The 57,671-nt window shown below is 34.8% G+C and carries 59 protein-coding genes (2 of these 59 only partly in view); 58 read left to right on the top strand and 1 reads right to left on the bottom strand.

The annotated features are described in order from the left end of the window. The 44 genes from TTHT_RS06335 to TTHT_RS06120 all read left to right on the top strand — a co-directional run. A protein-coding gene (locus TTHT_RS06335) for a cytochrome c3 family protein (RefSeq protein ID WP_201327137.1) crosses the window boundary here: on the top strand, window positions 1–407 show its 3' portion. The gene continues 220 nt to the left of window position 1, outside the view; only the last 407 of its 627 coding nucleotides appear in the window; its start codon lies beyond the left edge, outside the window; its stop codon occupies window positions 405–407. A 106-nt stretch (window positions 408–513) separates the two neighbouring features. Continuing rightward, window positions 514–1,596 carry a 6-bladed beta-propeller gene (locus TTHT_RS06330; protein ID WP_201327136.1) on the top strand — a complete coding sequence of 361 codons (1,083 nt, stop codon included), beginning with the start codon at window positions 514–516 and terminating at the stop codon, window positions 1,594–1,596. Then, entirely contained in the window at window positions 1,565–2,188 is a 624-nt protein-coding gene (locus TTHT_RS06325) for a cytochrome c3 family protein (RefSeq protein ID WP_201327135.1), read from the top strand. Before TTHT_RS06330 ends, TTHT_RS06325 begins: the two co-directional genes overlap by 32 nt. 2 nt (window positions 2,189–2,190) lie before the next feature. Further along, on the top strand, window positions 2,191–4,116 hold the full coding sequence (locus TTHT_RS06320; protein WP_201327134.1) for a hypothetical protein: 1,926 nt from the start codon (window positions 2,191–2,193) through the stop codon (window positions 4,114–4,116). Continuing rightward, on the top strand, window positions 4,113–5,045 hold the full coding sequence (locus TTHT_RS06315) for an NHL repeat-containing protein (RefSeq protein WP_201327133.1): 933 nt from the start codon (window positions 4,113–4,115) through the stop codon (window positions 5,043–5,045). Before TTHT_RS06320 ends, TTHT_RS06315 begins: the two co-directional genes overlap by 4 nt. Continuing rightward, window positions 5,038–6,717, top strand: coding sequence for a cytochrome c3 family protein (locus tag TTHT_RS06310; protein WP_201327132.1), 1,680 nt, complete (start codon window positions 5,038–5,040; stop codon window positions 6,715–6,717). The genes TTHT_RS06315 and TTHT_RS06310 overlap by 8 nt, the downstream gene beginning before the upstream one ends. Before the next feature lies 1 nt (window position 6,718). After that, window positions 6,719–8,014: a cytochrome c3 family protein gene (locus tag TTHT_RS06305; RefSeq protein WP_201327131.1), complete on the top strand. Its 1,296-nt coding sequence runs from the start codon at window positions 6,719–6,721 to the stop codon at window positions 8,012–8,014. Continuing rightward, window positions 8,011–8,949 (top strand): hypothetical protein, encoded by a 939-nt coding sequence (locus TTHT_RS06300; protein WP_201327130.1) that lies wholly within the window; start codon window positions 8,011–8,013, stop codon window positions 8,947–8,949. Before TTHT_RS06305 ends, TTHT_RS06300 begins: the two co-directional genes overlap by 4 nt. Then, entirely contained in the window at window positions 8,946–9,488 is a 543-nt protein-coding gene (locus tag TTHT_RS06295) for a hypothetical protein (RefSeq protein ID WP_201327129.1), read from the top strand. The genes TTHT_RS06300 and TTHT_RS06295 overlap by 4 nt, the downstream gene beginning before the upstream one ends. After that, window positions 9,478–10,290 (top strand): cytochrome c3 family protein, encoded by an 813-nt coding sequence (locus TTHT_RS06290; RefSeq protein ID WP_201327128.1) that lies wholly within the window; start codon window positions 9,478–9,480, stop codon window positions 10,288–10,290. The genes TTHT_RS06295 and TTHT_RS06290 overlap by 11 nt, the downstream gene beginning before the upstream one ends. A 10-nt stretch (window positions 10,291–10,300) precedes the next feature. Beyond that, window positions 10,301–10,774, top strand: a complete 474-nt coding sequence (locus TTHT_RS06285) for a hypothetical protein (protein ID WP_201327127.1) — start codon at window positions 10,301–10,303, stop codon at window positions 10,772–10,774. A 98-nt stretch (window positions 10,775–10,872) separates the two neighbouring features. Beyond that, complete coding sequence (locus TTHT_RS06280; RefSeq protein ID WP_201327126.1) at window positions 10,873–11,208, top strand: hypothetical protein; 336 nt, start codon at window positions 10,873–10,875, stop codon at window positions 11,206–11,208. A 124-nt stretch (window positions 11,209–11,332) separates the two neighbouring features. Continuing rightward, on the top strand, window positions 11,333–11,965 hold the full coding sequence (locus TTHT_RS06275; RefSeq protein ID WP_201327125.1) for a lytic transglycosylase domain-containing protein: 633 nt from the start codon (window positions 11,333–11,335) through the stop codon (window positions 11,963–11,965). A 4-nt stretch (window positions 11,966–11,969) separates the two neighbouring features. Beyond that, complete coding sequence (locus TTHT_RS06270) at window positions 11,970–12,536, top strand: thiamine phosphate synthase (RefSeq protein ID WP_201327124.1); 567 nt, start codon at window positions 11,970–11,972, stop codon at window positions 12,534–12,536. A 2-nt stretch (window positions 12,537–12,538) separates the two neighbouring features. Continuing rightward, window positions 12,539–13,342, top strand: a complete 804-nt coding sequence (gene thiF, locus TTHT_RS06265; protein WP_201327123.1) for a sulfur carrier protein ThiS adenylyltransferase ThiF — start codon at window positions 12,539–12,541, stop codon at window positions 13,340–13,342. Next, window positions 13,339–13,542, top strand: a complete 204-nt coding sequence (gene thiS / locus TTHT_RS06260) for a sulfur carrier protein ThiS (protein ID WP_201327122.1) — start codon at window positions 13,339–13,341, stop codon at window positions 13,540–13,542. The genes thiF and thiS overlap by 4 nt, the downstream gene beginning before the upstream one ends. 1 nt (window position 13,543) lies before the next feature. Beyond that, on the top strand, window positions 13,544–14,308 hold the full coding sequence (locus tag TTHT_RS06255; protein ID WP_201327121.1) for a thiazole synthase: 765 nt from the start codon (window positions 13,544–13,546) through the stop codon (window positions 14,306–14,308). Between the two features lie 2 nt (window positions 14,309–14,310). Then, window positions 14,311–15,423 carry a 2-iminoacetate synthase ThiH gene (thiH, locus tag TTHT_RS06250; RefSeq protein ID WP_201327120.1) on the top strand — a complete coding sequence of 371 codons (1,113 nt, stop codon included), beginning with the start codon at window positions 14,311–14,313 and terminating at the stop codon, window positions 15,421–15,423. Between the two features lie 44 nt (window positions 15,424–15,467). Continuing rightward, the gene (locus tag TTHT_RS06245; protein WP_201327119.1) at window positions 15,468–15,866 is read left to right on the top strand and encodes a cobalamin B12-binding domain-containing protein; all 399 of its coding nucleotides are present in this window, start codon (window positions 15,468–15,470) and stop codon (window positions 15,864–15,866) included. Beyond that, entirely contained in the window at window positions 15,859–16,650 is a 792-nt protein-coding gene (locus TTHT_RS06240) for an MBL fold metallo-hydrolase (protein ID WP_201327118.1), read from the top strand. The genes TTHT_RS06245 and TTHT_RS06240 overlap by 8 nt, the downstream gene beginning before the upstream one ends. A gap of 8 nt (window positions 16,651–16,658) precedes the next feature. Next, window positions 16,659–18,578, top strand: coding sequence for a hypothetical protein (locus TTHT_RS06235; RefSeq protein WP_201327117.1), 1,920 nt, complete (start codon window positions 16,659–16,661; stop codon window positions 18,576–18,578). Continuing rightward, window positions 18,575–18,868: an MTH1187 family thiamine-binding protein gene (locus tag TTHT_RS06230; protein WP_201327116.1), complete on the top strand. Its 294-nt coding sequence runs from the start codon at window positions 18,575–18,577 to the stop codon at window positions 18,866–18,868. Before TTHT_RS06235 ends, TTHT_RS06230 begins: the two co-directional genes overlap by 4 nt. Continuing rightward, complete coding sequence (locus tag TTHT_RS06225; protein ID WP_201327115.1) at window positions 18,861–21,410, top strand: penicillin-binding protein 1A; 2,550 nt, start codon at window positions 18,861–18,863, stop codon at window positions 21,408–21,410. The genes TTHT_RS06230 and TTHT_RS06225 overlap by 8 nt, the downstream gene beginning before the upstream one ends. An 8-nt stretch (window positions 21,411–21,418) precedes the next feature. Further along, complete coding sequence (gene pepF, locus TTHT_RS06220) at window positions 21,419–23,275, top strand: oligoendopeptidase F (RefSeq protein WP_201327114.1); 1,857 nt, start codon at window positions 21,419–21,421, stop codon at window positions 23,273–23,275. A gap of 126 nt (window positions 23,276–23,401) precedes the next feature. Beyond that, window positions 23,402–24,709, top strand: a complete 1,308-nt coding sequence (locus TTHT_RS06215) for an adenylosuccinate synthase (RefSeq protein ID WP_201327113.1) — start codon at window positions 23,402–23,404, stop codon at window positions 24,707–24,709. A gap of 40 nt (window positions 24,710–24,749) precedes the next feature. Next, window positions 24,750–25,574 (top strand): YIP1 family protein, encoded by an 825-nt coding sequence (locus tag TTHT_RS06210; RefSeq protein WP_201329016.1) that lies wholly within the window; start codon window positions 24,750–24,752, stop codon window positions 25,572–25,574. A gap of 3 nt (window positions 25,575–25,577) precedes the next feature. Next, window positions 25,578–25,991: a DUF2752 domain-containing protein gene (locus TTHT_RS06205; RefSeq protein ID WP_201327112.1), complete on the top strand. Its 414-nt coding sequence runs from the start codon at window positions 25,578–25,580 to the stop codon at window positions 25,989–25,991. A 205-nt stretch (window positions 25,992–26,196) separates the two neighbouring features. Further along, window positions 26,197–26,658, top strand: coding sequence for a division/cell wall cluster transcriptional repressor MraZ (locus tag TTHT_RS06200; RefSeq protein WP_201327111.1), 462 nt, complete (start codon window positions 26,197–26,199; stop codon window positions 26,656–26,658). Window positions 26,659–26,669: 11 nt separating this feature from the next. Continuing rightward, entirely contained in the window at window positions 26,670–27,599 is a 930-nt protein-coding gene (gene rsmH / locus TTHT_RS06195) for a 16S rRNA (cytosine(1402)-N(4))-methyltransferase RsmH (protein WP_201327110.1), read from the top strand. After that, window positions 27,600–27,881, top strand: coding sequence for a hypothetical protein (locus TTHT_RS06190; protein WP_201327109.1), 282 nt, complete (start codon window positions 27,600–27,602; stop codon window positions 27,879–27,881). A gap of 1 nt (window position 27,882) precedes the next feature. After that, window positions 27,883–29,817: a penicillin-binding transpeptidase domain-containing protein gene (locus TTHT_RS06185; protein WP_201327108.1), complete on the top strand. Its 1,935-nt coding sequence runs from the start codon at window positions 27,883–27,885 to the stop codon at window positions 29,815–29,817. Beyond that, window positions 29,817–31,244 (top strand): UDP-N-acetylmuramoyl-L-alanyl-D-glutamate--2,6-diaminopimelate ligase, encoded by a 1,428-nt coding sequence (locus tag TTHT_RS06180; protein WP_201327107.1) that lies wholly within the window; start codon window positions 29,817–29,819, stop codon window positions 31,242–31,244. Before TTHT_RS06185 ends, TTHT_RS06180 begins: the two co-directional genes overlap by 1 nt. Further along, complete coding sequence (locus TTHT_RS06175) at window positions 31,231–32,601, top strand: UDP-N-acetylmuramoyl-tripeptide--D-alanyl-D-alanine ligase (protein ID WP_201327106.1); 1,371 nt, start codon at window positions 31,231–31,233, stop codon at window positions 32,599–32,601. Before TTHT_RS06180 ends, TTHT_RS06175 begins: the two co-directional genes overlap by 14 nt. Continuing rightward, entirely contained in the window at window positions 32,598–33,908 is a 1,311-nt protein-coding gene (gene murD / locus TTHT_RS06170; RefSeq protein WP_201327105.1) for a UDP-N-acetylmuramoyl-L-alanine--D-glutamate ligase, read from the top strand. The genes TTHT_RS06175 and murD overlap by 4 nt, the downstream gene beginning before the upstream one ends. After that, window positions 33,898–35,052 carry an FtsW/RodA/SpoVE family cell cycle protein gene (locus TTHT_RS06165; protein ID WP_201327104.1) on the top strand — a complete coding sequence of 385 codons (1,155 nt, stop codon included), beginning with the start codon at window positions 33,898–33,900 and terminating at the stop codon, window positions 35,050–35,052. The genes murD and TTHT_RS06165 overlap by 11 nt, the downstream gene beginning before the upstream one ends. Before the next feature lie 2 nt (window positions 35,053–35,054). Then, window positions 35,055–36,425 (top strand): UDP-N-acetylmuramate--L-alanine ligase, encoded by a 1,371-nt coding sequence (gene murC, locus TTHT_RS06160; RefSeq protein WP_201327103.1) that lies wholly within the window; start codon window positions 35,055–35,057, stop codon window positions 36,423–36,425. Further along, window positions 36,418–37,194: a cell division protein FtsQ/DivIB gene (locus TTHT_RS06155; protein WP_201327102.1), complete on the top strand. Its 777-nt coding sequence runs from the start codon at window positions 36,418–36,420 to the stop codon at window positions 37,192–37,194. Before murC ends, TTHT_RS06155 begins: the two co-directional genes overlap by 8 nt. An 8-nt stretch (window positions 37,195–37,202) precedes the next feature. Next, window positions 37,203–38,489 carry a cell division FtsA domain-containing protein gene (locus tag TTHT_RS06150; protein WP_201327101.1) on the top strand — a complete coding sequence of 429 codons (1,287 nt, stop codon included), beginning with the start codon at window positions 37,203–37,205 and terminating at the stop codon, window positions 38,487–38,489. A gap of 2 nt (window positions 38,490–38,491) precedes the next feature. Next, the gene (gene ftsZ / locus TTHT_RS06145; RefSeq protein ID WP_201327100.1) at window positions 38,492–39,895 is read left to right on the top strand and encodes a cell division protein FtsZ; all 1,404 of its coding nucleotides are present in this window, start codon (window positions 38,492–38,494) and stop codon (window positions 39,893–39,895) included. Further along, entirely contained in the window at window positions 39,888–41,069 is a 1,182-nt protein-coding gene (locus tag TTHT_RS06140) for a M24 family metallopeptidase (protein ID WP_201327099.1), read from the top strand. Before ftsZ ends, TTHT_RS06140 begins: the two co-directional genes overlap by 8 nt. Before the next feature lie 39 nt (window positions 41,070–41,108). Continuing rightward, window positions 41,109–41,759, top strand: coding sequence for a paraquat-inducible protein A (locus TTHT_RS06135; RefSeq protein WP_201327098.1), 651 nt, complete (start codon window positions 41,109–41,111; stop codon window positions 41,757–41,759). After that, window positions 41,749–42,252, top strand: coding sequence for a paraquat-inducible protein A (locus tag TTHT_RS06130; protein WP_201327097.1), 504 nt, complete (start codon window positions 41,749–41,751; stop codon window positions 42,250–42,252). The genes TTHT_RS06135 and TTHT_RS06130 overlap by 11 nt, the downstream gene beginning before the upstream one ends. Further along, window positions 42,252–44,858, top strand: a complete 2,607-nt coding sequence (locus tag TTHT_RS06125) for an MlaD family protein (protein ID WP_201327096.1) — start codon at window positions 42,252–42,254, stop codon at window positions 44,856–44,858. The genes TTHT_RS06130 and TTHT_RS06125 overlap by 1 nt, the downstream gene beginning before the upstream one ends. 118 nt (window positions 44,859–44,976) lie before the next feature. Then, window positions 44,977–45,636 (top strand): hypothetical protein, encoded by a 660-nt coding sequence (locus TTHT_RS06120; protein ID WP_201327095.1) that lies wholly within the window; start codon window positions 44,977–44,979, stop codon window positions 45,634–45,636. Window positions 45,637–45,703: 67 nt separating this feature from the next. Here the strand turns inward: TTHT_RS06120 and TTHT_RS06115 are convergent, their stop codons facing one another. After that, window positions 45,704–46,837 carry an IS256 family transposase gene (locus TTHT_RS06115; RefSeq protein WP_201327094.1) on the bottom strand — a complete coding sequence of 378 codons (1,134 nt, stop codon included), beginning with the start codon at window positions 46,835–46,837 and terminating at the stop codon, window positions 45,704–45,706. Between the two features lie 255 nt (window positions 46,838–47,092). Here TTHT_RS06115 and TTHT_RS06110 point away from each other — a divergent pair, with 255 nt between their 5' ends. The 14 genes in view from TTHT_RS06110 to nuoH are tightly spaced (at most 55 nt apart) and all read left to right on the top strand, a layout consistent with a single transcriptional unit that may run on beyond the window. Further along, on the top strand, window positions 47,093–47,722 hold the full coding sequence (locus TTHT_RS06110) for a MotA/TolQ/ExbB proton channel family protein (RefSeq protein WP_201327093.1): 630 nt from the start codon (window positions 47,093–47,095) through the stop codon (window positions 47,720–47,722). 15 nt (window positions 47,723–47,737) lie between these two features. Then, window positions 47,738–48,160 carry an ExbD/TolR family protein gene (locus TTHT_RS06105; protein WP_201327092.1) on the top strand — a complete coding sequence of 141 codons (423 nt, stop codon included), beginning with the start codon at window positions 47,738–47,740 and terminating at the stop codon, window positions 48,158–48,160. Window positions 48,161–48,171: 11 nt separating this feature from the next. Next, a complete protein-coding gene (locus TTHT_RS06100) occupies window positions 48,172–48,645 on the top strand; it encodes an ExbD/TolR family protein (RefSeq protein WP_201327091.1) in 474 nt (157 codons plus the stop codon). Window positions 48,646–48,662: 17 nt separating this feature from the next. Next, window positions 48,663–49,409 (top strand): energy transducer TonB, encoded by a 747-nt coding sequence (locus TTHT_RS06095; RefSeq protein WP_201327090.1) that lies wholly within the window; start codon window positions 48,663–48,665, stop codon window positions 49,407–49,409. Window positions 49,410–49,464: 55 nt separating this feature from the next. Further along, on the top strand, window positions 49,465–50,325 hold the full coding sequence (locus TTHT_RS06090; protein WP_201327089.1) for a DUF4388 domain-containing protein: 861 nt from the start codon (window positions 49,465–49,467) through the stop codon (window positions 50,323–50,325). Window positions 50,326–50,341: 16 nt separating this feature from the next. Continuing rightward, entirely contained in the window at window positions 50,342–51,658 is a 1,317-nt protein-coding gene (locus TTHT_RS06085; protein WP_201327088.1) for a tol-pal system YbgF family protein, read from the top strand. A 14-nt stretch (window positions 51,659–51,672) separates the two neighbouring features. After that, a complete protein-coding gene (locus tag TTHT_RS06080; RefSeq protein ID WP_201327087.1) occupies window positions 51,673–52,047 on the top strand; it encodes an NADH-quinone oxidoreductase subunit A in 375 nt (124 codons plus the stop codon). Then, window positions 52,038–52,595 carry an NADH-quinone oxidoreductase subunit B gene (locus TTHT_RS06075; protein ID WP_201327086.1) on the top strand — a complete coding sequence of 186 codons (558 nt, stop codon included), beginning with the start codon at window positions 52,038–52,040 and terminating at the stop codon, window positions 52,593–52,595. Before TTHT_RS06080 ends, TTHT_RS06075 begins: the two co-directional genes overlap by 10 nt. Continuing rightward, window positions 52,555–53,019 (top strand): NADH-quinone oxidoreductase subunit C, encoded by a 465-nt coding sequence (locus TTHT_RS06070; protein WP_201327085.1) that lies wholly within the window; start codon window positions 52,555–52,557, stop codon window positions 53,017–53,019. Before TTHT_RS06075 ends, TTHT_RS06070 begins: the two co-directional genes overlap by 41 nt. Further along, window positions 53,012–54,208: an NADH dehydrogenase (quinone) subunit D gene (locus TTHT_RS06065; protein WP_201327084.1), complete on the top strand. Its 1,197-nt coding sequence runs from the start codon at window positions 53,012–53,014 to the stop codon at window positions 54,206–54,208. Before TTHT_RS06070 ends, TTHT_RS06065 begins: the two co-directional genes overlap by 8 nt. A gap of 9 nt (window positions 54,209–54,217) precedes the next feature. Next, on the top strand, window positions 54,218–54,709 hold the full coding sequence (nuoE, locus tag TTHT_RS06060) for an NADH-quinone oxidoreductase subunit NuoE (RefSeq protein ID WP_201327083.1): 492 nt from the start codon (window positions 54,218–54,220) through the stop codon (window positions 54,707–54,709). After that, entirely contained in the window at window positions 54,702–55,979 is a 1,278-nt protein-coding gene (nuoF, locus tag TTHT_RS06055) for an NADH-quinone oxidoreductase subunit NuoF (protein WP_201327082.1), read from the top strand. Before nuoE ends, nuoF begins: the two co-directional genes overlap by 8 nt. A 9-nt stretch (window positions 55,980–55,988) precedes the next feature. Next, window positions 55,989–57,506: a 2Fe-2S iron-sulfur cluster-binding protein gene (locus TTHT_RS06050; protein ID WP_201327081.1), complete on the top strand. Its 1,518-nt coding sequence runs from the start codon at window positions 55,989–55,991 to the stop codon at window positions 57,504–57,506. Next, window positions 57,503–57,671, top strand: partial view of an NADH-quinone oxidoreductase subunit NuoH gene (gene nuoH / locus TTHT_RS06045; protein ID WP_236578187.1) — the beginning only. It continues 863 nt past the right edge of the window; 169 of the gene's 1,032 nt are visible here — the first part of the coding sequence; it begins with the start codon at window positions 57,503–57,505; its stop codon lies beyond the right edge, outside the window. The genes TTHT_RS06050 and nuoH overlap by 4 nt, the downstream gene beginning before the upstream one ends.

Raw genomic sequence — 57,671 nt, 5'->3', positions numbered from 1 at the left:
TTACACTTTATAGTTCAAGTACATTGAATGCTACTCCAGGACAGCCTGACGGAAGGTCTAAGTTGTGCTTGTCCTGCCATGATGGAACTGTAGCGCTTGACTCTTTTGGTGGTGTTACCACTGGAACAAATTATATTACTGGGAATGCTAACTTTGGAACAGATCTTAGCAATGATCACCCCATTTCAATTACCTATGATACTGCTTTGGCTACAACTGATGGCGGTTTGCATGACCCAGCTACCACAAATAGTGGATTGGGAAGCACAATTGCAAATGACATGCTTTTTAGCAACAAAGTTGAGTGCTCATCCTGTCATGAAGTTCATAATGCATACGGAATTAATAAGTTGTTGATCAAGAGCAATGCGGGTAGCCAGCTTTGTTTAACTTGTCATAACAAATAATTTTGTGTGTTTCAAGCCCCGGTTGCCCGGGGTTTTTTAAGTTTTTTGCGATTTTATTGCTATAATTCAATAAAGGCAGTTTTTTAATAAATTTAGGGGGTTTTAAGTGAAAATAAAGTTGTATCTAACTCTTTTGGTTGTGCTTTTTGGTTTTATCTCTTGTGTGCAGCATCCTGATGTGGCTAAAAAAGAGCAGATAAATAAGATTAAGCATGTTTTTTATCCCCCTTTCCCGGCAAGTCCTAAATATCAATTTTTATGTACGATTTCCAATACAAATGATATTAAAGTTAAAGAAAGCAAATTTGCTGAATTTGTGTTAGGTGAAGAAGCAAAAAAAGGTATTCCAATTATTAAACCTTATGGTGTTAAATTGTTTAAAAATAAATTGTTTATATGTGATATGAAGACAGGGCTTTTTGTATTAAATCTTGAAAACGGTACTTTTGAAATCTGGAGAGGTGAAGCTCCAGGTGTTCTTGGAAGGCCGGTTAATATTGATATTGATACAAACGGAGATGTTTATATTGCTGATATTATAAGGAGAGAAATAATTGTCTTAAATCAAAAAGGGGGATTTGTAAAAGCATATTTTGTTAAGACAAAATTTTCCCCCGTTGATGTGGCTGTTACCAAAGATAAGGTTTTTGCTTGTGATGTTAGGAATCATAAAATTGTCGTGTTTGATAAAACAAATGGCACAGTGTTGTATACTATTGGAAAACCTGGCAGCGGAAAAGGGGAACTTTTCCACCCGACTAATATTAAAGTAGTAAACAATAAACTTTATGTTAGCGAAACAAGTAATTTCCGTTTTCAAATTTTTGATTTGAAAGGGAAATTTATTGCTACTTACGGTAAAATAGGGACAATTCCAGGAACTTTTGCAAGGCCTAAAGGTATTGCAGTGGATAAAGATGGAAGAATATATGTGGTAGATGCAGCGTTTGAAAATGTTCAGGTTTTTGATAAGGACTTTAAGCTTTTGCTATTCTTTTTAAATTCCGGAAATTGCAAAGGCTGTATAAATTTGCCAGCTGACATAGAGATTTCTTATGAAATCCCTCAATATTTTAGGGCATATATTGATAAACAGTTTCAACCGAAGTATTTATTATTCATAACTTCTCAATTTGGCAATAATAAGGTAAATGTGTATGCTTTCGGTGAGTATAAAAATAAGAAATAAAATAACTCATTTTTTTATTCTGGTTTTTTTGTTGATTACAAGTGGCTGTGCGGCAAATAGGCAGCTGGCAGCAGTTTTCTTTGACGGTGTGCCCGAGTATCAAACAACATCGGAAAGTAACAAAGTGTCAGGAAGTAACAAAAATGAAAAGGGTTCTCCAGAAGAAAGGCGTAATGTTGCAGCTATAAACAGAAAAAAAAATGCTAATGCAACTGTCAGTATTCACAAGCCGTTTGGTGAGAGAAAGTGTGAGAAATGCCATGATAGGAACAAAAAAAGTTTTCTGGTAGTCCCAAAGAATGAACTTTGTTTCCAGTGCCACAAAAAAGAAAGGTTTTTTCAAAAATTTGTTCACGGCCCTGTGGCACCCGGTACCTGTTTAAGTTGCCATTATCCTCACAAATCTCCAAATCCCTACTTGTTGCGGTATACTGATGAAAAATTGTGTTTTCAGTGCCATGAGCCGGATGAAATAAGAAAAATTAAAGATCATAAAAATAGAGCGGGTTGTTTAAAATGCCATGACCCTCACACTCAAAATAACAAGTTTTTTCTTAAACCGGAAATAATGAAAAAGTTTAAGGCAATATAAATATGACGCAAAAAAAAATTTTAATGATAGGGTTTTTCTTGCTTTTTTTTACTGTTGTCTATTCTCAAGAGATTAGATGGTTGAAATTGTATGGGTTTCAAGGTGATTTAAGCGCTTCAGCTGAATCTCTTGACGAAACGATAGGTAAGGCAAGTGATTCTTTGTCGTATGATTATAGCGAGAATTTTTTAAAGTACTCTTTGGGATTAAATTTTAGAGGATATGTTTACCATCCCTATTTTTTAGAATTTTCAGTTGACTCTAATTTGATTTTAAACGATGCGAAAACAGAGATATTTTCCGATTCACAGGCGTATAAGGATTTTAATAACAGGTATAATATCAATTTTTTTGTTTTGAAAAAGAAGCCAGTTCATTTAATGCTTTATTTTAAAAATAATGAAAATACTTATCCCAGAGTTTATTACGGTAGATTTTTTAATTATGCTCAGACTAACGGATTTAAAATAATCTCTAATCTGAAAAAAATCCCTTTTGTTTTTGATTTTAATCATAATTCGGTGATTTCTCAATCGTTACTTTATTATGATAGGCGTGAATCTTCTAATAATTTTAAATTTGAATCTGATTTGATAGATAAAAAATTTTCTTCTTTATCTCTGTCAGCGACTTACAAAAATTATAATGAATCTGTATTTCTTACACACTATATATCAACTAATGCAATGGTAGTTTGGAATAAAGCATTTGAAAACAAGGAGTTTGGTTTGCTTAATGCACATTTGACTTTTCGAAAAATTGATGGCCAGAGTTTTTTAGAAACAAAATCTGGTAATTTAAATTATATAAAACCTATTGGAAAAAATTTGAGTTTTGTATCAACATTGTCTTTTCTAAATTCTAAAACACAATCTCTAAAAAGAAATTTTTCTGCGATTGATTTTAATTTTAAGCACAATTTATACTTAAGCCTTACATCGTCTGCAAAATTTTCATTTCAAAAAGAAGCATCGGATTCAAATACTATAAGCCGCTCCATTGCTTTTTTTTCGGTGAATTATAAAAAGAGGATTCCAACAGGCAGAATAAATTTAAAATTTATTCAATTGTATCAAAATGTTACCAATTCTTCGGAAGGTAAATTGGCTTTATCCCAGTTGTATGCTGTTTTTGATAGTGGTGATACAATCAGGATTAGTCAAAATGGTATAGTTCCATCCAGTATTAAAGTGTTGTCTAAAGACGGGACAAAAGTATATATTGAAGGTATTGATTATAATTTAATAGTTTCCGAGTCGGCAGTTGTCATAACAAGGTTATATGGAGGTGGGATTGATGAGGGTGAAACGGTTCTAATTGTTTTTGATTATAATCAATTCCCTGATTATAAAACTTTAATTCATAATTATGAGGATTCATTATCAATAGATATTTTTAAATATTTGACTGTAGGAGGCTCCATTAAAAAAAGTAATAATACTGTCATTTCTGATTTTATTATTACTCCGTTTGAAGAATTTACTTTGAGGGAAAGGTTTTGGGGGTTTAAAAGCAAAAAAATTTTTTATAGAAAAAGCAGGTCTAAATATTATGGTTCTTTTTCGGAATATAAATTTAAAACTGAAAACTTTAAAATAAGCTACAGATTTCAAAGAATAATAGTGGGATATTATTTTTTAAAGTATAATTTAAATTTTTTGTCAATTGATTACTTCTCAAATTTTAAAAACAATTCTGTTTTTTTATCCGGTACTTTTTTTCAGAGAATAAATTTTCAGTTTAATTATAGAAAGTTAGATTATAACCAGACCGGTTTTGTTAGAAAAAGAGAGAGTGTGGTTTGTAATTTAAGTGCAACCGTAAGGAAGTTAAGAGTTGAATTTTTTTACGAGCATATTTTAGATGACAGTAATTATCTAAATAAAAAACATGATTATTACAGGTTTACTGTGAGGAGGTTTTTTTGAAGTTTTTAAAAATATTTTTATTGTTTTTTATTTTTAATTTAACTGTATTTGCCAATTCTGTCATCTTTGTAAAAAATATTTATCCTCATGAGAAAAAAGGGTTTTTCAATGCCTTAAAAAAATTGTTATTAGGTAAAAGAGATCTACAGGCCAAACCGTTTGCCATAGGTGTTTTGTCAAATGGCGATGTTGTGGTTTCTGATGTTGACAAAGGGATGGTTTTATTGCTTACTGCCGATGGTGAAATAAAAAAAGTTGTTTCCCGAGTAGGGAAAATTCCGTTGGCTACTCCAGTAAGTATCTGGATAGATAAAAAAGATAATATTTATATCGTTGATTCAGTTAGAAAGGGTGTTTTGAAGTTTGATAAAGACTTATCTTCCGCAAGAATTTTGATTGCCGATAATTCAAAAAGGTTTACATCACTTTGTATTGTAGATAATTTTATGTTTTTAACAGATACTGAAAATCATAAGATTGCTTGTTATTCTCTTGAAGGAAAGTTTATTTTTTCATTTGGAAAAAGAGGAATCAAAGAAGGAGAGTTTAATTACCCTACTGCTATTTCTACCGACGGTAATTTTTTATTTGTTCTCGATAGTTTAAATTTCAGAGTGCAGGTTTTTGACCTTAAAGGGAATTTCTTAAGAAAATTTGGAAAATTAGGAGATGGTAGCGGGTATTTTTCAAAGCCTAAGGGGATTGCGGTTGTTAACGGCAAGTTTATCGCTGTAACCGATGTGGTATTTGACAATGTTCAGCTATTTGATAAAACCGGAAATTTTCTTACTTTTTTTGGGAAAAACGGGGATTGCGAAAAGTGTTTTGTTATGCCATCTGGAATTTTTTCACAAAATGGTTTAATATATATATGTGATAGATGGAACCAAAGAATATCTATTTGGAGAGTAGAGGCTGAAAATGAGTAAATTTTATTTATGCTTTTTTGTTATAATTTTCACAATTTCAGTTAATGCGTCTATTTTAAATACCAAACATAACCTTTCCGCATCTGGAACAGGAAATGTTACCACCACGGAAACTACAAGGGTTTGTGTTTTTTGTCATACTCCCCACAACTCTAATTATGAAGTTCCTTTGTGGAATAAGGATAGCACTACATCAGTTTATGTATTGTATGGCAGTTCTACTTTGTCCTCTGCGATAAATCAACCTGACGGGACATCAAGGGTTTGTTTAAGTTGTCATGATGGAACAATTTCAGTTGGCTCTGTGAAAAATCCCAATGTTACTTTTGCAATGTCAAATACAAATAACGGGTTGTTAACTGGAAGTTCAAACCTTGGCACAGACCTTCGTAATGACCATCCCGTATCCTTTGTCCCCACATTGGGAAGTGAAATAAATAACCCCCCTGTTGGAGATGAAGTGGCATTGGACCACTCAGGGAAAGTACAATGTACAACTTGCCACAACCCTCATGATGATACTTACGGCTATTTTTTAGTAAAATCCAATCTTAATTCAGCAGTATGCAAAACCTGTCATTCAAAAACTGGTTTTGAGCAAAGCTCACACAACCTGTCTACTGCTTCGTGGAACGGTGCGGGAAGCAATCCCTGGCCCAAAAATTTTTACTCTAATGTGTCGGATAATGCCTGCTGGAATTGTCATTGGTCTCATGGTGGCACTTCCAATTCTTTTCTTCTTGCAAATACCCCTGAAGAAAATGTTTGCTCGGTTTGTCACAATGGGAATGTGGCATCTAAAGACATTATGTCAGAATTTTCTAAATCAAGTGTGCATAATGTGTATGCTTATACAGATATTCATGATCCTATCGAAAATATTACTACTATGCCTGCCCATGTTGAGTGTTTAGATTGCCATAATCCACATAGCGTAAACTCAAATACTGCTACTGCTCCTGATGTTTCTGGCAGGTTGTCCAATGTGAAGGGGGCTGATTTATCGGGAAATACTGTTAACCCCGCTTTATACCAATATCAGGTGTGTATAAAATGCCATGGAACGAATTTAAATATTAATATTGCCCCTTTTGCAAATAGGCAGGTTGATACAAGCAATATAAGGCAGGCAATTAACCCATCTAACCCCAGTTTCCATCCAATTGCGGGTCAGGGGGCTAACAACAATGTTCCTTCTTTAAAACCCCCTTATTCTGAAACATCTATTATTTATTGCACAGACTGTCATAACAATGATAATGCGGTATCTACCGGGGGAACAGGCCCTGAGGGTCCTCACGGGTCTATATACCCTTACTTACTTGAGAAAAGGTACGAGATGTCTGATTATACGCCTTATTCTTCTTCAGCTTATGCATTGTGTTTTAAATGCCACGACCCCAATGTGATTCTGTCAAATAGTAGCACTTTTGGTTTACATTATAGGCATATTGTTAGGGGGCAAATTCCCTGTTCGGCTTGTCATGACCCCCATGGTGTACCGCAGGGAACAGCCACAGACGGAGATCATTTAGGATTAATAAATTTTGACACAAATATTGTTTCACCCTCAAACAGTGGAATTTTAAAATTTGAAGTTATAAATGGAAGAGGTTATTGTTATTTAAAATGTCATGGGAGAAATCATGACCCATTGAGGTATTGGAGGTGATATGAATTTCAAGGGCATTATCCTGATTGTTTGTGCGGTTATTTTTTCAGTTGCATCTTACTCTTTTGACAAAAATTGCGTAACATCCAAATGCCACACAGATTTTAAAAAATTTAAAATTATTCACTCCCCGGTTGAAGAAGATTGTGAGAGTTGCCATGAAAAAACTGGAAAACATGAGTTTAAATTATTTTATAAAGATGTAAATCAGGTATGCACAGATTGTCATGAAGATAGAGGAGGGGGTAAATTTCTACACGGGGCTTTAAAAATGAAGAAGTGTATTTTTTGCCACAACCCTCATGGAGGAGATACTAAAGCCCTAATAAGGACAAAAAGGGTTGATGCTACCTGTTTTGAATGCCATGATAGGGAGACAAAAGAGGGGAAGTATATTCATGGCCCCAATATTTCTGGAAACTGTTCAATATGTCATGATGCGCATTCTTCAGATAATAGATACCTTTTAATATCTCCTCAAGAACAACTTTGTGTAAATTGCCATACGGATAAAAATTACACTAATTCTGGGAAAAAAATGCATACTGCTTTGGAGGATGGTTGCACAGGCTGTCACAATCCCCACGCAAGTTCGTTTAAATATCAGTTAATAACATCTCCTAAAAAAATCTGTTCTGAATGCCATAGTGATTTGGTTGACCAAGCGAAACAGGCACTTTATAAGCATCCGCCTGTAAATGATGGAAAAGGTTGTGTTAACTGTCATGACCCGCACGGTTCTCTATATGATAATAATCTTAAAGATAATCAGGTTTCTTTATGTTTATCCTGTCATAATAAGCCTATTATAGGTACAGACGGAAAAGATTATAATATATTTAAAATACTTACTGAAAACCCACAAAAACATGGGCCTATTAGAGAGGGTAATTGCGCCGGTTGTCACAATCCACACGGCTCAAACTTTTACAAAATTCTTGTAGCACAGTATCCGAAAAAATTTTATACCCCTTATGAAAAAAAGAGGTACTCTTTGTGTTTTGAATGTCATGAAGCCAATCTTGCGGAAAATCCAGAAACAACTGTTGATACCAACTTTAGAAATGGCTCGGAGAATTTACATTATGTTCATGTTCATAAGAAAAAAGGAAGAACATGTAGAGCATGTCATATGGCTCATGCAAGCAAATTGCCGAAACATATTAGAGAAGAAACTCCTTTCGGTAAATGGGACATTCCTATAAATTTCACTATAAATAAAAACGGAGGGAGCTGTTCTCCAGGTTGTCACAGAGGGTATAAATATAACAGAATAAATCCGGAGAAGTATCAATGAAAAAGTTTTTAGTTATTTTTTTACTGTTAACTTTTTTCATAAATTCTTTTGCGCTAAGGGGAGTGCCGATAGGAGGAAAGTTTAAGAAAAATGCTTTAAATGAAAAGATTTTGGTGAATGAGAAAAAAATAATAGTTTTCTTAAACGGGAAAAAGAAAAAGAATGAAAAAGTAGTTAAAACAATAGGCAATGTTTTGACAAAAAAAAGGGTTATAAATGTTTTCTTTGTGAAAACTGTAAATGTGGATTGTCAACAATTGGAAGTCTTGTTGAAAAGGTATAAAAACTTCAAAGTGGTTGAAGATTATGAGAGGAAGTTATACGGCAGCATGGGAGTTATTGTTTTGCCAACAATATTGTTTGTTAATGAGAACCAGAAGTTAATTGGTGAAATTGCAGGTGTAATCCCTAATATGAAAATTGTTTTTGAAAGTTATTTAAATGCTTTAATATCTAACTCATTGCCGAAAAACATTTATGCAGAAATGAGAAAGAAAAAAAGTTTAAAAAGTAAAGAAAGAGCTATAAGGCAGGCTTTCTTTATGTTTATTAACGGTAACTATAATGTAGCAATTAAAGTTTATTCAAAACTATACGAAACAGATAAAAGTGACAAAAGAGTTGTTTTAGGCTTGTTCTATTCATTGTTGTTAGACGGAAAAGTTGGAGAGGCGGAGAAAAAATTTGCCAACATGTTTAAACAGAAAAAGGCCAGACGATTTATGCTTGCATACTATTATGAACAGTATCTTAAAACAGGCGATATAGACCAGTTAAAAAAATGTGCGGATTATGTAAATTTTGAGCCAGAATTTTTCACCGTTATTTACAAAATAGGTAATGAGTTTGAGAAAAATAATTTAGTTGATTTGGCAATGAGGTGTTATAAAGAATCCTATAAAGTTTTATGGAAAAAATATCGGAGTAAAAGATGAAAAATGACAGGTTGATACCTGTGGAAAAAGAATTTTTATTTGTGCTTGTAGCCTCTATATCAATAATTATAGGTTCTTTAATTGGAATAGGAATTATATGGGGGATTTTAGACAAGCCTTTGCCACGTAATTTTCACAGTATTTTCCATTTAATTGCGATTATAAAACAGCGGGTTTTATACATGGTATTTATTTCGTTGTTGCTTCAAACTGTTATTTGCCTGTCTCTAATATTGTTCCTTGCATTGAGGTTTTCACACAAAATTTCAGGTCCAATGTATAGAGTTAAAATGATGTTTAAAGATTTTTTAAACGGTAAAGAGATTGAGAGAATAGCATTTAGAAAAACAGATTTTTTAAAACCGCTTGAGAGCGATCTATCAGTGTTATTGAGCAGGGAATCAAAAAGGAGAAAATTGTTGTGCGAAATAGAGGAAATTTTGTCTAAATCTCAAAAAGCTTCCCTTTCCGATACCGAAAAAGAAAAATTAAAAATATTAGTAAATTCATTAAAGGAAATTGAGAAAAATGAACTTTAAATTAAATGCCTTTTTGTTAGCTATTTTGATTTTATGCGTATTGGTTATAAGAGGGCTTTCTATTACCGGTGGGGTTCACAATTTTAAGAATGAATGTTCTTTTTGCCATTTGGGAATAAAAGAACCGAATATGTTAACAGGCTCTCCGGATTTTCTATGCAAAAATTGCCACGAGGATATTGATAAAAGAAGTCATCCGTCAGATTTTTTTGTAAAAAGGGTTTTGCCAAAAAGGTTTCCTCTTTTTAATAATAAAATGACATGTATAACATGCCATTATGCTCATAAAAGTTATGGTTCGAAAGATACACAGAAAAGAAAAGCCGACAATTATCCATATCTTTTAAGATATAAAAAAGCTGGGAAAGAATTTTGTATCCAGTGCCATAGTGTTGATGATATTTGTAATAATTGTGAACCTTCTCATAGTGTTTCTTTTGGCGTGGCTCATGTAAAATTTGATTCACCAGAGATTTTAAAAATTTTAGATAGAAGTTCCAGGGATTGTATGACTTGTCATAATGGTGTTATTGCATCAAATGCTGACGGAGGTGGAACACAGTTATCATGGAATCATTTGGGAGGAATAGGGCTATCACACCCGATTGGGGTGAATTATGAAGAGGTTTATCGTAAATCTCCTAATTTTTATCATCCGCCTCAAAGTTTGCCACCTCAAATAAAATTGATTAACGGGAAGGTTGAATGTTTAACCTGCCATGACCATTATTCAAAGTTAAAAGGTAAATTGGTTATGAGTAATAGAGGAAGTAAACTGTGTTTATCCTGTCATAATTTGTAGGGGGGAGAGTATGGGAAGGCGAAAGCAATATTTTATAGATAGAAAATTTCAAAAAAGGTTTTTGATAATGTTTGGTGTTGTTGTTTTTTTTATTGCAGTGTTGAATTTCTGGTTCTACTATTTTAAACTTCTTCCTTCTTTAGATAATCTTCTATTTAAAAGCCACTTTAGATTTGACAACCTTATTTTATACTTTAGAAAAAGGTTTGAGTTTTTTTTCATATTTAGCAGTTTGTTTTTGATATCGTTAATAATTCTCGTTTACTCTTACTTCAGGTTAAAAATTGAGAAATTCTTTAAAAGGTTTGAGTCTATTATTTGCAAACTTATTGAAATGAAAGAACCGATTGATAAAATTGATTCTCAACTTCCCGAAGAATTTGAAGATATTCCTTATGCGATGGAAGATTTGATAAAAGAAATTTTAAGAAATAGAGAAAAACAAAAAAAGATTTTGGGGCATATTCAAAAATTTTTCCAGTAAATATGTGGTTTTGCTTATTTAAAAATTTTTAATCTTTTCAATGTTATTTTAATTGATAAAATATTATTTAACATTTGAATCTTTTTTAGGAGGGCAATATGCGTTTGATTGTGCTTTTAATTGTTGTTGGGGTTATCGGTTATCTGGTTTATACAGGGGCAGGGGATTTTGTAGGTACAAAGAGTAACCCTCCTGCAAAAGCGCAGGCTCAGATAGACAAAACAAAAGAGTTGGCGTGCAGGCAGAATTTAAAGATGCTAAACGATTTTGTTAAAACCTATATGTCAACACATGGGATAGATGACCCTGCTGATGTTACAATTGAGCAATTAAAAGAGTACGGCTTGCAGATTCCTGAATGTCCGGCAGGGGGAGAATACTATTTAGAGGATGGAAAATTTTACTGTACAATTCATTCAGAGCATAAATATTAAAATTAGTTATTTTTTTTAATAAAAATCGATTTCAACATTTGAGTGATAAATATCACCTGATAAAAATTTTCCCTTGACATTTTTTTTGTCTGTGTTAAATTCTACCTCTTGTGGAGGTAGTGCTATGAAGAAATACTTAATTTTATTAACAACAGCCATGATTATGGCGGCTTTTACAGGGTATAACAACCTTGTTAAACCTGTGAATTTGCCGATGGCTAAAAACGAGAAAAACTATGAAAATTCTATAGAAAACTCTGTTCAATACGAAATTGAGTTTTTGCAAAACTATCAAAAGGTTCTCAGAGTTTTGAATTCAGTAAAAACAAACCTGACGGAAGAAGAAAAGGCAGATGTGGCAAGGATTATTGCAGAAAAGAGTATTGAGTATGGTTTTTCAGTTGAATTTGTCCTTGCTGTTATCCAGACTGAATCAAGTTTTAACAAATTTGCAACTTCTCGTGTTGGTGCGATTGGTCTAATGCAGTTGATGCCAGTCACAGGCAAAGCACTTGCCAAAGATTTTGGGATTGTAATCAAAGATAAAAAACACCTTTACAATCCTCAGTTAAATGTAACCTTAGGTATGTATTATCTTAAAAAACTCTCAGAAAGATTCAAGGATATGAACCTTGTTCTTGCAGCTTACAATATGGGAGAAACTGCGTTAAGAAAATACAAACACAAAAAAGATTTACCGGCATTCAGGTACGCAAAGGTTGTTTTAAGGAGACATAAGAAGTTTTCAGAAATTTAATTTAATGAAATTTATAGCAATTACACCGGATGATTTTAATTGTGACGATTTAGTTAATTCATTCTGTTTACTTAAGGAAATAGGGGCTTCCCACATATATGTGAGAAGCCCTTTAATTTTAAATTCCCCTGAATTAAAAAATATTTGTGAAAAATTAAAAGATAAGGGAATGATTCCTCTTATTCCCTTTGATAAATGGAAAGATTTGAAAGACAACCACATAATTTGTCATTTCAAAGAAAAAAGCATTGTTTTTTTTAATGATTTTTTAAAGAAAAACTTTAATTTTCGTTTTTCTGTATCCTGCCATAGTATTGAATTAGCAGAAAAAATGCTTGAAAAAGGCGCAACTTTTGTTTTTATATCCCCAATTTTTAAGCCGTATTCTAAAAAAGATTACCATTTAAAACCCCTTGGGCTTGATGAAATATCACCTCTTTTAGATAAATTTGGGGATAAGGTTGTTTTATTAGGCGGCATTGATTTTGAGAGGGTAAAAGGTTTAAAATTAAAATTGCAAAAGGATTTTTCAATAGCCGGAATTACAATGTTTTTCGGAAGAAGGGATTAAATTTGAAGGTTTTTTTAAATGGTAAACCAGTTGAAATAAATAGGGCAATTAGTCTTAAAGATTTTTTAAATAAATATTTTTCTGACTTTGATAATGTTATTTTAAACACAGTTTTAAGACCTGATTTTTCAACTATTTTGAAAGAGGGAGACAGGATTTCTGTTTTCAAAAAAGGGGAAATACCCCCTGACATTTCCTTAAAAGATTTAATGTTTGCAAGACAGCCTGATAATTACACAGAGAGACTTCAACAAAGTGTTGTAGGTATAGCAGGTTTAGGTGGATTGGGGAGTGTTATTGGAGAAAACCTTGTTAGGGCAGGTGTTGGGAAATTGGTTGTTGCAGATTTTGATATTGTTGAGCCGCCAAATTTAAACAGACAGAGGTATTTTGTGCATCAGATTGGAGAGCTTAAAGTAAAAGCATTTAAGGAGAATATGGATAAAATTTCAGGATTTACAAAAGTTGAAGGCCATATTTTAAAGATAACAAGAGATAATGTTGAAGTTTTTAAAGATTGCCATATAGTTGCAGAATGTTTTGATAATCCTGAAGCAAAGGCAGAATTGGTAAGTGGAATTAGGGAAAAGTTTCCTGAAAAAGTAATAGTTGCAGCAAGCGGGGTGGCAGGTTTTGATTCGGAAAAAACTATATCGGTAAAAAAAATATCTGATAAAATTTATATTGTAGGAGATGGGGTGAGTGAGGTAAGGGATGGCTTAGGCCTTGTGGCAACAAGGGTAGGGGTAGCTGCTTCTATTCAATCCCATTTAATTGTAAGAATACTTTTAGGGCTGGAAAAATGAAATTGAGAATAAACGGAGAGATAAGAGAGTTTGAAAATAATCTAACCAATGTGTCTGAACTTCTTTCAGCTTTAAAAATAAACTCAAGGTTTGTTGCTGTTGAGTTGAATGGAAAGGTAATTTATAAAGAAGATTTTGACAAAACTTTAATTAAAGAAGGAGACAAGGTTGAGGTTGTTTCTTTTGTAGGAGGAGGATAATTTGAAACCGCTTATAATTGCAGGAAAAGAGATAAAATCAAGGTTGTTTATAGGAACAGGGAAATTTCCTTCCCCAAAGGTTATGGCAGAGGCTCTTGAGGTTTCAGGGGCTGAGATTGTTACCGTTGCCTTGAGAAGGGTAAGTTTTAATTCTCCAGACCCAACTTTAAGTGCAATTGATTTTGATAAATACATTGTTCTACCCAATACATCTGGTGCAAAGGATGCGGAAGAGGCTGTTAGGCTTGCAAGGCTTGCAAGGGCTGCATCCGGGATAAACTGGGTAAAACTTGAGGTAACTCCAGACCCTGTTTACTTATTGCCAGACCCTTTTGAAACATTAAAGGCTGCAGAAATGCTTGTTAAGGAAGGGTTTGTTGTTCTTCCATATATGCATGCAGACCCTGTGCTTGCAAAAAGGCTTGAAGATGTCGGCTGTGCCACTGTAATGCCTTTGGCTGCACCAATAGGTAGTGCAAGGGGATTGAAAACTGAGGAATTTATTAGAATTATTGTTGAGCAGGCTAATGTGCCTGTTGTGGTTGATGCAGGTTTAGGGCTTCCATCTCATGCCGCAAGGGCAATTGAGTTAGGTGCCGATGCTGTCCTTGTTAATACTGCAATAGCTTTAGCAGAAGACCCTGTTAAAATGGCAAGGGCTTTTAAGTTGGCAGTTGAGTCTGCTGTTTTAGGCATTGAAGCAGGACCAATTGAGGAACAGGAAAAGGCTTCTGCATCAAGCCCATTAACTGGATTTCTGGATTGATTATGAGTTTTTCAGAAATTTACAAAAAGATAGACCAGAATAAGATAAAAAAAATTATTTACTCTGCTACAGAGAATGATGTAGAGAGGATATTGAAAAAAAGCAGGTGGAGTGTTGACGACTTCCCATACCTTGTTTCCCCTGTTGCTGAAAAATTTATTGAACAGATGGCTAAAATTTCAAGAAAGATAACCTTTTTAAGGTTTGGGAAAACTATAAAGCTTTACGCCCCCCTGTATGTTTCAAATAGTTGTGTAAATGCCTGCAAATACTGTGGGTTTAATGTGAACAATAAATTTCCAAGAATAACCCTTTCTATTGACGAGGTGTTAAAAGAGGCTGATGAGATTTTTTCACACGGTATTGGCCACATACTTTTAGTTAGCGGAGAAGATAAAAAGGCAGTTCCAGTTGAATACTTTGAAGAGATTGTTAAAAGGTTAAGAGAAAAGTTTTACGCTGTTTCAATTGAAGTTTATCCTATGGAAACTGAGGAATACGAGAGACTATCAAAAGCAGGTGTTACTGGAATAGCAGTTTATCAGGAAACATACAACCTTGAAAGGTACAGAGAATTACACAAAGGACCAAAGGCTGATTTCTTTTACAGGCTTGAAACTCCAGAAAGGGCTGCAAAAGCTGGATTTAGAGAATTGGGGTTAGGAACGCTATTTGGTTTATCCGATTTCAGGGTTGATTTATCAATGGTTGCAATTCATGCAAGGTATTTAATGAAGCATTACTGGAAATCTCAGGTTGCAATTTCTTTCCCGAGGTTAAGGGATGCAGAAGGCCATTTTAAGCCTTACGAAATAGTTAATGATAAACAATTAGCGCAGGTTATTTTTGCCTTGAGAATGGTTTTAAACGATGTTGATATAGTTTTATCAACAAGGGAGAACCCAGAATTCAGAGATGGAATGGTTGGGCTTGGGGTTACAAGGATTAGTGCAGGTTCAAAAACAAACCCAGGTGGATACTCTGTTCACACAGATGCTTTAAAGCAGTTTGAAATAGCAGATGAAAGAAGTCCTGAAGAGATTGCAAGAATGATTGAAGAAAAAGGGCTTGAGCCTGTATGGAAGGATTTTGATAAAAGTTTTCTTTTTGATTAGGCTTTTATATTTAAAAAAAAGGTGTTTTAAAGTAAAATAAAACTATGAGTAAGAAGATAAGAGTTTTAATAGCAAAACCAGGTTTGGATGGCCACGATAGAGGGGCAAAGGTTGTTGCAAGGGGATTGAGAGACGCTGGTATGGAAGTTATTTACACAGGGTTAAGGCAGACCCCGGAGCAAATAGTAAACGCTGCAATTCAGGAAGATGTTGACTGCATCGGTTTGAGTATTTTGTCAGGGGCACACAACCACCTTTTTCCTGAAATAATGAAGCTTCTCAAAGAAAAAGGCGCTGAAGATATCCCTGTTTTTGCCGGCGGTATAATTCCCGAAGACGATATCCCCTTTCTTGAATCAATTGGAATAAAACGAGTTTTTTTGCCAGGTACAAAGATATCTGAGGTTGTTGATTTCATAAACCAAGTGGTTAAAAATGATTGAATTTTCAGTTTTAGGCAGTGGAAGTAAAGGAAATTCCACCTTTTTGAGGATAAATGGCTACTCTTTTCTATTTGATTGCGGTTTATCCTGTAAACAGGTTGAATTAAGGCTTGAGAAAATAGGTGTATCACCCTCATCAATTGATGCTGTCTTTTTATCCCATGAGCACGATGACCACATAAGAAGTATTCACACATTTTCAAAAAGGTACAATGTTCCAATAATTACTTCTGAAAAAACATTTAAAGCAGGAAGGCTTGATGATAAAGGAATAAAGGATAAAGTATTTGTTGAATCTGGCAAAACTTTTTCAGAGTTTAAAGGTGTTGATGTTTTTTTTATTCCTATATCTCACGATGCAGCAGACCCTGTTGGATTTGTTGTATATTCGGAAGGGATAAAGTTTGCACTTGTTACAGATTTAGGCTATCCAACTGAGCTTGTATCCCACGAGTTAAAGGGGGCGGATGCCTTAATTATTGAATCAAACCATGACCCTGAAATGTTGAAACTCTCAACTAAGTATCCCTGGGAATTAAAGCAAAGGATAGCAAGCAGAAAGGGGCATCTTTCAAATGGGGATTGTGCGAGGCTTGTTGAAAGGGTAATTTCTGACAATACAGGTTATATTGTTCTTGCACATTTAAGCGAGGAAAACAATAATCCTGATATTGCTTTAATGAGTGTTTCAAGGGTGGTTAAGGGAATGCCGGTAAGTATAGATATAGCAAAACAGAATGAACCTACTCCTATTTACTCTTTAAGTAAGGTTGAAAAGGTTTAGAGGTTTGTATGAAAAGGCTTTGTATTTTACTGTTTTTAATTTTTTCTCTTTTTACATATTCATTTGATGTTGTTATAACAGATTACTACGATGACACATTTGGGGATTATATCCCTGAAAGCCTGGAAACGATTAACTACTCAAACGCTTGCTTTTATGTTGTTTCTGATTTAGGTAATGTAACAAATGGAGAAAGTTTAACATTAAAGGTAACCTATCCTGACGGAAGCGAGAGTGAGTTTAACGAAAGTGTTGATTTTGACGGAGAGGGGATATTTTATAAGAGGGTTGATTTAAAGGGTGTTGGAAACTATAAGGTTGAATTAACATTTAATAATGAGACAGAAGAAAAAGATTTCACAGTTAATCCTGACAAATCGGAAGACCCCTTTGAGCCGAACAATTTTGAAGGAAATGTTTTTTACCTTGAGAGGGGGACAATCCTCTCATCTTTAATAAGCCAGGAAGATATTGATTATTATTCTTTAAAGATTGACAGAAAGACTGATGTAAAAATATCCCTTGATTCTGATATAGATTTAAGCCTTGAGGTTTTTGATGAGGGTAATTTAATAGCTCAATCAGATTCAGACTTTGAAGGAGATGAGAGTTTAAGCCTCTCTCTTGAAAGAGGGATTTACACAGTAAAGGTTTACTCACCAATAAAGGAAACAGGGGATTATTCTTTAACAGTGAAAGGCAATTTCCCTATTTACCTTCCTTTAACAGATTTTGATAGAAGTTTTGAAAAAAACATTGTTGTAAGCAATTTAAGTGATAAAGAAGGGGATGTTGAAATTCACTTTTACGATGCTGATGGCCAGGAAGTCTCAAATACTGTTGAACACTTTAAACCTTATGAAACAAAGAGTTTTGATGGGAGCGATTACTATTATTTGAAGGCATATTCAGATAACCTTGAAGTTAATGCTTCAGCTTACGGGATAAATGGAGATAAAAACGAGGCTATAGGGTATGAAGCAAAAATTCTTGCTTTAAACAATACAATAGTAAGCCATATTGCAACTCAGACCTATCTTTATGAAACATTCTCTTACTTTTCTTTTAATGACAATGGCACTTTTCTAAATTATGGAAGCGATGTATTGAGCAATTCAATTTTAGAAAACTCTTCATTTTTGGTTAATTTTAACCAGTTTTATAATGACAATATTTTAACGCCCTGGGGGATTGCTGAAAGCGATGCTGAATTTTGTGGAATTGAGATGTTCAGGCTTATAGGTGGCGACTTCTTTCAGGCAACAGCACTTACATTAACTCCACAGGTTGCAAGGGTGTTTTTTCTTCCCCATATTGATGTTAGATACTTTTGGTGGACTGGGATTTCAATTGTTAATCCAAATAATATGCAGGCAAATGTGAAACTTATTGCACTTGACTCTGATGGAAATAGTGTTGGAGAAGCGGATATTTCAATTGAACCTGAAGGGAAATCTGTGGGGATTGTGACAGATTACTTTGAAAACGATTTGCCTGAAACTGCTGCTGCAATGAAGATTGTTTCAGACTTGCCTGTTCAGGGGCTTTACCTTTTTGGAACAAAAAGGGGAGACGATATTACAGAAGATGTTTTTGGCGGGCTTAACTCTTCAGCAATTTATTCAAAAAAGCTTTACTTTGCTTTAATGCCCTCAGGTGATAATGAATGGACAGGGATTGGGATATTCAACCCGAACAATGAAGGCATTGAAGTTAATTTAAAAGGCTTTGACTCAAATGGAAATTTAATTGAAGAAAAGACAATCAATTTAACCCCCCTTCAAAAGTATGTTTCACTTGGTAAGGATATTTTTGATAGTGAGGGAGTTTATAGAATGATTGCTGTATCAGATAAGCCGATATGCGGGTTTTACCTTTTTGGAGATAGAGACCATACCTATCTGTACGGCCTGGAGGCTATGAGATGATTGCTGAATTTTCTATAGTGCCTATAACAGGGGAAGAATCGCTATCAAAGTATGTTGCAATTATCTTAAAAGAGGTTAAGAAAAGTGGATTAAAGTATCAGTTAACTCCAATGGCAACAATTGTTGAGGGGGAGACTGATGAGGTTTTTGATTTAATAAAGAAGTGTCATAAAATAATGAAGCAGTATTCAAACAGGGTTTTAACGAGAGTTAGCATAGACGACAGGGGAGAAGACCTGAATAGAATGGATAAAAAGGTAAAATCAGTGCTGGAGAAAATGGATGAGTGAAGAACACAAAAAAGATGAAATTATTGTAGAAAGAGATCAGGAAGAAGTTAATTTAAAAAAATTGAGGGAAAAAAAGAAAGAAAAACCTTTTTATAGAAAAATTCTTTATCTTTTTCTATTCTTTCTTTTCTGCGCAATCTTTGGTTTTGGATTTGCTAAATATATACTTTCTTTAGGGCAGAATAATGAATTAATGGAAAAACTTAGAGACTTCAAGCCCAAGCTTGTTACCAAGGTTTACGATATACATGGAGATGTAATTGGTACCTTTGCAAGGGAAAAGAGGGAATTAATAAGCTATAACGATATTCCTAAAAGTTTTGTAGAGGCACTTGTGGCGGTTGAGGATGCAAGATTTTTTGAACATGTTGGAGTTGACCCACTTGGTATTATCAGGGCTGCAATTTCAGATTTAATAACTATGAGGGCTTCACAGGGGGCTTCAACAATTACAATGCAATTGGTAAGACAGATGACAGGAAGGAAAGAAAAGAGTATAAAAAGGAAGATTACCGAGGCTCTTTTAGCGATTCAAATTGAAAGGTTGTTTACAAAAGAAGAGATTTTTGAAAGGTATGCAAATCAGGTTTATTTTGGAAGAGGTTTATATGGCTTACAGGCTGCATCACGGTATTATTTTGGAAAAGATGCAGCTGAGTTAACAATACCTGAGAGCGCTTTCCTTGCAGGTCTTGTTCAGGCACCTTCAAGATATTCCCCTACAAGAAATATTAAACTTGCAAAAAAAAGAAGAGATCATGTTTTAAAAAGAATGCTTGAAGAGGGGTATATAACAAAAGAGCAGTATAAGGATGCAGTAAAAACCCCCCTTGTTTTGCCTGGAGAGAATGTTGAAGTGAAAGAGAGGGTTGGGGCTTATTTCCTTGAAGAGGTGAGAAAATACCTTTATGAAAAATATGGTGCAGACACTGTATTGGATGATGGGTTGAATGTTTATACCACTCTTGATTTACAACTTCAAAAAGCGGCTGAAAAAGCGGTAAGAGATGGCTTGAAAGCGCTTGATAAAAGGCAGGGCTTCAGGGTTGAAGATAAAAAATTTGTTAAAAAGGAAGAGATTGAAACATACTGGTCTCCAACCTGGAATAAGTCAATTGAAGAAGGAGATACTGTTGAAGGGGTAATTGTTAAATCAGATGAAAAATCTGCTATTGTCAGGATAAAGGATTACAAGATAAAGATTGGTAAATATGAAATTGTATGGACAAGGGCTAAAAAAGTAAATGACATATTGCAGCCAGGAGATGTTGTTTTATTTAAAATTCACAAATTTGATCCTGAACACAACAAATTTAATATCTCCCTAGACCAGGAGCCAAAGGTTGAGGGTGCATTGCTTGCAATTAATCACCATTCTGGTGAAATTCTTGCAATGGTTGGAGGGTACAGCTTCAAGCGTTCAAAATTCAACAGGGCTATTCAGGCTAAAAGGCAGACAGGTTCAGTATTCAAACCAATACTTTACGGTGCTGCCTTTGACAGTGCCTTCACTTTAGCAGATACCTTTTTTGATGAGCCTACCATTTTTCTTGATCCTAAACTATTTTATGTTGACGAATACGGAAATATTCAAAGGTATGAGTTAAGTGAGCAGTATAAGAAAAAGATTAGAGAGGGGGAAGTTGACGAGCCAGAGCCTTATGAACCTCAAAACTATTACCACGAGTATGATGGATTGGTTACCTTAAGAACTGCCCTTGAAAAATCAAAAAACATAGTATCGGTTAAACTATTCAATAGAATTGGTTACAAAAAAATAAGGTCTTTTGCAAAGAAATTGGGGATAAAAGAAAAAATAGCACCTTACCTTTCATCTGCATTAGGCTCAACAGATTTAACACTCTTTGAAGTTTGCAGGGCTTATGGAACAATTGCCAATCTTGGGGTTACCACAGAACCATTTTTTATTAGAAAGGTTGCTGATAGGTATGGAAATACCCTTGAAGAACAAACAATACTATCATACAGGGCTATTTCAAAGGATACAGCCTATATTACTCTGGAAGCAATGAGGGGTGTAATTCAGCATGGAACAGGGAGAAGGGCAAGGCAGTTAAACTGGAATCTCTGTGGAAAAACAGGTACAACAGACAATTATACAGATGCATGGTTTGTGGGAAGTGACCCAAATATTACTTTAGGTGTGTGGGTTGGGTTTGATTTAAAACAAAGTTTAGGGAACAAAGAAACAGGTGCAAGGGCAGCGTTGCCTATATGGATTGACTTTATGAAAGAATACATCAAGCATTCGGTTAAAACAGACTGGCCAGTGCCAAAGGGCATAGTGAGGGTGCCTATTGATAAAAGAAGCGGATTGCTTGCAAATATTGATGCAGGCTGTAAGCCTGAGGATATAATACTTGAAGCGTTTAAAAAGGGGACTCAGCCTGTTGAAAAGTGCAGTAAGGAGATTCACGAAATTCTTTCTTTGCCGTACTATGAACAGCACGGGAAAAATATAATGGTTGACCCTAAAACAGGAGAAATTAAACCAAATATTGAATTTATTATTTACCATTAGGAGGGTGTATGAAGTTTTTTGTCATTTTAAGTTTTATGCTAATGTTTACTTTTACAGCAATTTCTAAAACAAGGGAAGAGATTCCTGAAAAGTATAAGTGGAATTTGAAAGATTTGTATCCATCGGTAGAGGTTTTTAAAAAAAATAGAGAAGAATTTTCCAAAAAGATTGAATCTTTAAAAAGCTTTCAGGGTAAATTAGGCAATTCACCTGAAGAGTTAAAAAAATGCCTTGATACATACTTTAATCTTCATAAAGAACTTGACAGACTTATAACCTATGTTTCTTTAAGGGCAGACGAGGATTTAGGAAATTCAGAAAACCAGAAGTTGAAGAATGAAACCTATAATGTTGCCAGGAAGTTTGCTGAAGCCTCTTCTTTTATTGAGCCAGAAATTATATCGTTAGGCGAAAAAAAGATAAACGAATACCTTGAAAATAAGGATTTAAAATTATACAAGCTTTATCTCACAAGGATTTTAAAAGAGAAAAAGCATATTCTCTCAAAGAATGAGGAAGCATTACTTGCAAAAACCTCAATGATTTCAGATGCACCTTACCAGACATATTCAATTTTTTCATATACTGATATGCCTTTCCCAATTGTTGAATTAAACGGAGAAAAGGTGAAGTTGAATCAGGCAGCCTATACAAAATGGCGTTCAAACCCTGACATTAAGATAAGAAACATTGTCTTCCCAAAATTCTTTGGCACATACAAAAGCTTTGAAAACACATTTGGCACCTTGCTCTATTCTCAGGTAAAAAAAGACTGGTTCTATGCAAATGCAAGAAAGTACAATTCATCACTTGAAGCAGCCTTAACTCCAAATGAAGTGCCTGTGAAGGTTTACCACAACCTTATAAAAGAAATTAATGCAAACCTTCCCCTTCTCCACAGGTATTTAAAGTTGAGAAAGAAAATGCTTGGTTTAAAGGAATTGACTTATGCAGACCTCTATACGCCGCTTGTGAAAAGTGTTGATGCTAAATACACCTATGAGCAGGCACAAAAGATTATTGAAGATGCATTAAAGCCCCTTGGGAATGAGTATGAAACTTATTTACACAGGGCATTTAAGGAGAGATGGATTGATGTATATCCCAATGAAGGGAAAAGAGGGGGAGCATATTCAAGCGGAAATGCATACGATGTGCACCCTTACATATTGTTAAACTATAATGAAGATTACGAATCATTATCAACCCTTGCCCACGAGTTAGGCCACTCAATGCACTCAATGTTTTCAAATACATACCAGCCTTATGTTTATTCAGATTACACCATCTTCGTTGCTGAGGTTGCTTCAACATTTAATGAAAATATGCTCAACCACTACCTTTTAATCCATACAAAAGATAGAGATATGAAACTCTTTCTTTTAGGGCATTTGCTTGAAGGTATAAGGCAAACAATCTTCAGGCAGGCAATGTTTGCGGAGTTTGAGCTTGAAATTCACAAAAGGGTTGAAAAGGGAGAGGCTTTAACTGGTGCCGATTTGTCAAAGATTTATCTAAATATTGTGAGAAAGTACTATGGACACGATAAGGGAATTTGCAAGGTTGATGACCTTTACGGTATTGAGTGGGCATATATACCACATTTTTACTACAATTTTTATGTTTATCAGTATGCAACATCATTGATTGCGTCAACCCACCTTGCTCAGAAGGTAATTCATGGGGATAAAAAAGATGTGGAAGAATACCTTGGATTTATAAAGTCTGGTTGCTCAGATACGCCAATAAATATTTTGAGAAAGGCAGGGGCAGATTTAGAAACTGAAATCCCATTTGAGACCACAATGAAGGTTTTTAGTGACACAATGGATCAGATTGAAAAACTATTAAATGAAAAGAATTAATGAATATGCAAAATTGACTAAAATTTCAAGCGGGGTTTTGTCCCCGCTTTTTTGTTTTTATAGCTTAATTTTCACTCACTGTGGTAAAATTTATTAAGTCTGAGCAAAAAAATATTGGAGATAGATATGGGAATCAATATTTGTGTGACCGGGGGACAGTGGGGAGATGAAGGCAAAGGGAAGGTAATTGATATACTTTCCAGAGACTTTGATGTTGTTGTCAGGTTTCAGGGTGGAAGCAATGCAGGGCATACTGTTGTTATAGATGGAAAAACCTATTTTTTGCACCTTGTCCCTTCTGGAATTTTTCACGATGACAAAGTATGTGTAATTGGCAATGGGGTTGTAATTGATCCATTTAGTTTAAAAGAGGAGATTGAAAATTTAAAAGAAAAAGGGGTTAAAGTAACACCTGAAAAATTGATTATTAGTGACAGGGCCCACCTTGTGCTTCCCTTCCATAAAATTTTAGATAAGGCTTTAGAAGATAATAGAAATTTTAAAAAAATAGGAACAACAGGAAGAGGCATAGGTCCTGCTTATGCAACCAAAGCTTTAAGGACAGGAATAAGAGTAGTCGATTTGTTTAATGATAATAGCCTTAAAATAATGCTGAAAGATGCGATTAATAAATTTAATTTTCTTTTTGAAAATTACTTTAAAGTTGAAACTGTTGATATAGAAAAACTTTACGACGAATTAATGGAAATAAAGGAGTATTTCAGGCCGTTTATTTCAAATACTGTGTACAAACTTGAAAAATTTTCAAAAGAGGGCAAATCCATACTTTTTGAAGGTGCGCAGGCCTCTCTCCTTGACATTGATCACGGCACTTACCCATTTGTGACTTCGTCCTCTGTTATTTCAGGTGGAGTATCGTCAGGGGCAGGATTCCCGGCAAAGAAGCTTGATTATTCTATTGGAATATTTAAAACATACTGTACAAGGGTCGGCAATGGCCCATTCCCAACTGAAGCAGAGAATGGTGTTGGAGAAATTTTAAGGGCAGCAGGTGGAGAGTTTGGTACAACCACAGGCAGACCGAGAAGATGTGGTTGGTTTGATCTTGTTGCCGCAAAGTATGCAACAATTATAAACGGGTACACTCATATTGCTTTGATGAAGTTAGATGTTTTAAGCAAGTTTGAAGAGATACCCGTGTGTATAGGTTACAGGTATAAAGGGACATTGCTGAAAGAATTTCCTTCTGATATCAATATTCTTGAAAAAGTTGAACCTTATTTCAAATTTCTAAAGGGTTGGGGCTCTGATATTTCAGGAATTAAAAACTTTGATGACTTGCCTGCTGAGGCAAAAGACTATGTCAAATATATTTCTGACGCTCTTGAAACAAAACTATATTTAATTTCAACAGGTCCAGACAGAAGTGAAAGCATAGTAGTTGATAATTTTATTGAGAAAACCAAACTTTAGTGGTAATATTTAATTAAACCACTATTTTTTGGAGGAATTTATGATTAAGTGTCCCAATTGCGGTTTTTCTTTAAATGGGGATGAAGCAAAGTGCCCAAACTGTGGGTATGTTTTAAAAAAAGAAGAGACAGACAGTGGAGAAGTAATGAATCAGACTCCACCACCGCCTTCCGTTCCACAAACCCCTCCAGAATCAACACCGTCTTATTCAAAAATGGCTATACCCTTTGCAGATTCATCGCTACCTTTTTTTGATAGGCTTGTATCAACTGTAAAATTGGTGTTATTTAGCCCAAGAGAGTTTTTTGCAAATTATGATTTTAAGGCTCAAATTGGAGCTGGAATTTTGTTTGCACTTATTATGGGTTTTGTTTCTGGCATTTTTAGTTTTATCTATAACCTTGTGTTCAGGTCTTCTCTCTATTCAATGCTTGCACAATGGGGGAATATTCCAGCAAAAGAGATGCAGATGCAGAGTATGTTTGCTGTTTTTGGTGGGGTGTTGGGTATTTTCTTAATCCCTATTGGAGTTATAATAGGGCTTTTTATAATGGCAGGTATCTATCACCTTCTCTTAATGATAGTAAACGGTGCTAAAAATGGTTTTGAATCAACAGTTAATGTTGTTGCATACACTTCAGCAGTTATGTTGTTTGCAATTGTCCCATTTTGCGGTGGATTATTAGGCTGGATTTACAGGATTATCCTGAACATTATGGGATTGGCTGAAGTTCACGAAACCACAACTGGTAAAGCAACCTTTGCAGTTTTATTACCCTATATTTTTTGTTGTTTATGCTTTGTTATTTATATTGTTGCAATTCTCGGTGTTGTAGGAATGGCTGCTGCAGGTGGTGGACATTAATTTATGAAATTAAAGTTAGAAGAGTATAAAAAGGGGGATATTAATATCCCCCTTATCTATTTTATAGTGTTTTTTACTGCAGCAATTGGGGGGTATATTTTTGTTAAATTAGGATTAATGCCCCCTATGCAGTGTCAGTTTAAACACTTTACAGGATATCCTTGCCCAACCTGTGGTACAACAAGGCTTGTTTTATCCCTTTATAATTTTGATTTAATTTCTGCGTTTAAGTTTAACCCCTTTATGTTTATATCGGGGGTTTTATTTGGTTTATGGAGTTTAACAGGATTTTTACCTGTATTTTTCAAAAAGAAACTTTCAATAGATATAACTAAAAAGGAAAAAAAGATAATTTTAATTATTGTTTTTATCCTTTTTATTGCAAACTGGATTTATTTAATTTTGAATGGCATTTAAACTTTTGGTGTTTTATACAAATTCCACTATTTCCTAAAAATTTTCCATAATTAAATCAAATAAAAAATTTTTTTTAAATTTTCTTTAAAAAGAAGTATCTTGTTTTTCTTTAAGTTGTAGTGGGTATAAATTTTTTTTTGTTTTTTACTTGCAAATGGGAAAAAATGGAATAAAATGGAAATTAAGAAACAACAAGGGCGGATTGATGCGAGGAAAGTTTTACGGAAACAAAGCTATAACAATTGATTCTGGCGGCAGGGTTAAGTTGCCCTCTCGCTATCTCAAAATAATTGAGAAGGATTTTTACGGGGAGGAGCTTGTTATAGCATACAGAAAAAGTGAAGGGATAGGATACCTTGTTATAATCCCTGAACGGAAATGGCTTGAAGCCCTTGAAAAGATTAATGAGATGGATGATAAAAGTCCTGTTGAAAAAGAAAGGTTGAGAAGGATTTTAAACAGAAACTCAGACTTTGTAACCCTTGATAAGCAGGGAAGGTTTGTTATTCCCAAAAGATTGTCAGAAATGGCTGAAGTGGAATCAGGAGACGATGCCTATTTGATTGGAAACGGAAACTTTATTGAGTTATGGAAAGCTTCAAGGTTTGATGAATATGAAGAAAAGGGAATGGTTGATGACGAACTTATAGCAGGCATTTTTAATTAGGGGGAGATAGAATGCATACCCCTGTATTGCTCAGCGAATCTATTGAATTTTTAAATGTAAAACCAGAAGGGATTTATTTTGACTGTACATCAGGGGGAGGAGGACACAGCGAGGAGATTGCAAAGAGGCTTTCTGAGAAAGGAATGCTTATCTGCCTTGATATGGATGAAGATGCTATTGAGAGGGTAAGAGAAAGGCTTAAAAGTTATAAATGTAATAAGTTCTTTTTTCATAAAAATTTCAAGGATATTGATGAAGTTGCGAATGAAGTAGGTATTGCAGGGGAAGTGGACGGAATATTGGCTGATTTAGGAACGTCAATGTTTCAATTAAAGGATTTTGAAAGAGGTTTTAGCTTTTCCGGAGAAGGTGAACTTGATATGAGAATGAACAGGAAAAGTAATTTAACAGCAGAAGAGGTTGTAAACAGATACTCTGAAAATGAACTTGCATTAATTTTCAAAGAGTATGGAGAGGAAAGGCTTTCCAAAAAAATAGCAAGAATGATTGTTGAGGAAAGGAAAATATCCCCAATAAAAACTACCTCAAGATTGGCTGAAATAGCAGTTAAAGCCTATGGGTCAAGAAAGAGCAGAATACACCCAGCTACAAGGATTTTTCAGGCAATAAGGATAGAGGTAAATAAAGAACTTGAAAACCTTAAAATTTTCCTGGAAAAATCTATTCCTCTTTTGAAAAAAGGGGGCAGGCTTGTGGTGATTTCTTTTCACTCCCTTGAGGATAGGATTGTTAAAAACTTTTTTAGAGATAAGGCAAAAAATTGTATTTGCCCTGAATTTCAGATGAGATGCACCTGCGGGGGAAATAATGCCATTGTTAAAGTATTAACAAAAAAGGTGATTAGACCCTCTGAAGTTGAAGTAGGTGAGAATCCTGCGTCAAGAAGTGCAAGGCTAAGAGCCTGCGAGAAGGTGATTTAAATGAGGAGAGAGTACAACCTTGTTTTTAAAACTCTAATAGTTGTTTTTCTTATAGGGCTTCCTTACCTTTCATATGTTGCTATAAAAAGTATGGTTGAGAGAAAGGGAAGGGAGATAAAAAGGATTGAATCTGAAATTTTGAGGACTAAAAAATCAATAAACAACCTTGAAAGGATTTTTTCAGAGAGGATAGATTACAAAAAGGTTGAGTCAAAGGCTAAACAAATGGGATTTGATTATATTAATCCCCAAAGGAACAAAATATTTGTGGTGAAGGATTGATATGGAAAGATGGATAACCATCAGAACGAAAAATGTTGCTTATGCTAAAAGGAAAAAGTTTTTTATAGTTTCCGGAATACTTTGTTCTCTTTATATCGTAATTTTTTTGTCAATGTTTCTTAAAGCAAATACAAAAAAGGTTTTTGCATATTCAGACACAGGTAAACAAAAAGAGGTTTTAAAAGCCATTAGAGGCACTATTTATGATAGAAATATGGATATAATTGCAGGCAATTTTTATGTGGCAAAAGTGTCTATAAGGAGAGATGTTTTAGAAAAAATAGGTTACAACAATTACAGTAAAATCCTTAAACTCTTTGGGAAAAAAATTAGAAAAAGGGAATTCAATAGGTTGGTTAAATCAAACCATTTTACTGTTAAAGTTGCAGAAATTCCGTATCATCAATTTTTTGAAGAAAATTATCTGGAAAAGATAAGAAAGAGGTTAAATAAATTAAAATTAGGAGATGTTTTAATTTATGATTACGAATACAAAAGATATTACAGCACAGATGAATTTTATCCTAAATTCCTTGCCTATATGTACAGGGATGAAGAGGGGTTGAAAAAAATAGGGCTTGAAAGAAGCTTTGACGATATTCTTAAAGGCCAGGATGGTTTTAGGACATACTTTTTTGACAGAAGGGTAGGGCTTTACAAAGAGGTAAGGCCAGTGGACGGCAAGAGCCTGATTTTAACAATTGATTCATCAGTTCAGTTTATATGTGAGAAAATTGCTAAAAAAACTTTGAAAAAACATAAAGCAGACAATGTTTATGTTATTGTGTCAAAACCTAAAACAGGGGAAATCCTTTCACTTGTCAGTATTTCAAGAAAATATGGAAACATGAACAGCCTGATTATAAGGGGAGCGTATGAGCCTGGTTCGACAATGAAACCGATTGTAGGCTCTCTTGCCCTTGACTTAGGGGCTGTTAGAGAGACAGACACCTTTTTCTGTGAAAATGGAATGTTAAGGATAAAAAGAAGAGTTATAAAAGACCACAAAAAGTTTGGGAATTTAAGTTTCAGGGAAATTTTGTGGCATTCAAGTAATGTGGGAATATCCAAGATTGCTATGAAGGTTAAAGATGATGATTTTTACAATGGCTTAAAAATGTTTGGTTTTGGAATGAGAACAGGTATTCCTTTTTATAAGGAAAGCAGAGGTTTATTCCCTACAAGGAAAGAGTTTACATTACAGAGAAAAATTTCAATGTCTTTTGGTTACGGAATAGGGGTTACCGCAGTTCAAATGATAACAGCTTTGAATGCTGTTATTAACGGTGGATACTACATCTCTCCATTAATTGTGAAAGAGATTTGCGAGCCTTCAACTTCTATACTTAAAGCAAGTGTTAAATCTCAGACTATTTCTCAGCAAAAGAGATGGAAAGTGATAGACGAGAGTACTTCTTCTGTAATGAGACAAATACTCAAAGGAGTGGTTGAAAAAGGTACTGGAAGAAAGGCCAGTATTGACGGAATTTCAATAGGTGGAAAAACAGGTACCTCAAAAAAGCTAATCAGAGGCAAGTACTCTAATAATTACATTGCTTCATTTTTTGGGTTTTTCCCGGTTGATAATCCTGCAATTTCTATCTATGTAGTTGTTGACAATCCAAAAGGGAAATATTTTTATGGTGGCGATGTTGCTGCACCTGTTTTTAGAGAGATTGTTGAAAAGATATATCCATTTTTAATAGAAGAAATTTCAAGTGAAGAGATACCTTTGCCAGAAAAAAATAGGCCATTATTAGCATCAAAGGTTGATGAAAGTGATAATGACCCACTTAAAATAAAAGGGCTTTCATTTAGAGAGGCTATGCAACTACTATCTTTGAAAGGGTGTGATTGTGTTTTTGAAGGACATGGCTATGTTGTTGGTTACAAGAAAATAGGCAAAAACTTTTATAAACTTTACGGAAATATGTAATGAAATTAAAAGATTTGATAAAAGGTATTAAAATTAAGGAGATAAACGCAGACCTTGAAACTGAGATAAGAGGGGTTTGCTATCATTCAGGAGATTGTAAAGAAAATTTTGCATATTTTGCCAGAAAAGGCTTGAAATACGACGGCTTCCGTTTTATCCCTGGGTGCTTTAAAAAGGGGGTTTCCGTTTTTTTTGGAGAGGAAGGTTTTAAAAACTTTCCCTGTATTGTTGTTGAGGATATACTGGAAGCACAGGCTATTGCATCTGCTAATTTTTATGGAAATCCCCAGAATTTTCTTAAAATTGTCGGGATAACAGGCACAAATGGGAAAACCACAACATCTTACCTTATTAAAGAAGGGTTGAATGCAGGATTAATTTCTACAATTGAAATAATAACAGGCAAAAGAAGTGAAAAAGCCAGGCTTACAACCCCTGAATCAACTGACATTTTCAAATATTTAAGGGAAATGGTTGATTCAGGTATTAAAAACGCGGTTATTGAAGTTTCAGCCCATGCCTTAACATTAAAAAGGGTTTTTGGACTGGAATTTGACGCCGTTGTTTTTACGACCTTTTCGCAAGATCATCTTGATTACTACAAAACAATGGAAGAATACTTAAATGCAAAGTTAAAGGTTTTTTCAATGTTAAAAGATAGTGGTTTTTGTGTATTGAATAGTGATTTAGAAATTTTCAATTCTTTAAAAAGTATGTGCAAAAACCCAATCACAGTGGGCATGAATAACAATCCAGATATAAAAATAAACAAAATAGAAAGGAAAGCTGACGGATTGGAGATTACTTTTTCAATTAAAGGAAAAGAGAAAAAGACTTTATTTCCAATGATAGGGGATTACAATGCATACAACTTAGGATTTGCAATTGCGGTGCTTGAAAGATTTGGAGTAAACATAGACGGTTTTTTTAAGAAAATTGAAAAATCCTTTTTTGTACCTGGAAGGGTAGAGAAAATACATTCACAAAAAGGAATTACTGTTATTGTTGATTTTGCCCACACTCCTGAGGGACTTGAAAACTTGCTTTCTTCAGTAAAAAAACACACTGAAGGAAAGTTAATAACTGTTTTTGGATGTGGTGGAGATAGGGATAGAAGCAAGAGGCCTCTTATGCTTGAAGCTGTATGTAAATATTCCGATAGGGTTTTTGTAACGGCTGATAATCCAAGAGGCGAAGATTTATCAGAAATCTTTTCAGATATAAAAAAAGGAAAAACATACGAAAAAGATGTAGCCTATATTGAAGATAGGAAGGATGCTATTTTTGAAGCAATTTCAGGTGCTAAAAAAGGTGATATAGTTGTTTTAGCAGGCAAAGGCCATGAAGAGTACCAGATTATAGGGAATAGAAAAATTCCTTTCAGCGACAGAGAAATTGCTCTGGAGGCTTTAAATGAAAGTAAGTGAATTTGCAAAGTTAATAGGAAAAGAAGCCTACAATTTCAAAGAAAGAGAGATTAAGGGATTTTCAATAGACACAAGGACTATTAAAGAAGGAGAAATGTTTATAGCTATTAAAACAGATAGAGACGATGGCCATAGGTTTATTGAGGATGCCAAAAGAAAAGGAGCATGTTCTTATCTTTTAAGCTACAAGAGAAGAAGTATAGATTTAGACGCATTTGAAAATTTATTTTTTGTTGGAGATACGGTTCAAACAATACAGAAAGCTGCAAAAAACCTTGTATCAAAGAAGGTTTCTGATAGTGTTGCAATTACAGGGAGTGCAGGAAAAACAACAACCAAAGAACTTACATACCACATTTTCAAATCATACTTTAAAACAAGGTCAACATTAGGAAACTTCAACAACACATTAGGCTTGCCCCTTTCTATATTAAATACTGTTGATGAAAAGATTGACTATTTTATAGCAGAATTGGGAATGAGCTATAAGGGAGAAATTAAAAGACTTATTGATATTTTAAATCCAAATATAAGGGTATGGCTAAATGTATATCCTGCGCATATAGGAAATTTTGGTAGCATAGAAGAGGTTAGAGACGCTAAGGCTGAGATTCTTCTTAATCAGGACCCCGATACAGTTATTGTTTATAACTATGATGACATACTTGTAAAAAGTAAGGTTGATAGGGCAATAGGAGTAAAATACTCGTTTGGAAAGGCAGATGGCGCTGATTTAAAAATAAAAAAGTGTGAGACAGGGCTTAATAGTTCTATTTTGGTTTTGGAGTTTGAAGGAAAGGATATTGTTTTGAAATCCTCACTTGTGGGAGATTTTAACTGTTACAACATTGCGGCATCTGTTCTAACAGCATTACTTGCTAATGTCTCGATTGAAAAAATAAAGGAGAGTGTCGAATCATTTGTTCCACTTGAAAATAGAGGGAGATTTGTTATAAAAGATAGAATTTTGTTGTACAACGATTGCTATAATTCAAATCCTGAGGCATTAAAAAGAATTATTAGTCATTTTTCTTCTGTTGAGCATAAAGGAAGGAAGGTCGCAATAATAGGGGATATGTTAGAGTTAGGCGGTTTTTCTGAGGAGATGCATAGAGAAATAGGCAAATTGTTAAATAAGAGTGATTTTGATTTAATAATCACATGGGGAAAGGACGCAAGATTTATAAACAGCGAAGTTGAGGGAAAAGCAAAATTCCACTTTGAGAAGAATATAAATGTTGCTGAAGAGATTAATAATATTGTTAAAGAGGGAGATTTAATTATTGTAAAAGCATCAAGGGGTATGAAAGGTGAAGTAATAATTGATGAAATTATTAAAAAATGGGGAGAAAAATGAGAAAGTTATTGGTAATAGGAGGGGGGAAAAGCGGGCTTTCAGCCCTTGAATTAGGCCATTTTATGGATCATCAATGCTTTTTGTACGACGATTATCCTGAGAAGATAGAAGACAACACAAGATTATTTTTGAATGCATACGGGGTTGAGCTTTTGTCATCCGAGCAAGTTAAAAAGGTTGATTTTGATACAGTTGTTGTTTCCCCTGGAGTACCTCAAACAAACAAGATTGTTAAATTCTTCTTAGAAAAAAATAGCGATGTTATATCAGAAATTGAATTTGGTTTCAGATATTTAAAAGGCAATGTGATAGGTATTACTGGTTCAAACGGGAAAACAACAACAACGGCAATGGTGGGACATATAATGCACGGTGAAGAGGAGACAGCAGTTTGCGGGAACTATGGCTATCCATTTTGTAAAGCTTTGATTGAGCAAAAGTTTGAAGGCTGGTATGTGGTTGAACTTTCGTCCTTTCAGCTTGAATTGATAAAGGATTTTAAACCTAAAATTGCATGCATATTAAATCTATCCCCTGACCACCTTGACAGGTATAACTCCCTTGAAGACTACTACTTTGCCAAATTTAATATATTTAAAAATATGAACAAAAATACTGTGTTTTTTGCGAATGCAGATGACGATGGATTGCTTAATTATAGAGATAAACTACCATCATTTACAAGATGGATAGGTGAGAAAACCCTTCCAATAGGTGTTGACGAAAAAGGGATTTACTATGAAAGAAATTTGATTTTGAGAAGTGAGCAGGTAAGGTTTAAAGGCTTGCACAATTTATACAATGCAGCTTTTGCAATATCAATGGCTCATGAAGCAGGGATAGGGTTAAGACATTGTGTTGAAAAAATAAGAAGTTTTAACCCAATAGAGCACAGGCTTGAATTTGTAGATATTATAAGAGGGGTTTATTTTTACAATGACTCAAAGGCTACAAATTTCGATTCTGTTAAAAAAGCCCTTTCTTCTTTTAAAAATATCAGGTGGATAGCAGGCGGTATTTATAAAGGGGGAGATTTTGAAGACTTTTACATATACAGGGAAAATATAAAGAAAGGCTATTTTATAGGGGATTCAGCTCCAATTTTTATGGGTAAAATGAAAGGTATTATTGATTGCGAGATATCAATAAATATTGAAAACGCGATAAAGCATGCATTTAATGAAGCAAATCCAGGAGATGTGATTTTACTATCCCCTGCATGCTCCAGTTTTGACCAGTTCAAGAATTATGAGGAAAGGGGTAAGGTTTTTAAAAACCTGGTAAAGAGGCTGAAAGATGAACTTTGAAAAACTAATAGTGGCTATTTCAACAATTGTTCTTACTTTTTTTGGACTATTGTTGAATGCTTCAATAATTACAACTAATAGCACTTATTTTTTTAAAAGCGTAATTATAGTTGTTATAGGACTGGTTTTGTTAATGTTGATAATCAAATTTTTTAAATACGAATATTTGCTTTATGATTGGATTTATGCTGTTGGTGGTGTGGTAATAATAAGTTTGTTAATCTATATACTTATTGCAGGCAAGAAAATTAATGGGGCACAAAGGTGGTTGTTTATAGGGCCATTTTCCCTTCAGGTATCAGAATTTGCAAAACTATATGTAGTGATTTTAGTTTCTTATGTTATATACAAATTTCATAAAAATGAGGTGGTTCAGTTAATTGCATACCTGACTGTTTGTATTATATGTGCTCTAATTCTATTTGAACCTGATCTTGGAATGAGTTTTTTCATATTTGTGATAGGTTCTTTGCTATTTTTTATTGCAGGGCTGTACAACAGGGTAAAAATCAAGGCATCATTTGGGTTACTAACAGCAGGGATTTTAGTTGCCTTTGCTCTTTATTTTTTATCATCTACTTTTAAAAACAAAGTAGATTCAATGAAGTCCTACCAGTTAAATAGAATAGAAAGGTTCAGGGCAATGATTTTCCCATACAAAGTTGACTTAAATATCTCCAAAATGCAGGTTAAATTTGATCCTATAACAGTCGATACTTCAAGCGGGTATTCAGAACAATCTCTAAAGGTTAAACAGGCAATTGAAAATGCAACATGGTTGGGTTCAGGCTTATCGCAGGGATATTTTACCAAGTATTTACCTGCAAAACACAATGACTATATAGCTGTTCTTGCCTTAGAGGAATTGGGAATAGTAGGGATTTCCCTGATAGGGCTTTTGTTTTTAATAATGTTTTTTGCAATAACTAAAATTTCCTTTAGCACTGAAAGTGTTTTTGTTCATTACATAACTTTAGGCATTGCATTTGTAATATTCATGCAAGCGCTTTTGCATTTTGGGGTAAATTTTCAGGTTTTCCCTGAAAAAGGAATTTCATTGCCATTGGTAAGTTACGGTGGGTCTTCCTATATTTCAAACATTATAATGATAGCGTTAGTAATGAAGGCAAGGGTTAAGGGGTAATTATGTTCTGGAGAATTAAAACTATACATTTTATTGGAATTGGCGGAACAGGAATGAGCGGCATCGCAGAAGTTTTACACAATTTAAAATTTAATGTACAGGGCTCTGATTTAAATAAGTCTATTTATACAGAAAGGCTTGAAAATTTGGGGATAAAGGTTTTTTACGGTCATAACCCCCATAACCTTGATGGTGCTGATTTGGTTGTCATATCAACCGCTATAAAAGGTGATAATATAGAGGTTATTGAGGCTAAAAAAAGAGGCATTCCAATTATTAGAAGAGGGGAAATGCTTGCAGAATTAATGAGAATGAAGTATGGGATTGCAATAAGCGGAACTCATGGAAAGACGACGACCACAGCAATGGCTGCAAGCGTATTCAATGAAGCAGGGCTCGACCCAACAGTTATAATAGGAGGAATTTTTCAAAAATTAAATTCTAACGCAAAATTAGGGAACTCCCGTTTCTTAATTGCAGAGGCAGACGAATCAGATAAATCCCACTTGAATCTTTCCCCTGTTTTTGTGGTAATCACCAACATTGATCTTGACCACCTTGATTTTTATAAGGATCTTGATGATATAAAAGAAACTTTTAAAGCTTTTGCAAACAAAGTGCCTTTTTTTGGCTCAATAATCTTGAATGCAGATGACAAGAACTGCCTTGATATAATACCAGGCTTAAATAAGAGGGTTGTCACTTACGGTTTTTCTGAAAAGGCTGATTATTCAATCTCTGACCTTGAGAAAGGAAGGGGCTATTACTCTTTCAAAGTTAAAGAGTTTGGAAAATCAATAGGAGAATTTAAAATAAAAGTACCGGGAGTATTCAATGTTCAGAATGCTACTGCTGTTATTGCACTTGCAAAGGAATTAAGGATTTCTTCAAAGAAAATAAAAGCAGGTTTAGAGGCTTATACAGGAACTAAAAGAAGGTGTGAGGTTGTTGGGGAAAGGGGGAAATTAAAGGTTATCACTGATTATGCACATCACCCTGTAGAAATAAAAAGCACCATAAATGCTTTATCCGATTTTTACAAGACAGATAAAATACTGGTAGTTTTTCAACCTCATAGATATACAAGAACAAAGGCATTGTTTGACGATTTTATAGAGTGTTTTCCTGAAAAATTAAATTTAATTCTACTTCCTATTTACCCTGCAGGGGAAAAACCTATAAAAGGCGTATCTTCAGAATTGTTATGTAAAAAAATAAGTAAAAAAGAAGTAAATTGTTCATTTGTTGAGGATAAAGAAGCACTTTTAAATGTGCTTGATAAAGATAAGGATAAATACGACCTTATCGTGTTTTTAGGAGCAGGCTACATTGATAATTATGCAAGGGAGTTTGGGAGAACAATAAATGAGTAAGGTGACTAAAAAGCTGCGTTTTAGATTTAAAAGATTTATAAGAGAAAAGGGGAAAAGCCTTCTAATATCTTTTGCGACAGTAATTGTTATATTTTCTTTAAGTATGATTGTTTTCCCTCCTTTAAAAGATTTTATATTTGGAATATTTGTGATTGAAAATATAAAAATTGAAGGGGTTGAATACAACGATGCAGAGGATTTGAAAAATGCCCTCGAAATATATAAAGGTCGAGTAAACTGGAGTATTGATAGGGAAGAATTGAAGCATTATTTAAAATCCAGATTTAAGTGGATAAAGTCTGTTGCTATCTCAAATTTTCCTTCAAAAACCCTTGTTCTTTATATTGAAGAGCAGGAGCCTATTGTTTTTTATAGAAACAAGAAAGGAATATTGTGGATTGTAGGGGAGAATGGAGAGATTCTAAACAGATACTATGCTAAAAAGTTTGGCTATTTGTATCTGCCTATTATTCAGTGTGACAAAGATTATATCCCCTATGTGGTTTCAAAATTAAAGATGTTGAGGAATAGAAAAGACGGTTCAGATTTTTTAAAAGATACATCAGAAATTGTGGTAAAAGACAGGGATTCAAAATGGGTTGTTTTTCTCAAAAACTTTAAGGCCAGAGTTTATGTTGACCCGTTCGGACAGTTTAAAAACATAGAAGCTTTTTTGAGAATGGAAAACAGGCTTATTGAAGATCTTGGGAAAATTGATTATGTAGATATTTCTTTTAACAACCAGCTTATTGTAAAAAAAGGGGATTAGGGGGATATATGGGAAGAAAATTAACTCTTGCACTTGACCTTGGCAGTTATGAATTAAAGGGGATAATCTTTGAGATTGTAGAGTACAAAAACACAATACATGTTCTTGCAGCAAAAAAAGAAAAAACACTGGGGATAGAAGAAGGCAAGATAAAAAATCCCAACTTACTTAAAGAACAGGTAGAAAAGGTTATTGAGTCTCTGACAGAAGAGGTTGGAGATTATGTTGATGATGTTTATTTAAGTATTCCCCCGATTAATACCCTTCAAAACAATATGGTAAAACAGATGATTGTTGCAGATTCAACCGGATCGGCGATTATAGATAACAGCCATGTAAGTGAGTTAACTGAAAAACTGATTGATGAGATAAAAAGGAAATCTGAAAGCCAACAGTTAACTTTAATTGATTTTATGATAAACGAGTACAGCACTTCCCCCACCCCTAAATCTAAGTATGAAATTGTTGATAATCCAATAGGTATGCATGCTTATTCTCTTGGAATGGATATGTTTTTTGTTCTTGCAGAAAGCTATGTAATTTCAACATTGCAGAATATATTTGACGAACTTGAGGTTATTTTAGATAAGGTAACAGTCCCATATGTTCCAGGCAGTTTAAAAGCTGTGCCTTACACTGCAAGAAAAAACGGGGCTTTGTATATTGATTTCGGAGCATCATTTACAGATGCTGTTGTGTTTAAAAATAACAGTATTGTTCATTCTTATTCCCTTCCATTAGGGGGAGATACAATTACCTCTGACCTTGTGAGAGCATTTGGGAAAAATATTGACGACAGAAACTTTGAACTGGCAGAAAAAATGAAAAAAAAGTACAGCAACCTGATAATTGAAGCAGAGGATTCTCAGAAAAATATTTTCTTTGAACCTGACCTTTTAAGCGACCTTTTTCTAAACCTTGAGCAGGTGAAACTTGTTATGCGAGAAAGGGTTAAGGAAATATTCAGTTTAATTAAAGATGAAGTTGAGCAAAGTAATGTCTTAAAAGCAAGAGGGATTAATTATGCCCAGGTTATTTTAGCAGGAGGAACTGCAAAATTTGACGGTATTGCTGATGTTGCAAAAGAGGTATTCAATCTGCCTGTTGTGGTTGCCACCCCTTTTATTGATTCCGGAGTGGATTTTGAAGAGATTGATTCCCCTGAATTTGTTCCAGTCTATGGTTTAGCAGAGTATTTTGCAGGAGATTTGAGGAAACCTGAATTAAGTTCAGGTATTTTTAATAGAGTTATGGGCAAGTTAAAAACAATTTTTAATAGAAAAAAGAGGGGGTAAATATGACTCCGGAATTTATCATTGAAGAGGCGGAAACCTTGTTTCCTAAAATCAAAGTAATAGGAGTAGGTGGAGGCGGGTGCAACACAATAAATAGAATGATTGAATCTAATATTCAGAATGTTGAGTTTATTGCTGTAAACACCGATTATCAATCACTGTTAACATCAAAAGCCAAGGTAAAAATTCAGATAGGAAAAAACTTAACGCAGGGCTTGGGGGCTGGGTCAAACCCGGAAATAGCAAGACAGGCGGCTCTTGAAGACAAGGATAAGCTTAAATCAATTATTTCAGGTGCCCACATGCTTTTTATAACAGCAGGATTAGGCGGGGGGACAGGCACAGGGGCGGCCCCTGTAATTGCAGAGATTGCAAAAGAGCTGGGAATTCTTTCTGTAGCTATTGTGACACAGCCCTTTTATTCAGAAAGAACATTCAGGTACAAAAACTTTTTAAGAGGTTTTAACGAATTGAAAGAACATGTTGATTCAATGATTATTTTAAAAAATGACAAAATAAAAGAGATTTTTGACCCTAATGTCCCTATTTCAACAGCATATAGAGAGATAGACTCTGTTCTTGAAAAAGCGTTGAGGGGAATTGTTGATATGCTATTTAAACCAGGGGTTGAAAACATTGATTTTGCCGATGTAAAAACCATTTTTGAGTATAAAGGCTTTGCCCTGTTAGGGTTAGGCAAAGCATCAGGTTCAGATAGGGCTATCCTTGCATTTGAGGAGGCGAGGCAATCTCCATTGCTTGAAACCTATCCACTTGCACAGGCAAAGGGTTTAATAATGAATATTACTTATGGAACAGGGGATAACGAATTAACCCTTAAAGAACATGATGCTATTTTAAAAGCTGCCCATGATGCTCTGGGAACAAACGTTAATGTAAATTTTATAAAAGGTATGGTTCAGGATGAAGAGGTAGGAGATGAATTAAGAATTACAATTATTGCAACAGGATACGATTATTCAAGTTTTAAGCCTCTTCCTGAAGAAGAGTTGAGTAAAATGATTGACCACAGCTTTATTGATGATAGTTTTGTCCTTAAAAGTAATGATTTACAAATGGATGATAATTCGGAAGAGGAACTTTTAGACGACGGAAGTGATGAAAGCCTGATATTAACCGGGACAATGCCTGAAATTGATAATTCTGACTTTGAGTCTCCTTCTGTGAGTTCTATTTCCAAAAACTCATCAAAGAGATATGAATCTGTCAATTACCCTCTAAAAGAAATTGCAGAAAGTTTTATAAAAAATTCTAATATCCCCTTTCCTTTTTCTATGGATGGGGGAACGGATACCACACATCTGGATAATTTGAAAAATGTGCCTGCCTTTGTAAGGGCATATATAAAATTACAAGAAGAATTTAAGGAGAGAGATTATGTATAAGGAAAAAATTGAACAGGCTGTACAAATACTAAATGAATTAAATATTGATATGTGGCTTACCTTTGGAAGAGAAAGCCATACTCTTCACGACCCGGCAACTGACCTGATTTTAGGGACAGGTTACACCTGGCATTCAGCTTTTATAATTACAAAAGACGGAGACAGTGTCGCTATAATAGGGAGTCTTGATGCTGCAAATATTGAAAAGAGGAAAATTTACAAAAAGGTTATACCCTATCTTAAATCAATAAAAGACGATTTGTTAAATTACATTAAAGACAAAGATCCCCAAAAAATAGCAATAAATTTCTCAGAAGACAATGTAATGGCTGATGGTTTAACTTATGGTAGTTTTATAACTTTAAAAAAATTATTAGAAGGAACCCCTTATGTCGATAGGCTTGTATCATCTGAAGAGATTATTTCTGCTTTAAGGGGCAGGAAATCAAAAACAGAGATTGAAAGAATAAAGTTTGCAATTAAAGAGACTGAGAAGCTATACCACGAAATATGGGATTATTTGAAACCAGGTTTAACTGAAAAGCAAGTCCATGATTATATGGTTAAAAGAATGGAAGATTTGGGTTATGAGCCTGCCTGGGATATAGAGATGTGTCCCTCTGTTTTTACCGGAATTCCAGAAGAAGGGGAAGCCCACACAGGGCCAACAGACAAGATTATTGAAAGAGGGCATGTCTTAAATATGGATTTTGGGTTAAAGATAAATGATTACTGCTCTGATTTGCAAAGAACATGGTATGTTTTGAGAGAAGGAGAAACTCAGGCTCCAGATGAGGTTTTAAAAGGCTTTTGTGCAGTGAGAGATGCAATTGTTGAGTGTGCTAAAGCTATTCGTCCAGGGATGGAGGGAAGAGAGATTGACGCAATTGCAAGGAATTTGATTATTGAAAGAGGCTTTGACGAGTACCCTCATGCATTGGGGCATCAGGTAGGTAGGGTGGCTCATGACGGTGGTGGTTTATTAGCACCTGAATGGGAAAGATACGGAGATTTGCCATATAAAAAGATTGAGGAAAACCAGGTTTACACTTTAGAGCCAAGGGTAAGGATTGAGGGTTACGGTGTCGCCACAATAGAAGAGATAATTGTTGTTACAAAAGAGGGAGGCAGGTTTCTTTCAAATCTTCAAAAAGAAATCTGGCTTGTTAAATAGGGTTTTAAACTTTTATTTTATGCTACAATATAATTCAAGATGGCTATAAAAAGAGAATGTAATTATTGTGGGACAACTGTTGAGATTGAGAAACTTTCAAGAGATACTGACTACCTTTGTCCGGTTTGTAAAAGCCTTGTTTATAGAAGGGGGCAGCCTTTCCAGCATGTTTTTTTTCTTTCAATAACAAGCCTTTTGCTTTTTTTCTGGATGCTCAACGCACCTTTGCTCTCAGTAAAGATACTCAATATTGAAAGGACTATTACCTTTGCTAATGGTATAGGTTATTTAATTGAAACAGAATACTATTTAACTGCTTTGATACTATCTCTAACTGTAATTGTAATCCCCTATGCAATGCTAATATTAAGGATTGCAGTAATGGTATCTGTCAGATTGAAAGCATTATCCCCTGCTACCTTTAAAATGCTAAACTTTTATAAAGTTTTGCACGAGTGGAATATGGCAGAAGTCTATCTTGTTGGAATTCTTATAGCAATAATTAAACTTCGTTCCCTTGCAGAAGTAACGGTTGGGAATGGAACTTTAATTTTTCTTCTATTTATTGTTACCTTTTACATAAGCGTTGAATGGTTTAACCCAAACGATGTTTACCTTTTCTGTGGTGATTTCCATTGTAAAAACAGGGAAGAATTGCTTTTTTACAGAGAGGTAGAAGATGAAACTTGATGAACATTATAAGAGAAAGGTGTTGTTTAAATCGTGGGGTTATTCTTTAACTGCATTGTTTTTTATGCTTCCCGCTTATTTGCTCCCAATGATGATAACAGGAAAATTAGGCAAGGTTGAAGAAAATACAATATTTTCCGGAGTGGTTTACTTTTTTGTTAACGGAGATTACTTTATTGCATGTGTTATTTTTGTTGCAAGTATTTTAATCCCTATAGTAAAAATAGTTGGGGTGATTTTTCTTTTATTGGTTTATCACTTTAAGGTTTACCATTTAAGAGAAAGAGCTGTTACCCTGTACCATATCCTTCATTTTATAGGCAAATGGTCAATGCTTGATGTTTTTGTGGTGGCATTGATGAGTTCTCTGGTGCAGTTTGGCTTTTTATCATATGCAAAACCTGGTCCAGCTGTTATCCCCTTTGCCCTTGTGGTAATTTTTACAATTTTAGCAACAAAAAAATTTGATACAAAATTATATTGGAGTGAATAATGAAACCTATGGTAGTTAAGCGTTCTACAATTTATTTAATCTGGGTTATTCCCATAATAGCAATTATTATATCTGGCATTATGCTGTTTAACGAGTATGCAAAAATGGGGGAATCTGTTGTAATAATTTTTAAAGATGTTAGAGGGTTTAAGCAGGATGAAACGCCTGTAAAATACAAAGGAATTGAAATAGGTATAGTAAAGAACATTGAGGTTGACCCTGAAAATTTAAATAAATTTTTTGTAACCGCAAAAATCAAGAAAAGTTTTGTAAAGTATTTAACTGAAGGGGCAAGGTTCTGGAAGGTAAGCCCAAAACTAAAGCCAACAGAGTTTACTGGTTTGTCTTCTATTTTTTCAGGAAGCTATATAGAATTTTCTCCCGCTACTTCGGATGTTAGGAAATTATCAAAACTTAAATCAAAGAGGAAATTTTATGGATTTGAGGAAGAGCCAAAGACAAATGTTACTTATTTTAGATTGTACAGTGAAGATGGCTCTTTAATTGAAGGAGCACCTGTCCTTTATAAAAGCTTTATAGTTGGTAATATTACAAAAAAATCATTGAAAGGGAATAATGTTGAATATATTATTTCAATAAACAATAAATTTGCTTCCCTTGTTAAGGTAGACTCCCATTTCTGGAAAATCTCTCCGGTGGATGTTAAAGCATCTCTCCCTGAATTTCAATTAAAGGTAAACAACATATTTAATTTCTTTTTTGGGGGTATTCAATTTGATTCTCCTGAAAATTCAACTCCTGTTTGTGAGTTAGATAAATCTTCAGAGGAATTCCAGGTTTGTAATCAAAAGGGTTTTTATCTTTTCCCCTCCAGGGGTGATACCGAGTACTCTTTAAAAAAGATTAAGCTTATATTAAAAAATGCCCATAAAATTCAGTCCTCTTTAAAGTTTATTTATTACAAGGGAGATATAGCTGGAAAAGTCGTTAACTCTGATTATATTGTAGAAAAAGATGTCAAGTACCTTTATGTAAGAATGAAAAGGAGGTATTCAGGCTTCCTTGCCTATAAATCCTTTTTCTGGATTCAAAAACCCGATTTCGAGAGTTTAAATTTATCCTCTTTGATTAAAGGGACTCACATTGAATTTTCCTTTTATAACCAAAAAGTCAAGCCTAAACAAGAATATATTTTATATCATTCAAGGCCTTACAAAGGTGTGAAAACAATTGTATTAAAAGCAAAATCTCCAATAGGACTAAATGAAGGTGATTATTTGTTTTATGGCAAGAAGATAATCGGAGAAGTTGTTTCGGTAATGTTAAATGAGTATGAGGAAAAATATAATTGTATAATTTACAAAGAATTTAAAAATCTTTTACTGTATAACCCTGTTTTTTATAAAAAAAATGCTGCAGAATTAAATTTTTCTTTAGAGAACGCTTCAGTTGAGGTCTCCCCCTTGAAAGAATTACTTTCTGGGGGAGTGGCAATGTTGAAAGGAAGTGAAAACAAAGGAAAAGTATTAACCTATTACCCTCTCTTTAAAAGCAGGAAGGAAGCAGAAAATTACCTCTATCTTAATGGTAGAGGACTTAAATTAAATTTAATTACGGAAAATTTAAATGGTATTTATGAAGGAATACCTGTTTTTTATAAAAGTATGAAAATTGGGAAGGTTTACAAAATCTCTTTTGATGAAAAAAATAACAGATTTTTATTAAAAGCATACATTGAAAAGAATTTTAAAAGCCTTGTAAAGGAAAATTCTTTATTTTACAAAGCATCAGGAATTGATATCAAAATGGGGCTTCAGGGTGTTACAGTTAAAACTGAGAATCTTCTTTCCCTTTTGAAGGGAGCTATAGTTTTAAAAAACAATAACTTAAATAATTCAAAATCTTTTCCTAAGAAACAATACAAACTTTTTACTTTAGAGCAACTTGAGAACAGGGAGTATGTTAAAGGATATCTTTTATCTGATAACGGATACGGTTTAAAAGAAGGAAGCCTTGTCTTTTACAAAGGAGTTGTTGTTGGAAAAGTAAAGGCGCTATCAATTGACAATGAAAATGTAAAAATCACTTTTTTGATAGACAAAAGATATTCTTTTCTGTTGTCAGACAAAAGCAGATTCTATATTGAAAAAACAAAGTTTTCCGCTGGAGAAGTCAAAAACATTGAATCTGCTTTTTTAGGTTCATCATTAAAAATTGCATATTTTAAATCTGGGAAGCGACAAACAGTTTTTAAACTTGTAGGTGTAAATCCCTCTGACACTGTTTATCTTGAGGGATTCAGGATTTTTGTTTTTGCTCCCCAAATCACTTCTTTAAGTGTCGGCTCGCCTGTTTTAAATAGAGGTGTGCAAATAGGCCAGGTAGAAGATATCTCTCTTTCAGAAGATTTAACTTCAGTGAAATTAACCCTTTTTATTGATAAAAAGTATAAAAATTTGATTACTGATAATAGTAGATTTTTAGAAGTAAAGCCTATTGCCTTTAAAGCTGGGTTTATATATGCAAAAGTCGATTTTAAATCGTTTGCAACAATGATAAAAGGCGGAATAGAGATTGTTACCAATGGGGAAGGCAAAAAAGTTGAAGAATGGCATAAATTTGTTCTTCAATCTTCCAAAGAATAAAAACTTTTAAGAGTTTTTTCACAAAATTGTCTTTTTGTTCTTGATTAAAATGTTTTAAATTAAAATTAAATAGTGTATAGTTAATAATGATGATGATGTATATGACAAAGGAGGAAGTATGAAAAGGTTTTTTTCTCTATTACTTGTATTTACTTTGACTATTTTTATGCTTGCGTGCGGTGGAAAAAAGGAAACTAAAAAGGCAGAACCACAGAAACCACAGGTAAATCAGCAGGAGATTGCTCAAAAAGTAAAGGCTATGCTTGATTTGAAAGCGCAGTTTGACCAACTAAAAACCCAAAAAGAAAAAGATGACCTGGTGCAGAAGTTATACAACTCAGCAAGAGAGATTTTAAACCTTGATCCTAATAATGCAGACGCAAACAGTGTAATGGATTTTGTTCAGCTTTACTATGCTAAAGGCTGGATGGAAAGAGGAAAGTACTCAAAGGCCAAGGAAATGGTTGAAAATGTTCTTGAATTTTCCCCAAATAACGAAGATGCTAAAAAGCTTCTTGAAAAAATCAATGATTGGGAATTTTTGACTAAGGATGAATTTAAAAAGATAAAAAGAAAAATGACTTTTGAAGAGGTACAGGCTCTTATAGGGTACCCCCTCGAGAAGGTTGAACAAAAAGATAAGTATGGAAGAACAGTTATCGCATGGGTTTACAGAGAGCCAGAATTAAAGAGAAAGGTTGTTCTCTATTTTAACGATAACGGTGTTCTTATCTCTAAATACTGGCCGAAAAACAAAACTACTAAAAAGAAAAAATAAAAATGAATATTATATATGAAAATAATAAATAGGCAATATATTATCTGGTAATGTCAAGTTAATTGTGTCAGGCATGGGAAGCCTCCCGGGAAAGAGAAGAAAAAAAGCGATTAAAAGAAGAAGAATACCTTAAACTCCTTGATTGATACTTCTCATTCTTGTCTGTGAAGAAAATGTAAAGAAACTTCTCTGCACTTTGTTCATTTTGAAAAAATCCTCGTATTCGTATGTAATCTTTTAACTCTTTAAAACACCTTTCCATCCAGTTTGTTGTTCTGAAGTAACTTCTTATCTCATCAGGGGCAAGGAGAAAGAATGTATAGTTATCAACTTTTGCCTTAATGTTTTTTAAAAACCTGTATATCTTTTTCCATTTTTCAATAAATGCAAGAAGTTTGGTTTTCCCTTCTTCCCTGCTTTCGCATTTCATTATCTCGTCTAATTCTTCTTTTATTTTCTCAAAATGATGTTTTCTTACTCTGTTTTTTATGTTTCTTTTCAGGTGAAACCAACAAAGTTGGTGCATAGTCTCAGGAAATTCTTCTTTTATCGCTTCAGATAAACCTGTTAAATCATCACTTATAATCAGTTTTACTCCTTTTAAGCCTCTTTCTTTTAAATCCCTGAATATTTCCTGCCAGAGGGATGCTTTTTCGTTTCCTCCAGGAAGAAAGTATCCTAAAATTTCTCTTTTACCGTCTTCAGACAGGCCCAATACTGCATATACTGCCTCTTTTGCCACACTGTCTCTTTTTAATGAAATGTATGTTGCGTCTATGTATAGCACGGGGTATGTTTTTGTTAATCTGCTGTTTTTCCATTTTTCAATTACTTCTTCAGATATTTCACTTATCCTGCTTACATATTGAGCGGATATGTTAGCCCCTATGAGATTTTTAATTACCCCTGCTGTCTTTCTTGTGGATACTCCTGCTATAAACATTGCCTCCACAATATCTTCAAGAAAAAACATTACCCTTTTTCTCTGGGGAAGCCATTTAACCTTAAACTGACTGTCTCTTGTTCTTGGAATTTGCAATTCAATCTCTCCTAAAAAGCTTTTAGGCGTTCGCTTATAATAACCGTTTGCCCTTGTTTGGCCTCTTGCTTCTTTTAAGTATCTTTCCCTCTCTTCCAACAACATTTCCTGCAACATTTTCTTGAAAAATTCTTTAAATTGAGTGAAAATTAAATCACTCATTGGTGGTACCTCCTTTCGGGAATTTTTCTTCTGAGGTTATTTTAACCTCTCCTTCCCGAAAGGAGTTTTTTTTCTCCCTGACACAATTAATGTTACACTGCCTATTATCTTGAATTTTACTACCTATTATGATAAAAATTTTAATGTTTGAATAAATGTATTAAGGGAGGTGATTGCTCAATATTTTAACTTTTTGAAAAAAAAGCAATTGTATATTACCCATTTAAGTATTAAAAAAAATTTAGGAGGTAAAAAGTGGAAGCATTTACAAACGGATTGATGGAATATATGGATAAGGGCGGCCCGATTATGTACGTATTGGCTCTCTTTTCAATTATGGCGTTGGTTGTTATTATCTGGAAAGGTTTTATCCTTTATAAAGCAAGAATCAATACTTCAGAATTTTTAGGAAGATTAAAGGGAATTTTGAAGAAGAAAAATGTTAAAGCAGCAATTGATCTTTGTGAAGAGTATAAAAGCCCTATCGCTTCTATTCTTAAAGCTGGTTTAATAAAGTTTGGCAGACCTCAGGAAGAAGTTGAAAAAGCAATGGAAAATGCCGCTATTCATGAAATTGCAAGGCTGGAAAAAGGGCTTGGAATACTTGCTTCTGTGGCAAACCTTGCTCCTATGTTGGGGTTCTTGGGTACAGTTACCGGTATGATTCAGTCTTTTGATGCTATGTCAAAGTTGAATGACCCTGGTAAGGTTGCTGAAGGTATCTCTGAGGCGTTGATTACAACCGCTGGCGGTTTGATAGTTGCGGTACCTGTTTTGATGTTCTACAACTACTACACCTCATTAATTGCAGGTTTTATTAGAGAAATTGAATCAGCATCTAATGTTTTATTGGAGACATTCGGAGAAATAGAGTCTTTACAATAAGAGAAAGGAATAGCAATGAAACTTAGAAAAACAAAAACAATTGAGGCTTACATCCCAACGGCTTCAATGGCAGACATTGCATTCCTGTTAATTGTTTTCTTTATGATTACAACTGTTTTCCAGGTTGACAAAACTGTTTTAACACTTCCTGCGTCTGTTGTAAGGAGTGAGGTTGTAAAAGGTTCAGCATTTGTTGTTGTAACTGAAGACGGTTATATTAAGGTTTCGGATGGTAAAGAAGATACACATCCCATTGACGCGTCAGATGTATTGTCTTTTGCGGTTGATTTGATGTCCAAAGACCCGGAGCATCACGTTGTTTTAAAGGTTGACAAGAGAGTTAAGTGGCATGTGGTTGATAAAATATTGGAACAGTTAGAACAGGCAAGGGTTAAAAACCTGCAGTTCTTAACTGAGTTAAAAACAAAAGAGCAGTAAGGGAGTATGAGATGAAGTTACAGAAAGAAAAAGAACAGCCTGAAATCCCTACCGCGTCAATGGCAGATATTGCGTTTCTTCTTATAGTTTTCTTTATGTTGACTACTGTTATTTCTGCAACTAAAGGTATTGAGCATATTTTGCCTCAGCAGGATAAGTCTGATACAACTCAGGTGGAGAAAGAAGAGTCAATTTATATTAAAATCAATGCTGATGGAACTTACTCTGTTGACCAGAAAGAGCCGAGATCTATCAGGGATATGATGTTTTTAAAGGATTATGTTTATCAGAAAGTATCAAGAAACTATAAGAAGCCGATAATTATTCATGTAAACCCCGAAGCCAATTACGAATCTATGATTGCAGTGCTTGATACGTTGAAACAGGTTGAAGAACAGGTTGCAAAAGAAGGCCGTTTGCCGGCTGACAAGGGATTGACTATTTCAATACCGACGTCTGCCGAGCTTGAAGCCTGGGGTTATTAAGGAGAGCGGGGGATATTATGGTAGAAGAAGCTAAAAAAAATACTCCGGTAACTGCTGTAGAAGATAATTCTCTTCTACAGGATTATTTAGCGGAGTATAATGAAGACAAAAAGTATTTTGAAATTGCGTTGTTGATTGCGCTTTTATTCCACCTTGCTCTTATCTGGATTAAATTGCCTAACTTTGGTTCAAAAGAGATTGTTGAAGAGAAAAAGGTGGAAAAGAAAGTGACAAGGGTTGTGTTACCTCCTCCGCCTGAAAAACAGCTTGAGCAGTTAAAGATAGAAAAGAAAGTTAAAAAAATACCTATACCGGATCCAACTCCAGATGAGCCGGAACCTGAGGTTCCAATTGAAACAAATGTTCAACAGGACACTCCGGACATTGATACTGAGTACATGGTTGGTGACATTCCTGATGAACCGCCTGTACCAACCGGGCCTGTAAGTGAAGCAACTATTGGTCTTGTAAAACCTAAATACTCAAGACAGCAGTTAATGTCCAATGTTATATACCCAGAGTTGGGTAAAAAAGCTGGCTTACAGGGGATCATTATTTTGCAGGCTGTTTTGAGAAAGGATGGAACGGTAGGCGATATAAGGATTATAGGCGGAAATTTGAGAAACTATCCTTTCTTTAGAAAAGCGGCAATTGATGCTGTTAAGAAGCTTAAATTTACGCCAGGTAAGCTAAGAGGACATCCAGTTGATGTTATAATGACCCTTACCATAAGGTTCTCACTGAAAACACGCTACACAAGGTAATAAAACGGGCCCGCTTAAAGCGGGCTCTGTTTTAAATAATAAAAAAGAGGTTAGCATGATCCTACAGGGGAGCTTAAGTGAATTAAAATTGCCTGACATTTTACAATTAGCCAATATGGCGGGAGAAACCTGTCTTATTAACTTTATGAACAAAGATGGTGAAAAAGGGAAGATTGTTCTGATTGATGGAAATATGGTTTATGCTAAAACAGACAGTCTTGAGGGAGATGAAGCAGTTTATGAAATTGCAATTTGGCTTGAAGGCCATTTTAAAGTTGGAGAAATTGACCAGAATTACCCTAAAAATGTTAAATCTAATTTAACAAGCCTTTTGATGGAAGCTGCAAGAAGGCTTGACGAATGGAGAGTTTTGTCTAAAAAGATACCCTCTCTTGCTTATTATCCTGTTTTAATAGATAATCCTAATACTCAGCAAACTATGAATACCTCAGAATTGCAAATCATAAAATATATTGATGGACAAACAAATATTAGAGATATTTCAAAGAAAAGTGGATTGACTCCATTTGTTGTTGCGAAACTTATTTACGGTTTGATTGTTAACAATCTCGTTATGCTTTCAAAGTTCCCCTACGAGGTGAAAAGTACAACTTTTGAAAGCAAAAACGAGTCTGAAATAAATTTTCTTGAAAAATCTCCTCTATACAAAAAAATGCTGGCCTTAAAAGAGGCAGCAAGGAGATTTACTGTATCAGTTCCAGGTTTTTCAGATAAAATTGAAACAGAATTTTTAAAATCCCTGAAAAGGTTAAAAACCTCTCCAAATGAAAAAAAGATAGTAATTGATTTTGCAAACAATATCCTTTTTACACTTGCAGAGGTGGAAGGTAAAGAGTTTTCCAAAAAATTGTCTTTAGAATTTAAAGAAATTTTGAAATCAAAATCTACCAAATAAATAAATAGGAGTGATTATGAAAAAGACAGTTATCCTTGTTCTGGTTTTTTTGTTGAGCGTTAACTTTGTGAAAGCAGACTACAAGTTAGGTTACAAATTGTACAAACAGGGGAAAATTAAACAGGCATTGCAGGAATTTCAGGTTGATGCTGAAAAGTATAGTTATTGGTATTTTCCTTCATATATGGCAGCTATGTGCTATTACCAGTTAAAAGATTATAAGGCAGCGCTTGAAATGCTAAGAATGGCTGAAAATGCCGCAATGAAATCAGATAAAAAGGTTGTTGAGTTGCCCAAGGTAAAGATTCTTGAGGCAAAGGTTTTAGCAGCATCAGGTAAATGCAAAGAAGCTATTAAACTTTGTTCAAAGTATATCCCACAGTCTCCAGCAGAGTTTCAGGCGATGTTTTATTTTATTAAAGGAAAGTGTGAAAATAAGTTAAAAAATCACTCAAAAGCAGTTGTAGATTTAAAAAATTCAACTGGTATTAATCCTAAAAATCCATCTGCATGGTTTGAATTAGGGCTTGCGTACATTCACAATAGAAATTTAGACGGTGCTATTAAATCTTTAACAAAATCTATGCAACTTTACCCAAAATCAAAGGCTACATATTATCTTTTAACAGATACATTAATAAATAAGGCAAGAAGAGTTAGAGATGCCAACTCAAAGAAAAAATATTACTTACAGGCAGTTGATGTGGCTAACAAAGGATTAAAGTACTTCCCTGGAGATAAAAAACTACAGCTTAATCTTGCAAATGCTTATTTAGGTGCAAAACAGTATTCAACTGCAATTAACCTGTTTTCTCAATTATACAAGAAATATCCCAATGACACCCAGGTTGTTTTTGGGTTAGGTTCTGCATATATGGGAAATAAAGATTATAAAAATGCGTTACCTTATCTCTTAAAGGTTAAAGGTAAAATGAATAATGCTTTAATTTACAATTTCATTGCTACTGCACAGCTTGCTATAGGAAAGAACGAAAACAATCTTTCAAAGTGCAAGATTGCATTAAAAACTGTTAATGACGGGTTAAGAAAATTTCCTGGAAATAGAAATTTACTAAAAAAGAAAAAGGAAGCTCAGGAGATCATAGCAAGGTTTGAAAAGAACCTTGAAATTGAAAAGAAAAATAAACAAATTGAGCAGGAGAATAAGAGAAAACTTGCTAACAGAATTATGACTCTAAAAGGCAGAATAAGAAAAGCAGAAGAGATTAAGAGAAAGTCTGGAAGGTATCCTGCAAGTTATGAGAGCGATAAGGCTGAATTAGAAAAAGCATTGAAAACTTATGAAAAACTTTACGGAAAGTTTAGACAGTAAGGAAGGAATGAGAAATGGGGGAAGTGGTACTTTTTAAGCCTATTGTTCTTTTGTTAGGTTTATCCGTAATTACAGCCCTAATTATGGTAGGGTTGTCCTATCTGTTAGGTCCTAAAAGGCCTCACGATAAGAAATTGGATACCTACGAGTGCGGTGCTCCCCTTGTGCAGCCGGATGCAAGGAGAAGGTATTCGGTTAAATACTTTGTAATTGCAATGTTGTTTCTACTTTTTGATGTTGAAATTGCGTTTATGTATCCCTGGGCGGTTGTTTATAAAAAATACATAACAACAGGCAAATTTATTCTTGTTGAAATTATATTTTTCTTGATTGTTTTACTTGCCGGTTACCTTTATGTTTGGTGGAAAGGAGCACTGGAATGGGAATAGAAAAGGCTTTAGGTGATACCATATTCACCACTCAACTATCGAAGGCTGTTAATTGGGCGAGAAAGTGGTCTCTGTGGCCAATGCCATTTGGTACAGCATGTTGTGCCATAGAGTTTATGGCTGTTCAGGCATCGCACTTTGACCTTTCAAGGTTTGGTGCCGAAGCTATGAGGTTTTCCCCCAGGCAGAGTGATTTGATGATGGTTATGGGTACTATTACAAGAAAAATGGTGCCTGTTTTGAGAAAAATATATGCACAGATGGCTGAGCCCAAATGGGTAATGGCTGTTGGTTCCTGTGTTTGTTCAGGCGGCTTTTTCCGTTCTTATTCTGTTCAGCAGGGTATAGACAGGATAATACCTGTTGATGTTTATGTTAATGGTTGTCCGCCAAGGCCTGAATCCTTTATAAAAGGATTAATGGAAATTCAGAAGCTTGTAGAGCGTGAATCTTTGATTGATAGAAAAAGAAGAATAGAAGAATTCTATAAAAGATTGGAGCAGATCAATGAAACAGATTATGAGCCTGCTGACGAAATACTTCGCTGACTCAATTGAGTTTCAGGAAGGGCTAAGGGGAGACACCTTTTTAATCCTTAAAGACCCTTCAAAGATAGTTGAAGTTTTACAGTTGTTAAAAGAGAATGGGTTCAATATGCTTATTGATTTAACGGCGGTGCATTATCCTCACCGCGAGTACAAGTTTGAAATAATCTACAATATGCTGTCTATGGAGCCTCTTTTAAGGCTTATAGTCAAAGTCCCTATGAAGGAGGATTGGCCGGAAATTGATTCGGTTACCTCTCTTTATAAAACAGCAAACTGGTATGAGCGTGAGGTTTACGACATGTTCGGTGTAAGGTTTAAGAACCATCCAAACTTAAAGAGGATTCTCATGTGGGAAGGCTTTAAAGGCCATCCTTTGAGAAAAGAGTATCCTCTGGAAGGAGATAATTTACACTGCCATGACTAATATAAAGAAAGAATTAGATATTAAAACTGACAGAATGATAGTTAACATGGGCCCCTCTCACCCTATTACCCACGGTACTTTGCACATTATTTTAGAATTAGAGGGGGAAACCATTGTTGGGAGCGAGACAAGGATAGGGTATTTGCATAGAGGTGTTGAGAAATTAGGGGAAAACAGAACCTATCAGAAATTTATCCCCTTTACAGACAGGATGAATTACACCTCTTCAATAAACAACAATGTAGGTTATACATTGGCAGTTGAAAAACTGTTAGGAATTCAGTCCCCACCAAGGGCACAGGTTATTGAGGTAATTGCCTGCGAACTTGGAAGGATTGCTGACCATATTGTTTGTGTTGGAATCAATGCTGTTGATATAGGTGCTTTTTCAGCTTTCCTTTACCTGTTCAAGTACAGGGAATTTATTTACGATATTTTTGAGAGAATGACAGGGGGAAGGCTCACAACCTCATACACAAGAATTGGTGGGGTTAAAAGGGATTTAGATGATGTTACCATTGATAAAATAAGGCAATTTATAAAAGAATTTCCCAAAGCAGTTGACGAGCTTGAAGCACTGTTAACAAAAAACAGAATCTGGTATGACAGAACAAGAGGTATAGGTGAATTTTCTGCTGAAGATGCAATTTCATATGGGTACACAGGTCCATGTTTGAGGGCATGCGGGGTTGAATGGGATTTGAGGAAGGTTCAACCATATTTAGGTTATGAAAACTATGAATTTGAGGTACCGGTTGGTACAAGGGGAGATGTTTACGATAGATATCTTGTCAGGGTTGAAGAGATGAGACAGTCTGTAAAAATTTTAGAACAGGCAATTGAAAACCTCCCAGAAGGTCCGATTATAGTTGACGACCCAAGAATTGTTTTGCCACCTAAGGAAGAGGTTTACAACACAATAGAGGGATTAATTTGCCATATGAAATTGATTATGGAAGGGGTTAAGCCTCCTGCTGGAGAAATTTATTCAGCAACAGAGGCTGCTAATGGTGAATTAGGTTTTTACATAGTTTCAGATGGAGAGGCAAGGCCATATAGAATAAGGGTAAGGCCACCTTGCTTTCCTATATTCTCATCCTTTGATGAACAGGTTAAAGGGCATATGATTGCGGATGCGGTTGCAATTTTAGGTAGTTTAAACATTATTGCAGGCGAATTGGACAGGTAGGGGGATAGCATGGCACTTAGATTTGACGAAAATGATGTGAAAAAACTTGAAGAAATCAGAGCGAAATATCCAAATAATCAGGCCTGCACATTGCCTTTTTTACACTATGCTCAGGATAAATTCGGTTATGTTTCTATGGATGTAATTAAATTAGTTGCCCAGACACTGAATTTACCTGTTGCTCATGTTTTAAGTGTTGCAACATTTTACACAATGTACAATAAAAAACCTGTTGGGAAATACCACCTTCAGGTTTGTACCAATATATCCTGTTCTCTTTTAGGAGCAAGAAGGCTTGTTGATAAATTGCAGGAATTATTGGGCATCAAACCAGGGGAAACAACTGAAGACGGGATGTTTACCCTGACAGAGGTTGAATGCCTTGGTTCCTGTGGTACAGCACCTGTTATTCAGGTAAATGATAAATACTTTGAAAATCTTGACGAAAAAAAGGTTGAGGAATTAATAGAATCCCTCAGAAAGGGGGAATTAGATGTCTGAGATAGTTCTCTTTAAACACCTGATTGACCCGGAAGTGCGCAATATTGAAAATTACATTAAATTAGGCGGTTACGAGGGATTAAAAAAAGCCTTCACCATGCAGCCTGATGACATTATTGAAGAGGTAAAGCGTTCAAACTTAAGAGGTAGAGGTGGCGCTGGTTTCCCAACAGGTTTAAAGTGGAGTTTTATGCCTAAGGGTGAAGGGCAAAAATACTTTGTTTGCAATGCAGATGAAGGAGAGCCTGGAACCTTTAAAGACAGATACATTATGAGTGAAAACCCCCATCAGTTGATTGAGGGAATGGTGATAGGTGGCTATGCTATGGGGGCAACAGTAGGTTACATTTACATCAGAGGTGAGTTTGAGTTTGTTGCTAAAATCCTCCAGAAAGCTATTGACGAAGCCTATGAAAAGGGATTTTTAGGAAAGAATATTTTAAATTCAGGCTTTGATTTTGACCTCTATGTGCATTTAGGGGCAGGGGCTTATGTATGCGGTGAAGAAACCGGTTTAATCAATTCCCTTGAAGGGAAGCCAGGTCAGCCAAGGTTAAAGCCTCCTTTTCCTGCACAGTACGGTGTGTTTGGAAAACCAACTACGGTAAACAATGTTGAAACAATTGCCTGTGTTCCAGATATTATCAAAAAAGGTGCAGATTGGTTTCTATCAATAGGCCCAGAAAAAAACAATGGAACAAAGATTTATGCAGTTAGCGGGCATGTTAACAATCCCGGTGTATTTGAGCTTCCTATGGGTACGCCGTTGAGGGAGATAATCTATGAGCATGCAGGGGGAATTGTTGGCGGCAAGAAGCTAAAAGCTGTTATCCCAGGTGGCTCTTCAGCCCCTGTGTTAGGCCCCGAACACCTTGACATCCCAATGGATTTTGATTCATTGAAAAAAGTGGGTTCTATGTTAGGTTCTGGTGCAATAATCGTTATGAGTGAAGATACCTGCATGGTTGAAGCATTTACAAGGCTTGCAAAGTTCTATGCACACGAATCTTGCGGCCAGTGCACTCCCTGCAGGGAAGGTACTGCATGGCTTTACAAAATTCTAAAAAGAATTGAGGACAGAGAAGGGAAAAAGGGTGATATAGACCTTATCCTTGATATATGTGGAAAGATAATGGGAAGGACTATTTGCCCATTAGGTGATGCTGCTGTAATGTGCATTAAACCGGCAGTTGAGCGTTTCAGGGATGAGTTTGAGTATCACATTGAGCACAAAAAGTGCATGGTAGAAAATAAAATACCCATATTTTAGGTGGCGGATATGATAAGTATAAAGATAAACGACAGAGAATACCAGGTTGAAGAGGGAAAAACAATCCTTGAAGCGGCAAGGGAAATTGGCATTGAAATACCTCATTACTGTTATCATCCTGCCCTTTCTATTGCAGGTAATTGCAGGATGTGTCTTGTTGAGGTTAAGGGAATGCCAAAACCTATGACTGCCTGCTCAACAAGGGTTTCAGATGGGATGGAGATTTACACAGATTCTAAAATTGTGAAAGAGGCAAGAAAGGGTGTATTGGAATTTATTCTACTTGACCACCCTGTTGATTGTCCTATATGTGACAAATCTGGTGAGTGCAAGCTTCAGGATTACTATTTTGAACACAGTGCTCAAAAGTCAAGGTATGAATTCCCCAAGGAAAGGCACAAAGTTGAAAAAATTAGCAAAAAGATTTATTTGAATCCTAATAGATGTGTCCTTTGCACAAGGTGTGTGAGGTTTTTAAGAGAGGTTACAAAAACTTATGAGCTGACAACTGTTGAAAGAGGCTCACACGCTCATATAGTTTGCGTTGATCCTGAAAGCCTTGACAACAACCCATGGGCATCAAATATAGCTGATATTTGCCCTGTTGGGGCCCTCGGTTTGAACGAATTTAGATTTAAAAAGAGGGTTTGGTTTACAAAAAAAGTAAAGGCGATCTGTCAGGGTTGTGCAGCAGGGTGCAATATATATGTTGATGTATCAAACAGAAAACAGCTGCTTGACGGTGATGACGACGAGATTGTAAGAATTCACACTGCTGAAAATAGAAAGCTGGGACAATTTTTTATTTGTGATGAAGGAAGATACTCATATAAATTGTACAATGATAAAGAAAACAGAGTAAAATCCCCAATCCTTGAAGGAGAAGAAATCAATTTTGAAAAAGCAGTAGAGGTAATAAGGAAAAAATCAAATGTTAGAAAAGGGGTTGTTATACTTTCCCCGCTTCATTCTATTGAGGAAAACTATGCTGCTTATCTCTTTGCAAGGGAGAAGGGGTTCGATGTTTTCAGGCCTTCATCTTTTAGAAAAGAATTACCTGAAATTGCCCTTTATATGGAAGAGAAAAAAGCTCCAAATGATAGGATGCTTAAATTGATGAAGTTACCAAAGGTTTCTGAAATTGAAGAGATTGACTACGACTTTGCTTTATTCTTACACAATGTTGGTAAAATCCATTCAAAAAGTGAGGTAAGAATTTTAAGCGTGTTAAAGAGAGCAACATTTTCAGTTGTTTTTGAACCAATGCTATCAGATTTCGGTAAAAGTGCTAATTTAGTTTTACCTGCACCTATCTTTGTTGAAGAAGACGGGTGTTATATCAATAATAAAAACCTTGTTCAGCATTCGCATAAAGCCTGCGATTATATGTTTAACGCAAGGCCGTTATGGGAATTTCTTGAAAGTGACTTTAAGAGCGGAGAAGAGATTTTTGTTCGTTTTGCTAAAGAACAATTAGATAAAGACCTTAACTACCAGAAGTTAGGGACAGAAGGGTTTGAGTTATGATGGAAGGTTTGTTGAATCCTCAGGTTTTTATGGTATTTAAGGTGGTGGTTGTTTTTATTGTTGTTTTAACCATAGTTGCCATTGCTACATGGGCTGAAAGAAGAGGGGCGGCTTTTATCCAGGATAGGGTTGGCCCAAACAGAGTTGCCCTTTTCGGGAAGATTA

Source organism: Thermotomaculum hydrothermale (genome assembly GCF_016592575.1).
In the GTDB taxonomy this organism is placed as follows: Bacteria; Acidobacteriota; Holophagae; order Thermotomaculales; family Thermotomaculaceae; genus Thermotomaculum; species Thermotomaculum hydrothermale.
Note: the sequence above shows the minus strand (reverse complement) of the source record. Positions and strands in the feature narration are given on the sequence as shown.

Bases quoted from the DNA above. Each gene is read 5' to 3' on its own strand.
- TTHT_RS06325 (WP_201327135.1), top strand. From the start codon at position 1,565: ATGCTTTCGGTGAGTATAAAAATAAGAAATAAAATAACTCATTTTTTT.
- TTHT_RS06320 (WP_201327134.1), top strand. From the start codon at position 2,191: ATGACGCAAAAAAAAATTTTAATGATAGGGTTTTTCTTGCTTTTTTTT.
- TTHT_RS06310 (WP_201327132.1), top strand. From the start codon at position 5,038: ATGAGTAAATTTTATTTATGCTTTTTTGTTATAATTTTCACAATTTCA.
- TTHT_RS06305 (WP_201327131.1), top strand. From the start codon at position 6,719: ATGAATTTCAAGGGCATTATCCTGATTGTTTGTGCGGTTATTTTTTCA.
- TTHT_RS06300 (WP_201327130.1), top strand. From the start codon at position 8,011: ATGAAAAAGTTTTTAGTTATTTTTTTACTGTTAACTTTTTTCATAAAT.
- TTHT_RS06295 (WP_201327129.1), top strand. From the start codon at position 8,946: ATGAAAAATGACAGGTTGATACCTGTGGAAAAAGAATTTTTATTTGTG.
- TTHT_RS06290 (WP_201327128.1), top strand. From the start codon at position 9,478: ATGAACTTTAAATTAAATGCCTTTTTGTTAGCTATTTTGATTTTATGC.
- TTHT_RS06285 (WP_201327127.1), top strand. From the start codon at position 10,301: ATGGGAAGGCGAAAGCAATATTTTATAGATAGAAAATTTCAAAAAAGG.
- TTHT_RS06280 (WP_201327126.1), top strand. From the start codon at position 10,873: ATGCGTTTGATTGTGCTTTTAATTGTTGTTGGGGTTATCGGTTATCTG.
- TTHT_RS06275 (WP_201327125.1), top strand. From the start codon at position 11,333: ATGAAGAAATACTTAATTTTATTAACAACAGCCATGATTATGGCGGCT.
- TTHT_RS06270 (WP_201327124.1), top strand. From the start codon at position 11,970: ATGAAATTTATAGCAATTACACCGGATGATTTTAATTGTGACGATTTA.
- thiS (WP_201327122.1), top strand. From the start codon at position 13,339: ATGAAATTGAGAATAAACGGAGAGATAAGAGAGTTTGAAAATAATCTA.
- thiH (WP_201327120.1), top strand. From the start codon at position 14,311: ATGAGTTTTTCAGAAATTTACAAAAAGATAGACCAGAATAAGATAAAA.
- TTHT_RS06245 (WP_201327119.1), top strand. From the start codon at position 15,468: ATGAGTAAGAAGATAAGAGTTTTAATAGCAAAACCAGGTTTGGATGGC.
- TTHT_RS06240 (WP_201327118.1), top strand. From the start codon at position 15,859: ATGATTGAATTTTCAGTTTTAGGCAGTGGAAGTAAAGGAAATTCCACC.
- TTHT_RS06235 (WP_201327117.1), top strand. From the start codon at position 16,659: ATGAAAAGGCTTTGTATTTTACTGTTTTTAATTTTTTCTCTTTTTACA.
- TTHT_RS06230 (WP_201327116.1), top strand. From the start codon at position 18,575: ATGATTGCTGAATTTTCTATAGTGCCTATAACAGGGGAAGAATCGCTA.
- TTHT_RS06225 (WP_201327115.1), top strand. From the start codon at position 18,861: ATGAGTGAAGAACACAAAAAAGATGAAATTATTGTAGAAAGAGATCAG.
- pepF (WP_201327114.1), top strand. From the start codon at position 21,419: ATGAAGTTTTTTGTCATTTTAAGTTTTATGCTAATGTTTACTTTTACA.
- TTHT_RS06215 (WP_201327113.1), top strand. From the start codon at position 23,402: ATGGGAATCAATATTTGTGTGACCGGGGGACAGTGGGGAGATGAAGGC.
- TTHT_RS06210 (WP_201329016.1), top strand. From the start codon at position 24,750: ATGATTAAGTGTCCCAATTGCGGTTTTTCTTTAAATGGGGATGAAGCA.
- TTHT_RS06205 (WP_201327112.1), top strand. From the start codon at position 25,578: ATGAAATTAAAGTTAGAAGAGTATAAAAAGGGGGATATTAATATCCCC.
- TTHT_RS06200 (WP_201327111.1), top strand. From the start codon at position 26,197: ATGCGAGGAAAGTTTTACGGAAACAAAGCTATAACAATTGATTCTGGC.
- rsmH (WP_201327110.1), top strand. From the start codon at position 26,670: ATGCATACCCCTGTATTGCTCAGCGAATCTATTGAATTTTTAAATGTA.
- TTHT_RS06190 (WP_201327109.1), top strand. From the start codon at position 27,600: ATGAGGAGAGAGTACAACCTTGTTTTTAAAACTCTAATAGTTGTTTTT.
- TTHT_RS06185 (WP_201327108.1), top strand. From the start codon at position 27,883: ATGGAAAGATGGATAACCATCAGAACGAAAAATGTTGCTTATGCTAAA.
- TTHT_RS06180 (WP_201327107.1), top strand. From the start codon at position 29,817: ATGAAATTAAAAGATTTGATAAAAGGTATTAAAATTAAGGAGATAAAC.
- TTHT_RS06175 (WP_201327106.1), top strand. From the start codon at position 31,231: ATGAAAGTAAGTGAATTTGCAAAGTTAATAGGAAAAGAAGCCTACAAT.
- murD (WP_201327105.1), top strand. From the start codon at position 32,598: ATGAGAAAGTTATTGGTAATAGGAGGGGGGAAAAGCGGGCTTTCAGCC.
- TTHT_RS06165 (WP_201327104.1), top strand. From the start codon at position 33,898: ATGAACTTTGAAAAACTAATAGTGGCTATTTCAACAATTGTTCTTACT.
- murC (WP_201327103.1), top strand. From the start codon at position 35,055: ATGTTCTGGAGAATTAAAACTATACATTTTATTGGAATTGGCGGAACA.
- TTHT_RS06155 (WP_201327102.1), top strand. From the start codon at position 36,418: ATGAGTAAGGTGACTAAAAAGCTGCGTTTTAGATTTAAAAGATTTATA.
- TTHT_RS06150 (WP_201327101.1), top strand. From the start codon at position 37,203: ATGGGAAGAAAATTAACTCTTGCACTTGACCTTGGCAGTTATGAATTA.
- ftsZ (WP_201327100.1), top strand. From the start codon at position 38,492: ATGACTCCGGAATTTATCATTGAAGAGGCGGAAACCTTGTTTCCTAAA.
- TTHT_RS06140 (WP_201327099.1), top strand. From the start codon at position 39,888: ATGTATAAGGAAAAAATTGAACAGGCTGTACAAATACTAAATGAATTA.
- TTHT_RS06135 (WP_201327098.1), top strand. From the start codon at position 41,109: ATGGCTATAAAAAGAGAATGTAATTATTGTGGGACAACTGTTGAGATT.
- TTHT_RS06130 (WP_201327097.1), top strand. From the start codon at position 41,749: ATGAAACTTGATGAACATTATAAGAGAAAGGTGTTGTTTAAATCGTGG.
- TTHT_RS06125 (WP_201327096.1), top strand. From the start codon at position 42,252: ATGAAACCTATGGTAGTTAAGCGTTCTACAATTTATTTAATCTGGGTT.
- TTHT_RS06120 (WP_201327095.1), top strand. From the start codon at position 44,977: ATGAAAAGGTTTTTTTCTCTATTACTTGTATTTACTTTGACTATTTTT.
- TTHT_RS06115 (WP_201327094.1), bottom strand. From the start codon at position 46,837: ATGAGTGATTTAATTTTCACTCAATTTAAAGAATTTTTCAAGAAAATG.
- TTHT_RS06105 (WP_201327092.1), top strand. From the start codon at position 47,738: ATGAAACTTAGAAAAACAAAAACAATTGAGGCTTACATCCCAACGGCT.
- TTHT_RS06100 (WP_201327091.1), top strand. From the start codon at position 48,172: ATGAAGTTACAGAAAGAAAAAGAACAGCCTGAAATCCCTACCGCGTCA.
- TTHT_RS06095 (WP_201327090.1), top strand. From the start codon at position 48,663: ATGGTAGAAGAAGCTAAAAAAAATACTCCGGTAACTGCTGTAGAAGAT.
- TTHT_RS06090 (WP_201327089.1), top strand. From the start codon at position 49,465: ATGATCCTACAGGGGAGCTTAAGTGAATTAAAATTGCCTGACATTTTA.
- TTHT_RS06085 (WP_201327088.1), top strand. From the start codon at position 50,342: ATGAAAAAGACAGTTATCCTTGTTCTGGTTTTTTTGTTGAGCGTTAAC.
- TTHT_RS06080 (WP_201327087.1), top strand. From the start codon at position 51,673: ATGGGGGAAGTGGTACTTTTTAAGCCTATTGTTCTTTTGTTAGGTTTA.
- TTHT_RS06075 (WP_201327086.1), top strand. From the start codon at position 52,038: ATGGGAATAGAAAAGGCTTTAGGTGATACCATATTCACCACTCAACTA.
- TTHT_RS06070 (WP_201327085.1), top strand. From the start codon at position 52,555: ATGAAACAGATTATGAGCCTGCTGACGAAATACTTCGCTGACTCAATT.
- TTHT_RS06065 (WP_201327084.1), top strand. From the start codon at position 53,012: ATGACTAATATAAAGAAAGAATTAGATATTAAAACTGACAGAATGATA.
- nuoE (WP_201327083.1), top strand. From the start codon at position 54,218: ATGGCACTTAGATTTGACGAAAATGATGTGAAAAAACTTGAAGAAATC.
- nuoF (WP_201327082.1), top strand. From the start codon at position 54,702: ATGTCTGAGATAGTTCTCTTTAAACACCTGATTGACCCGGAAGTGCGC.
- TTHT_RS06050 (WP_201327081.1), top strand. From the start codon at position 55,989: ATGATAAGTATAAAGATAAACGACAGAGAATACCAGGTTGAAGAGGGA.